General features: G+C 59.5%; 56 protein-coding genes and 1 tRNA gene (2 of these 57 only partly in view). 15 read left to right on the top strand and 42 right to left on the bottom strand.

All coding sequences use genetic code 11. The features are described 5' to 3' along the window. Window positions 1-409 carry the beginning of an ABC transporter ATP-binding protein gene (locus OK142_RS19250; RefSeq protein ID WP_498684611.1) on the bottom strand. 641 nt of this gene lie to the left of the window's left edge, so the window shows 409 of its 1,050 coding nt (coding positions 1-409); the start codon lies at window positions 407-409; its stop codon lies beyond the left edge, outside the window. 358 nt (window positions 410-767) lie between these two features. On the opposite strand from OK142_RS19250, the gene OK142_RS19245 reads away from it, so the two are divergent. Together OK142_RS19245 and pgi are read left to right on the top strand one after the other, a co-directional pair. After that, a complete protein-coding gene (locus tag OK142_RS19245) occupies window positions 768-2,477 on the top strand; it encodes a long-chain fatty acid--CoA ligase (protein WP_082183652.1) in 1,710 nt (569 codons plus the stop codon). Between the two features lie 142 nt (window positions 2,478-2,619). Then, entirely contained in the window at window positions 2,620-4,245 is a 1,626-nt protein-coding gene (pgi, locus tag OK142_RS19240) for a glucose-6-phosphate isomerase (protein WP_498684610.1), read from the top strand. A 157-nt stretch (window positions 4,246-4,402) separates the two neighbouring features. Here the strand turns inward: pgi and OK142_RS19235 are convergent, their stop codons facing one another. The 17 genes from OK142_RS19235 to OK142_RS19155 form a co-directional block, all read right to left on the bottom strand. Continuing rightward, window positions 4,403-5,131 carry an esterase family protein gene (locus tag OK142_RS19235; protein WP_498684609.1) on the bottom strand — a complete coding sequence of 243 codons (729 nt, stop codon included), beginning with the start codon at window positions 5,129-5,131 and terminating at the stop codon, window positions 4,403-4,405. Further along, window positions 5,128-6,093 (bottom strand): acetylxylan esterase, encoded by a 966-nt coding sequence (locus OK142_RS19230; RefSeq protein WP_498684607.1) that lies wholly within the window; start codon window positions 6,091-6,093, stop codon window positions 5,128-5,130. The genes OK142_RS19235 and OK142_RS19230 overlap by 4 nt, the downstream gene beginning before the upstream one ends. A gap of 124 nt (window positions 6,094-6,217) precedes the next feature. Next, window positions 6,218-7,144 carry a carbohydrate kinase family protein gene (locus tag OK142_RS19225; protein WP_003493646.1) on the bottom strand — a complete coding sequence of 309 codons (927 nt, stop codon included), beginning with the start codon at window positions 7,142-7,144 and terminating at the stop codon, window positions 6,218-6,220. A gap of 99 nt (window positions 7,145-7,243) precedes the next feature. After that, the gene (locus tag OK142_RS19220) at window positions 7,244-7,942 is read right to left on the bottom strand and encodes an orotate phosphoribosyltransferase (RefSeq protein WP_003493644.1); all 699 of its coding nucleotides are present in this window, start codon (window positions 7,940-7,942) and stop codon (window positions 7,244-7,246) included. A gap of 171 nt (window positions 7,943-8,113) precedes the next feature. After that, window positions 8,114-9,151, bottom strand: coding sequence for a dihydroorotase (gene pyrC, locus OK142_RS19215; protein WP_498684605.1), 1,038 nt, complete (start codon window positions 9,149-9,151; stop codon window positions 8,114-8,116). A 113-nt stretch (window positions 9,152-9,264) separates the two neighbouring features. Then, complete coding sequence (locus tag OK142_RS19210) at window positions 9,265-10,302, bottom strand: 4-hydroxyproline epimerase (protein WP_003493637.1); 1,038 nt, start codon at window positions 10,300-10,302, stop codon at window positions 9,265-9,267. Window positions 10,303-10,431: 129 nt separating this feature from the next. Then, window positions 10,432-11,754: an alpha/beta hydrolase gene (locus OK142_RS19205; protein WP_498684603.1), complete on the bottom strand. Its 1,323-nt coding sequence runs from the start codon at window positions 11,752-11,754 to the stop codon at window positions 10,432-10,434. A 190-nt stretch (window positions 11,755-11,944) separates the two neighbouring features. Further along, entirely contained in the window at window positions 11,945-13,441 is a 1,497-nt protein-coding gene (gene scpC / locus OK142_RS19200; protein WP_137037022.1) for a succinyl-CoA:acetate CoA-transferase ScpC, read from the bottom strand. A 310-nt stretch (window positions 13,442-13,751) separates the two neighbouring features. Further along, on the bottom strand, window positions 13,752-14,552 hold the full coding sequence (locus OK142_RS19195) for a phosphodiesterase (protein ID WP_498684601.1): 801 nt from the start codon (window positions 14,550-14,552) through the stop codon (window positions 13,752-13,754). Window positions 14,553-14,618: 66 nt separating this feature from the next. Then, a complete protein-coding gene (locus OK142_RS19190; RefSeq protein WP_035241546.1) occupies window positions 14,619-15,911 on the bottom strand; it encodes an ABC transporter substrate-binding protein in 1,293 nt (430 codons plus the stop codon). Between the two features lie 46 nt (window positions 15,912-15,957). Beyond that, complete coding sequence (locus OK142_RS19185; protein WP_313607849.1) at window positions 15,958-16,779, bottom strand: carbohydrate ABC transporter permease; 822 nt, start codon at window positions 16,777-16,779, stop codon at window positions 15,958-15,960. Further along, window positions 16,779-17,705 carry a carbohydrate ABC transporter permease gene (locus tag OK142_RS19180; RefSeq protein WP_216330616.1) on the bottom strand — a complete coding sequence of 309 codons (927 nt, stop codon included), beginning with the start codon at window positions 17,703-17,705 and terminating at the stop codon, window positions 16,779-16,781. The genes OK142_RS19185 and OK142_RS19180 overlap by 1 nt, the downstream gene beginning before the upstream one ends. After that, entirely contained in the window at window positions 17,702-18,847 is a 1,146-nt protein-coding gene (locus OK142_RS19175) for an ABC transporter ATP-binding protein (protein WP_216330615.1), read from the bottom strand. The genes OK142_RS19180 and OK142_RS19175 overlap by 4 nt, the downstream gene beginning before the upstream one ends. A gap of 220 nt (window positions 18,848-19,067) precedes the next feature. Then, window positions 19,068-19,880: a class I SAM-dependent methyltransferase gene (locus OK142_RS19170; RefSeq protein WP_498684599.1), complete on the bottom strand. Its 813-nt coding sequence runs from the start codon at window positions 19,878-19,880 to the stop codon at window positions 19,068-19,070. A 174-nt stretch (window positions 19,881-20,054) separates the two neighbouring features. Continuing rightward, window positions 20,055-20,131: transfer RNA gene (locus tag OK142_RS19165), tRNA-Arg, on the bottom strand. Between the two features lie 217 nt (window positions 20,132-20,348). Further along, window positions 20,349-21,767, bottom strand: coding sequence for a sensor histidine kinase (locus OK142_RS19160; RefSeq protein ID WP_164056649.1), 1,419 nt, complete (start codon window positions 21,765-21,767; stop codon window positions 20,349-20,351). 255 nt (window positions 21,768-22,022) lie between these two features. Continuing rightward, window positions 22,023-24,050 carry a methyl-accepting chemotaxis protein gene (locus tag OK142_RS19155; protein ID WP_035241537.1) on the bottom strand — a complete coding sequence of 676 codons (2,028 nt, stop codon included), beginning with the start codon at window positions 24,048-24,050 and terminating at the stop codon, window positions 22,023-22,025. Window positions 24,051-24,401: 351 nt separating this feature from the next. On the opposite strand from OK142_RS19155, the gene rpmH reads away from it, so the two are divergent. Genes rpmH through yihA form a run of 4 tightly spaced genes read left to right on the top strand, consistent with a single transcriptional unit; the run spans window position 24,402 to window position 27,408 of the window. Next, entirely contained in the window at window positions 24,402-24,539 is a 138-nt protein-coding gene (gene rpmH / locus OK142_RS19150) for a 50S ribosomal protein L34 (RefSeq protein ID WP_003493611.1), read from the top strand. A 36-nt stretch (window positions 24,540-24,575) separates the two neighbouring features. Beyond that, window positions 24,576-24,959, top strand: coding sequence for a ribonuclease P protein component (rnpA, locus tag OK142_RS19145; RefSeq protein WP_003493608.1), 384 nt, complete (start codon window positions 24,576-24,578; stop codon window positions 24,957-24,959). Next, window positions 24,959-26,758 (top strand): membrane protein insertase YidC, encoded by a 1,800-nt coding sequence (gene yidC, locus OK142_RS19140; RefSeq protein WP_035241534.1) that lies wholly within the window; start codon window positions 24,959-24,961, stop codon window positions 26,756-26,758. Before rnpA ends, yidC begins: the two co-directional genes overlap by 1 nt. Continuing rightward, entirely contained in the window at window positions 26,755-27,408 is a 654-nt protein-coding gene (gene yihA / locus OK142_RS19135) for a ribosome biogenesis GTP-binding protein YihA/YsxC (protein ID WP_003493602.1), read from the top strand. The genes yidC and yihA overlap by 4 nt, the downstream gene beginning before the upstream one ends. Before the next feature lie 14 nt (window positions 27,409-27,422). Here the strand turns inward: yihA and OK142_RS19130 are convergent, their stop codons facing one another. Beyond that, the gene (locus tag OK142_RS19130; RefSeq protein WP_498684596.1) at window positions 27,423-27,800 is read right to left on the bottom strand and encodes a hypothetical protein; all 378 of its coding nucleotides are present in this window, start codon (window positions 27,798-27,800) and stop codon (window positions 27,423-27,425) included. Between the two features lie 360 nt (window positions 27,801-28,160). Between OK142_RS19130 and argB the strand changes: the two genes are divergently transcribed. Continuing rightward, entirely contained in the window at window positions 28,161-29,045 is an 885-nt protein-coding gene (gene argB / locus OK142_RS19125) for an acetylglutamate kinase (RefSeq protein WP_003493597.1), read from the top strand. 49 nt (window positions 29,046-29,094) lie between these two features. Here argB and OK142_RS19120 read toward each other — a convergent pair whose 3' ends face one another. Further along, on the bottom strand, window positions 29,095-30,012 hold the full coding sequence (locus OK142_RS19120) for an EamA family transporter (RefSeq protein WP_035241531.1): 918 nt from the start codon (window positions 30,010-30,012) through the stop codon (window positions 29,095-29,097). A gap of 105 nt (window positions 30,013-30,117) precedes the next feature. On the opposite strand from OK142_RS19120, the gene OK142_RS19115 reads away from it, so the two are divergent. Both OK142_RS19115 and OK142_RS19110 read left to right on the top strand, forming a co-directional pair. Then, a complete protein-coding gene (locus OK142_RS19115) occupies window positions 30,118-30,831 on the top strand; it encodes a pyrimidine 5'-nucleotidase (protein ID WP_082183621.1) in 714 nt (237 codons plus the stop codon). Window positions 30,832-30,950: 119 nt separating this feature from the next. Then, window positions 30,951-31,559, top strand: a complete 609-nt coding sequence (locus OK142_RS19110; protein WP_082183620.1) for an EF-hand domain-containing protein — start codon at window positions 30,951-30,953, stop codon at window positions 31,557-31,559. Window positions 31,560-31,600: 41 nt separating this feature from the next. Here OK142_RS19110 and OK142_RS19105 read toward each other — a convergent pair whose 3' ends face one another. Beyond that, entirely contained in the window at window positions 31,601-31,858 is a 258-nt protein-coding gene (locus OK142_RS19105) for a BQ00720 family protein (RefSeq protein WP_003493591.1), read from the bottom strand. Window positions 31,859-31,914: 56 nt separating this feature from the next. Then, entirely contained in the window at window positions 31,915-32,340 is a 426-nt protein-coding gene (locus OK142_RS19100; RefSeq protein WP_003493589.1) for an Hsp20 family protein, read from the bottom strand. Window positions 32,341-32,546: 206 nt separating this feature from the next. On the opposite strand from OK142_RS19100, the gene OK142_RS19095 reads away from it, so the two are divergent. Beyond that, on the top strand, window positions 32,547-33,491 hold the full coding sequence (locus OK142_RS19095; protein ID WP_498684591.1) for a nucleoside hydrolase: 945 nt from the start codon (window positions 32,547-32,549) through the stop codon (window positions 33,489-33,491). 73 nt (window positions 33,492-33,564) lie between these two features. Here the strand turns inward: OK142_RS19095 and OK142_RS19090 are convergent, their stop codons facing one another. Together OK142_RS19090 and OK142_RS19085 are read right to left on the bottom strand one after the other, a co-directional pair. Next, window positions 33,565-35,886 carry a methyl-accepting chemotaxis protein gene (locus tag OK142_RS19090; RefSeq protein WP_498684635.1) on the bottom strand — a complete coding sequence of 774 codons (2,322 nt, stop codon included), beginning with the start codon at window positions 35,884-35,886 and terminating at the stop codon, window positions 33,565-33,567. A 166-nt stretch (window positions 35,887-36,052) separates the two neighbouring features. Next, complete coding sequence (locus OK142_RS19085) at window positions 36,053-36,913, bottom strand: LOG family protein (protein ID WP_216330606.1); 861 nt, start codon at window positions 36,911-36,913, stop codon at window positions 36,053-36,055. A 144-nt stretch (window positions 36,914-37,057) separates the two neighbouring features. Here OK142_RS19085 and dapD point away from each other — a divergent pair, with 144 nt between their 5' ends. Genes dapD through OK142_RS19070 form a run of 3 tightly spaced genes read left to right on the top strand, consistent with a single transcriptional unit; the run spans window position 37,058 to window position 39,704 of the window. After that, window positions 37,058-37,912: a 2,3,4,5-tetrahydropyridine-2,6-dicarboxylate N-succinyltransferase gene (dapD, locus tag OK142_RS19080; RefSeq protein WP_003493576.1), complete on the top strand. Its 855-nt coding sequence runs from the start codon at window positions 37,058-37,060 to the stop codon at window positions 37,910-37,912. Window positions 37,913-37,927: 15 nt separating this feature from the next. Then, window positions 37,928-39,124, top strand: a complete 1,197-nt coding sequence (dapE, locus tag OK142_RS19075) for a succinyl-diaminopimelate desuccinylase (RefSeq protein ID WP_498684589.1) — start codon at window positions 37,928-37,930, stop codon at window positions 39,122-39,124. Further along, a complete protein-coding gene (locus OK142_RS19070; RefSeq protein WP_216330604.1) occupies window positions 39,108-39,704 on the top strand; it encodes a hypothetical protein in 597 nt (198 codons plus the stop codon). Before dapE ends, OK142_RS19070 begins: the two co-directional genes overlap by 17 nt. Window positions 39,705-39,724: 20 nt before the next feature. Here the strand turns inward: OK142_RS19070 and truA are convergent, their stop codons facing one another. From truA to def, 3 genes are read right to left on the bottom strand one after another with little or no spacing between them, the layout of a single operon-like run. Beyond that, a complete protein-coding gene (gene truA, locus OK142_RS19065) occupies window positions 39,725-40,525 on the bottom strand; it encodes a tRNA pseudouridine(38-40) synthase TruA (protein WP_498684587.1) in 801 nt (266 codons plus the stop codon). Continuing rightward, window positions 40,525-41,460: a methionyl-tRNA formyltransferase gene (gene fmt / locus OK142_RS19060; protein WP_216330602.1), complete on the bottom strand. Its 936-nt coding sequence runs from the start codon at window positions 41,458-41,460 to the stop codon at window positions 40,525-40,527. Before fmt ends, truA begins: the two co-directional genes overlap by 1 nt. Before the next feature lie 47 nt (window positions 41,461-41,507). Continuing rightward, window positions 41,508-42,020: a peptide deformylase gene (gene def / locus OK142_RS19055; protein WP_003493564.1), complete on the bottom strand. Its 513-nt coding sequence runs from the start codon at window positions 42,018-42,020 to the stop codon at window positions 41,508-41,510. A 149-nt stretch (window positions 42,021-42,169) separates the two neighbouring features. On the opposite strand from def, the gene OK142_RS19050 reads away from it, so the two are divergent. Then, window positions 42,170-43,363 carry a DNA recombination protein RmuC gene (locus OK142_RS19050; protein WP_498684585.1) on the top strand — a complete coding sequence of 398 codons (1,194 nt, stop codon included), beginning with the start codon at window positions 42,170-42,172 and terminating at the stop codon, window positions 43,361-43,363. Between the two features lie 52 nt (window positions 43,364-43,415). Beyond that, entirely contained in the window at window positions 43,416-44,315 is a 900-nt protein-coding gene (locus tag OK142_RS19045; protein ID WP_498684583.1) for a ribokinase, read from the top strand. A gap of 12 nt (window positions 44,316-44,327) precedes the next feature. Here OK142_RS19045 and trmB read toward each other — a convergent pair whose 3' ends face one another. The 15 genes from trmB to trpS all read right to left on the bottom strand — a co-directional run. Next, window positions 44,328-45,026 carry a tRNA (guanosine(46)-N7)-methyltransferase TrmB gene (trmB, locus tag OK142_RS19040; protein WP_498684582.1) on the bottom strand — a complete coding sequence of 233 codons (699 nt, stop codon included), beginning with the start codon at window positions 45,024-45,026 and terminating at the stop codon, window positions 44,328-44,330. Between the two features lie 111 nt (window positions 45,027-45,137). After that, window positions 45,138-46,400 (bottom strand): methionine adenosyltransferase, encoded by a 1,263-nt coding sequence (gene metK, locus OK142_RS19035; protein ID WP_003493555.1) that lies wholly within the window; start codon window positions 46,398-46,400, stop codon window positions 45,138-45,140. A 184-nt stretch (window positions 46,401-46,584) separates the two neighbouring features. Beyond that, window positions 46,585-47,004 (bottom strand): helix-turn-helix domain-containing protein, encoded by a 420-nt coding sequence (locus tag OK142_RS19030; protein WP_035241980.1) that lies wholly within the window; start codon window positions 47,002-47,004, stop codon window positions 46,585-46,587. A gap of 134 nt (window positions 47,005-47,138) precedes the next feature. Further along, window positions 47,139-48,728, bottom strand: a complete 1,590-nt coding sequence (gene lnt / locus OK142_RS19025; RefSeq protein WP_498684580.1) for an apolipoprotein N-acyltransferase — start codon at window positions 48,726-48,728, stop codon at window positions 47,139-47,141. A 222-nt stretch (window positions 48,729-48,950) separates the two neighbouring features. Continuing rightward, window positions 48,951-50,090: a hemolysin family protein gene (locus OK142_RS19020; RefSeq protein ID WP_082183606.1), complete on the bottom strand. Its 1,140-nt coding sequence runs from the start codon at window positions 50,088-50,090 to the stop codon at window positions 48,951-48,953. 15 nt (window positions 50,091-50,105) lie between these two features. Continuing rightward, entirely contained in the window at window positions 50,106-50,612 is a 507-nt protein-coding gene (gene ybeY / locus OK142_RS19015; RefSeq protein ID WP_082183604.1) for an rRNA maturation RNase YbeY, read from the bottom strand. Between the two features lie 9 nt (window positions 50,613-50,621). Next, window positions 50,622-51,677, bottom strand: a complete 1,056-nt coding sequence (locus OK142_RS19010) for a PhoH family protein (protein WP_035241524.1) — start codon at window positions 51,675-51,677, stop codon at window positions 50,622-50,624. Between the two features lie 40 nt (window positions 51,678-51,717). Next, window positions 51,718-53,121: a tRNA (N6-isopentenyl adenosine(37)-C2)-methylthiotransferase MiaB gene (miaB, locus tag OK142_RS19005; protein WP_167373888.1), complete on the bottom strand. Its 1,404-nt coding sequence runs from the start codon at window positions 53,119-53,121 to the stop codon at window positions 51,718-51,720. A 65-nt stretch (window positions 53,122-53,186) separates the two neighbouring features. Next, the gene (gene olsA, locus OK142_RS19000; protein WP_498684577.1) at window positions 53,187-53,981 is read right to left on the bottom strand and encodes a lyso-ornithine lipid O-acyltransferase; all 795 of its coding nucleotides are present in this window, start codon (window positions 53,979-53,981) and stop codon (window positions 53,187-53,189) included. A 30-nt stretch (window positions 53,982-54,011) separates the two neighbouring features. Continuing rightward, the gene (locus tag OK142_RS18995; protein ID WP_003493538.1) at window positions 54,012-54,440 is read right to left on the bottom strand and encodes a Fur family transcriptional regulator; all 429 of its coding nucleotides are present in this window, start codon (window positions 54,438-54,440) and stop codon (window positions 54,012-54,014) included. A 70-nt stretch (window positions 54,441-54,510) separates the two neighbouring features. After that, window positions 54,511-55,005, bottom strand: coding sequence for a GNAT family N-acetyltransferase (locus tag OK142_RS18990; RefSeq protein ID WP_003493536.1), 495 nt, complete (start codon window positions 55,003-55,005; stop codon window positions 54,511-54,513). Window positions 55,006-55,057: 52 nt separating this feature from the next. After that, a complete protein-coding gene (gene tsaB / locus OK142_RS18985; protein ID WP_498684574.1) occupies window positions 55,058-55,726 on the bottom strand; it encodes a tRNA (adenosine(37)-N6)-threonylcarbamoyltransferase complex dimerization subunit type 1 TsaB in 669 nt (222 codons plus the stop codon). A gap of 22 nt (window positions 55,727-55,748) precedes the next feature. After that, entirely contained in the window at window positions 55,749-56,312 is a 564-nt protein-coding gene (locus tag OK142_RS18980; RefSeq protein WP_003493531.1) for a NifU family protein, read from the bottom strand. A gap of 144 nt (window positions 56,313-56,456) precedes the next feature. Continuing rightward, window positions 56,457-56,948: a universal stress protein gene (locus tag OK142_RS18975; protein WP_003493529.1), complete on the bottom strand. Its 492-nt coding sequence runs from the start codon at window positions 56,946-56,948 to the stop codon at window positions 56,457-56,459. Window positions 56,949-57,062: 114 nt separating this feature from the next. Then, window positions 57,063-57,077, bottom strand: partial view of a tryptophan--tRNA ligase gene (gene trpS, locus OK142_RS18970; RefSeq protein ID WP_082183600.1) — the 3' portion only. Its footprint extends 1,050 nt past the window's final position; 15 of the gene's 1,065 nt are visible here — the last part of the coding sequence; the start codon falls outside the window, past its right edge — the gene reads right to left on this strand; it ends in the stop codon at window positions 57,063-57,065.

Here is a 57,077-nt window from a genome sequence, read left to right as displayed (position 1 = left end):
GCGGATAGCGCTTCGCAAGCTCCTGCAGGTGGACATGTTCGATCATTTCGCCAGCGCGGTGGCGCGCCTCCGCCTTTGGCAGCGACCTCAGGCCAAACATTACATTCTGTTCGACGGTAAGATGCGGGAAAAGCGCATAATCCTGAAAGACAAAGCCGATATTGCGCTTTTCCGGCTCGACGAAAACACCCGAACCGGCAACGCGAGCGCCGTTCAGGGAAACGTTGCCGTGGTCCGGCGTCTCCACGCCCGCAACAATGCGCAGCAAGGTCGATTTTCCACAGCCGGACCGTCCCACCAGACAAATGATTTCGCCGCGTTCGACGGACAGATCGATATCGGACAAGACGTCCGTATCACCGAATCTTTTCCCCACCGATTTCAGTTCAAGCGCTGCGCTGCCTGCCATTTCAAATCCTGCCCTGCTCTACGAATTATGTTGATCGCTCAAATCAGGATTAAAGTCAAAAAACCGGGCAAAATGCGGTTTCCTTTCACGAGGCCGCGAGATGTTGGGCAGCAATATTGACGTTTACGTTAGAGTTAAATAGGCTTTGCCAACACGATGGACGTCACGGGATTACGCGTCTATCATTCGTCACCGGGGAGCGGGAGGAGCGGTCGATCCGGTGACGCCATACGTGGTTCCCTCAATCCGGCCCTAGTGCCGGCAGATGCGGGAACCTCGTGACGATCAAGGCAGCCTAAAGCGCCCTTCACGCGTTCCGTCGAACGCCCGGCGCATAGAAGACTCTGGGAGGAGAAGCATGAGTGAATTGTCCCTGGGACAACCGGAAAATGTCAGCGTCCAGAAGCGCTGGCTGTCATCCTATCCGCAGGGCGTCCCTGCCGAAATCCCCGCATCCGCCTATTCCTCCCTTGTCGAACTTCTCGAAAAGAGCTGCGTGCAGTTTGCCGACCGCAAAGCCTTTTCCAGCATGGGAAAATCCCTGACCTATAGGGAACTGGATATTGAAACCCGCGCCGTTGCCGCATGGCTGCAATCCAGAGGACTGGAAAAAGGCGACCGCGTTGCCGTGATGATGCCGAATATCCTGCAGAACCCCGTCGCCGTTTACGGGATCTTGCGCGCGGGCATGATCGTGGTGAACGTCAATCCGCTCTATACGCCGCGCGAACTGGAACATCAGCTGAAGGACTCCGGCGCGAAGGCACTTTTCGTGCTGGAGAATTTTGCGCATGTGGCGCAGCAGGCGGTGCCGAAAACCGCTGTCCGTCACGTGGTTGTTGCCGCCATGGGCGATCTGCTCGGCCTCAAGGGACATATCGTCAATCTTGTGGTCCGCAAGGTGAAGAAGCTCGTGCCCGCCTATGCCATCCCCGGCTCCATCAGTTTCAAGGCCGTGCTGAAGGAAGGGCAGGAACTTCCGCTGAAGCCCGCCAGCCTCAACGCGCAGGACATCGCCTTCCTGCAATATACCGGCGGAACCACCGGCATTTCCAAAGGCGCTATCCTTACCCATGCCAATCTTCTGGCCAACAAAGCCCAGATCAGCCTCTGGCTGGACGCCGCCTTCAGCGGCAAGGACCGGCCCGAGGTTCTCAATTTCATCTGCGCGCTGCCGCTCTGCCATATCTTCGCGCTGACGGTGAATTCGCTGATGGGCATTGCGCTGGGTGGCCATAATCTGCTGATCGCCAATCCGCGCGACATTCCCGGCTTCGTCAAGGAGCTGTCGCACTATCGCCCGCATATTTTCCCCGGCATCAACACGCTGTTCAACGCGATGATGAACAATGAGGATTTCCGCAAGCTCGACCTGTCGTCACTGATCCTCGTGCTTGGCGGCGGCATGGCTGTGCAACGGCCAGTGGCCGAACGCTGGCTCTCCATGGTCGGTTGCCCGATCGCAGAAGGTTACGGTCTTTCCGAGACCTCGCCCGTCGCAACCGTCAACCGGCTGGACGCCACGGAATTCAGCGGCACCATCGGCCTGCCGATCTCCTCGACCGAAATCGACATTCGCGATGAAGAGGGTAACAGCCTGCCTTCCGGCGAAGTCGGCGAAATCTGCATTCGCGGGCCGCAGGTCATGGCCGGGTACTGGCAGAGGCCGGATGAAACCGCCAAAGCGATGACGGCAGACGGCTTCTTCCGCTCCGGCGACATGGGTTTCATGGACGATCGCGGTTACACCAAGATCGTCGACCGCAAGAAGGACATGATCCTCGTTTCCGGTTTCAACGTCTATCCGAACGAGGTCGAGGAAGTGGCCGCCAGCCATCCCGGCGTGCTGGAATGCGCCGCAATCGGCGTTCCGGACGAACATTCCGGAGAGACGGTGAAGCTTTTCGTCGTCAAGAAGGACCAGTCGCTGACGGAGGCAGAACTCAAGGCCTTCTGCGCCAAGAACCTGACAAATTACAAGCGGCCGAAAATCATCGAGTTCCGTACCGAACTGCCGAAATCCAATGTCGGCAAGATTTTGCGACGCGAATTGCGCAATCTGAACTGAGCGCTTCGAAGCCACTGACGAGAGCCGGGAAACCGGCTCTTTTCTTTTATCGCGGCCCTTTTCTTTTATCAAAGTCGCCTTGATTTGGCCGCCTGAAAAAGAATAGTTTCCTCATCCTTCCACGGAAGCCGAGGAGCACAAGATGCAGGCCACCATCGAAAAACTGAAAGCAACGGCGAGCAGCACAGCCGCAACCGATCTTCGCGCCGCGTTTGCGGCCGACGACCAACGATTCAGCCGTTTCAGCGCCAAATTCGATGACCTGCTGATGGATTATTCCAAATGCGCTGTTAACGAGGAGATCGTGACGCTTCTCGAACAGCTCGCGCGCGACGGCGGCGTCGCAGCCAAGCGCGAGGAGATGTTTTCCGGCAAGGCGATCAACTTCACCGAAGATCGCGCCGTGCTGCACACCGCCCTGCGCAACCGCTCCAACACGCCGGTTCTGGTTGATGGCAAGGACGTGATGCCGGATGTAAATGCCGTGCTTGCGGCAATGGGCAAATTTGCCGATGCCATTCGCTCCGGTTCTCTGAAAGGTGCGACCGGCAAAAAGATTACTGATGTCATCAATATCGGCATCGGCGGCTCCGATCTCGGCCCGGTCATGGCGACGCTGGCCCTTGCTCCCTTCCATGACGGTCCGCGTGCGCATTTCGTCTCCAATATCGACGGCGCGCATATCGCCGGCACACTGAAGCTGGTTGATCCCGAAACCTCGCTCTTCATCGTCGCGTCGAAGACCTTTACCACCATCGAAACGATGACCAATGCCGCCACCGCGCGCCGCTTCATCGCCGAAAAGTTGGGTGAAGAGGCCGTAAAGCACCATTTCGCTGCCGTTTCGACAGCATTGGATAAGGTCGCCGCCTTCGGCATCGAGAGCGACCGCATCTTCGGTTTCTGGGATTGGGTCGGCGGACGTTATTCGATCTGGTCGGCCATCGGCCTGCCGCTGATGATCGCCATCGGACCGGACAATTTCGGCAAGTTCCTGGATGGCGCGCACGCCATGGACCGGCACTTCCGCGAGGCGCCGATCCGCGAAAACCTGCCGATGCTGCTCGGCCTCATCGGTTTTTATCACCGCAACGTGCTGAACTATTCCACGCGGGCGATCCTGCCCTATGACCAGCGCCTGTCGCGTTTCCCCGCCTATCTGCAGCAGCTCGACATGGAATCGAACGGCAAGGGCGTGACGATCGATGGCACGCCGGTCGAGGGCCAGTCCGGCCCGGTCGTCTGGGGCGAGCCCGGCACCAACGGCCAGCACGCCTTCTACCAGCTCATCCATCAGGGCACGAGCGTCATTCCGGCGGAATTCATGATCGCCGCCAACGGTTTTGAGCCCGAACTGCGCCACCAGCACCAGCTTCTCATCGCCAATTGCCTGGCGCAGTCGGAAGCCCTGATGAAGGGCCGCACGCTGGCCGAAGCGAAAGCCCAGCTCACCTCCAAGGGCATGGAAGACAAACTCGCCGATTTCATCGCGCCGCACCGCGTTTTCACCGGCAACCGTCCGTCCATCACCTTCGTCTACGACAAGCTGACGCCCTTTGCGCTTGGCCGCCTGATCGCGCTTTACGAACATCGCGTCTTCGTGGAAGGCGTGCTGTTCCGCATCAACTCCTTCGACCAGTGGGGCGTGGAGCTTGGCAAGGAACTGGCGACCGGCCTGCTTCCCGTCGTTGAAGGCAAGGAAAGTGCTGCCAGCCATGACAGCTCGACACAGGGTCTGGTGAAGGCGCTGGCGGGACTGGCGGGGTAACATCTTCGCGCCAGCCACCTTCTCCGGCTGAGAATAAAGCCAAAACAGCCACTTCCGTCATCCTCGGGCTTGACCCGAGGATGACGTCGCGTTTGAGGCGAAGTCATCAATACACGCGCTTGGACTTAAACCAGCGACCTAGAAGCAAAGCGTGCGCTCAAATATAAAGCGCCGCCATCTTGCGCCACGCCCCTGCCCGATGCGCACGCCCGTCCCAGATATGCATCTGATGGCCCACCTGCTTGTCCGAAAGCACCCGGCTCAGATGATGATTATTGTCGAGAAAGGGGTCGGCATCGCCGATGGTGAAAACCATGTCGATGCGGCGCAGGCTCTCAAGCCGCCAGCCGCAGGCGAGGCCCGGCAGGAAATGGCTCGGCATGTGGAAATAGACATCGTCATCGTAATAACCGTCGAACAGGTCGCCGAAGGATTCCACCTTCATCGTCAGGTCGTAACGGCCGGAAAAGGCGACGAGCTTGCGGAAAAGATGCGGATGGCGAAAGACGAGGCTGGCGGCCTGAAAGGCACCCAGGCTGCACCCTTGGACGATGGTGTCGCCATTGGGGTTTTTCTCGGACATGAGCGGCAGCACTTCGCTTAGAATATAGTCCTCGAAGGCCGCATGGCGCCGGAGGCGATCTGCCGGATGATGGTGGGTTGCATAGAAGGTCTCTCTGGCAAGCCCCTCTATACAATAGAGTTGAAGTTGACCGGCTTCCAGCTTGTCAGCCAAACTGGCGACGAGGCCCAGTTCCTCATATTCGAAGAAACGCCCGTCGCGGGTGGGAAACATCAGCACCTTGGCGCCAGAATGTCCGAATATTAACAGCTCCATGTCGCGATGGAGCCTTTGACTATACCAGCGGAGATATTCGCGTTTCATGACACCTTGAAAAACCGTCTGACCTTGTCCTTATGGACCGCATCTTGCGATGCGCTGTCAGGGTAATCGAAATGGCCGGCGTCGAGGATGAAGATTTCATTAAATTTTGATTGCGGCACTGCATTGGCCACCGCAAACTGGCAGGGCGGCGCCACTGCCGGATCGAAAAGAGCGGGTACGACCAGCATCGGCACTTTTATGCGCGACGCGGCACAGGCAGCGTCGAACAGGCGCAGCGTCTCGAGCACATTGGCATGGGTCTTTTGATAGGTCTGGACCGCATCCGCGCTGCCGACGGTGGGCAACGTCAGCCAGAACGGCCGGTGTCCGAATGTCGGCACCACCAGATGGCCCCGGTCAATGCGCTCGTCATATGGGATCGCCAGGGCACCAATGCCGCCGCCGAAGCTGATGCCGCTATATCCCACCTGCCCTTCCAGCCAGGGATAAAGCGTGACAAGAGTTGAAACGGCGATCCACAGATCATCGACACAGCCGCCGATGATATAGTCGTCTTTCCTGTCGATGTTGTAGAGGACATGAAGGGCGGGATCGGACGAAATCGGCGGGCAGGCGCTCAGGGAAATGCCGCGAAAGCAGGGAAACAGCACGGCAGTTTCTTCCACCGGCACATAGAAATCGGGCTCTCCGCGCCCGCCATAACCGTGGCCGACGACGAGGCCGCGACGCACCTGCCCCTCACGCGGCAGAAGCATCCATCCGCCGATGCGGAAGCCACCAGTCGAGGTGTAGGTAATATCGAGAACATGCCAGCGGGGATGGCTGAGCCTGCTCTTGCGCAGCACCGGCCGCGGATCCGTGGCGAGAGCACGGCGATAACGCTTCTTCCAGAAATCATCGAAGCCGGGCGGCGCTTCAGGCGGGGTAATCGCCAGCAGCTGCTCGCGCTGCATGCCATAGGTCGGGTCGAAATCGAAAGGATGGGTTGTCGGAACGCTCATGCGATGCTTGTTTCGTGAAAAACCGGCGGACACAAGCTTCTTGATATCCAAATAACGGTTTTTTACGGCCCTTGCGCCGCCAAGAGTGTTGAACCACCTTTTCAAAGCGGTTCAACCCTGCCCTTTACAATCCGATTTCATGCGCGAAAGGCGGGTTCGCGCCTGCTCGCGACACGGTGACCGCAGCAGCCTTTGCGCCAAGCGCCAAAGCCTTTCTGATCTGCTCTTCCGTCAGCGAAGCGACCTGCGCCTTCGTCAGAAGCCCCTGCATTTTCAGCGAAGCGAGAATGCCGGCATCGAAGGTGTCGCCAGCACCGACCGTATCGACCACTTCCACCCGCTCGGAAGCCACTTCCACCTTGAAATTGGCGGTGTAACCAACGGCACCCTTGGCGCCTCGGGTGACGACGACGAGTTTTGCGCCATGATGCAACCAGTGGCGTGCGAGCGTCTCCTCGTCGCCTTCCACTCCAAACCATTCAAGGTCTTCATCGGAGAATTTTACGATGTCAGACTTCGCCGCCATACGGAGGATGCGGGCCATATGCGCCTGCTTGTCCTTGATGAAACCGGGGCGGATATTCGGATCGAGCGAAATGACGCGGCTTTGATGCTCGCGCATCAGCAGCGCCTCATAGGTACTGCCGCAAGGTTCCGGAATGAGGCTGATCGCGCCGAAATGCAACGCTTCGCAATCCGCACCCAGTGCCGGAAGCTCGGCCTCGGTGATCATCCGGCCGGCGGTGTTCTCGTCATAAAAGGCGTAGGTCGCGTGGCCATCGATGAGCTTGACGAAAGCGATGGTGGTCGGCCGCGAAAGCGTTGCGCAATAGCTGAAGTCGACATTGCTCGCGCGCAGGGTTTCCCGCAGGATATCGCCCATCATGTCGTCGGAAAGACCCGTGAAGAATGCGGACGGGACGCCGAGACGGCCGAGTGCAATTGCCGTGTTGAAGACCGCTCCGCCTGCATAGGGGGCAAAACCCGCCTCACCCAGCGTCGTCTGCCGGGGCAGCATGTCGATCAGGGCTTCACCACAACACAGGATCATTACGGTCCTCCTCAAACAGCAAATCAAATGGACTTAAATCGATTTAGACGAAGATCGATCGGAAGGCCAGCCGCAAAGCCGGGCTGGCCACATCCGAAATCAGGATTGCGGCAATTCGCTGACACCGCCGTGTTTCGCCGACCATGGCAACGGGTTATCGAGAAAAGCCTCAACGCCGGACAGCGTCTTTTCATCGAACAGTTTTTCAGCGCGGGCGACAGCCAGAACATCGCGCCAGGTGGTGAGGTAATGCAGCTTGACATTGCCGTTGGCGAAGCGCGCTTCAGCCTCTTCGAAGATGCCGTAATAAAACAGTGCGATGCCGTGATCGACGATACCGCCCGCCGCGCGGATGGCATCGATAAAGGTAAACATCGAGCCGCCGGCCGTCGTCAGATCCTCGATGACGAGAACGCGCGCGCCTTCCGGCATGTGACCTTCGATCTGGGCGTTGCGGCCATGGCCCTTCGGCTTCTTGCGGCAGTAGATCATCGGCAGGCCAAGGCGTTCGGCGAGGAAAGCGGCGAAAGGAATGCCAGCTGTTTCCCCCCCTGCCACACAGTCGAATTTCTCGAAGCCGGCCTCGCGCATCACCGCCGCTGCGGCAAAATCCATCGCAGCGGAGCGAATGCGCGGGAAGGAGATGAGCTTGCGCATGTCGATATAAACAGGGCTCTTCATACCGGACGCGAAGGTGTAGGGGCTTTCGGAATTGAAATGGACCGCCTTGATTTCCCACAACATCTTCGCAACCAGCTCTGCAACAACGGCGCGGTCAGTGAATGTGAAATGGTTCATAGGCGTTCTCCTTTTTCGGCCTTGGTTTATCGCTCCGAAAACCGGGGCCGGTTTTCGGAAAGCACAACATCTCGGTTCAGCATTGCAGGCATCCGCAGGCGGCACCGTAATTTATGGGCGGATGCCTGTGGATCATAACAAAACCGCCGGCATTGCCGGCGGTCAAAAAAATCAGCTCACGTCCCAATGAAGCGGGAACATCGGATCAAATACGGTCACCGGCCCGGCGCCAGTCTCGATCTTCTCGGGAAACGACACCGGCTCCTCGCGCTTCACCAGCGTGATCGTCTCCTCGTTCAGCGCCAGCCCGTACCAGGCGGGACCGTTGAGGGAAGCGAAGGCTTCCAGCCTGTCGAGGGCGTTTTCCTGCTCGAAGACATGGGCAAGACAGCTCATGGTATTGATCGAGGTATAGATGCCGGCGCAGCCGCAGGCGCATTCCTTCAGTGGGTCCACATGCGGGGCGGAATCCGTGCCGAGGAAGAAGCGGGCATCGCCCGAAGTCGCGGCAGCCCGCAGCGCCAGCCGGTGCTCTTCGCGCTTGGCGACGGGCAGGCAATAATAATGCGGCTTGATACCGCCGACCAGAATGGCGTTGCGGTTGATGATAAGATGATGGGTGGTGATGGAACCGGCCAGATTGGCCCTGGACGACCTGATGTAGTCGACGCCATCGCGGGTGGTGATGTGCTCCATCGTCACCTTGAGCTCAGGCAGACGCTGGCGCAGAGGCTCCAGAACCGTATCGATGAACACCTTTTCGCGGTCGAAAATGTCAACCTCTGGCGTCGTCACCTCGCCATGCACGCAAAGCGGCAGGCCGATCTTCGCCATGCGTTCCAGCACCGGCATGGCCTTGCTGAAATCGCGCACACCGCCGTGGGAATTGGTCGTCGCACCCGCCGGGTAAAGCTTGACGGCGGTGATGAGACCGCTTTTTTTGCCCTCTTCCACGTCGTCGGCCTGCGTGTCCTCGGTCAGATAAAGCGTCATCAGCGGTTCGAAGCGATCGCCCGCCGGAATGGCCTTGACGATGCGGTCGCGATAGGCGCGGGCATCGGCCGTTGTGACGACGGGCGGCACGAGGTTCGGCATGATGATGGCGCGGGCGAAATGGCGGCTCGTATCCCCGATCACGCCTTCCAGCATGGCGCCATCACGCAGGTGCAGATGCCAGTCATCAGGGCGGCGAAGGGTGAGCGACTTCATCGGGATACCTCGGAGCATGACGGAATTGGCGCCCGCTTAGCATCTTTCGTCACAGGAAAACAGCCGCCGAGGGGCATCGGGCGGCTGTAAATGTCATTTTTTTGAAGCGAACCTCAGATGCCGCCCGCTTCCGGACCCCACACATCCGTCATGGCAAAGCCATCGGCAAAGGGATCGAAGGGATCAAGGCCCACCTGGTGCAGGCCGAAGGTGAAACCACGCCCGGCAATGGTGGGAATGACCGCCGGGCGGCCCGCGACTTCGGTCACGGCGGAAAGGCCGACATCGAATTCCGAACCGATGATCGAACGGGACTTGTACTCGTCTCCCACCTTTACCTTGCCGCGCGCGTAAAGCGTCGCAAGATTGGCGGAATTACCGGTGCCGCAGGGCGAACGATCCGCCCGGCCCGGCCACATGGTCGTGCAGGTGCGGATGGAGCCATCCGCATCCACATCGCGGAACATCACATAGGCCACACCGGAAATGGCAGGGATTTCCGGATGAACGACGGTCATTTCGCGGTTGACGAGATCTTTCAAAATCATACCGGCCGCAACCAGCTTCGCCGCATTGGCCTTGTCGATGGTCAAGCCAATCTGACGCACATCGACCAGCGCGTAAAAGATTCCGCCATAGGAAATGTCCATCGTCACCTTGCCCCATTCGGGCGTGTCGATAGTCACATCCAGCTCATGCACGAAGGACGGCACCATGGTCAGCTTGACCTTTTCGCAACGCCCGTCGCGGCAGGTGGCAGTGGCTTTCACCAGACCGGCGGCCGTCTCCAGGATGATGACGGTTTCCGGCTCCTGCATCTCCACCATGCCGCTTTCCAGAAGCGCTGTCGTGGCGCAGATGGAATTGGAACCGGAGCTCGCATGCGCCTGATCAGGCTGGAGAATGACGAAAGCGGCATGCGCATCCGGATGCTTCGGCGGCAAGAGAAGATTGACCGACCCCATGGGTGTGCCACGCGGCTCCAGCGTCAGGAAGCGGCGCAAGGCCTCGCCTTTCGGATCGGTGTTCATCCAGTGAAGCTGCTCTGCGACGGTATTGCCGGGAATTTTCGGCGCGCCACCGGTAACAACACGGCCGATTTCGCCTTCGCAATGGACATCGAGAAGCTGCAGGGTGCGTTTCCAACGCATGGGATATTACTCCGGAAGTTGAGCTGTTAACCGGACCATACAGATAAAAATACAAGCTGTATACAAATCTGAGGAGGTGAGATGGCGAAAACCCTAAGCGTTTTTCGCAATCCCGTTCTTAGTCACGATCTAGCGGTTACGGCATTCCGCCCGGTTGCGATTGGCGGCGGCTTCGCAATTCACTCGCGATGACTGAAGCGCCTGATCATCCACCACGGAACCGGCCGTATCTCCCACCGACCCGACGGTGTTTTCAACGGAGCGGCCGACCCGTTCGACCTGCCTGCCGTAATTCTCACGCGTGCGCGGATCGAACACCGCAATCGGTGCGCTGACCACCACACTCGCGGCCGTTCCGACCGTTTGCGCAGCACCGATGCTGACGGCACCCAGCGCCTCGCCCAGACCGACATCGGAATCCGTCACCGTCTGCCCGGCGATGAGGCGGTCGCCGATCAGGCGCACAACCTCCGGGCTTTCGGCAAATTTGCCATGGTTCAGCCGGTCGCCCGATTGCAGCTTGGTCAGATCGAGAACAGTGATACCGGCTTTTTCCAGCTGGCTGCGATACGGTTCGACGGAGGGGTCGATCTGGCCCAGGCGGTCGACATTGCCGGAGATACGCCGCGACAGGCTGAGTGCGCGGTCATCCTGCGAAACAAACAGAGTGAATTTCGGCGGCATCTTGCCAAGGCTTGTAAATTGCCGGCTGAACACGTCCACATCGAGATCCGGTGCGGCCAGAATGACATTGCTGATCTTCGGATCGACACGACCGTTGCGGATCGCCATCTGGCGCAGCGCTTCCACCGCAAGCCATGTGCCCATCGAGTGCGCCATGACGGTGACTTCGCTGATGGACCTGTCCTTCGCAAGCCGGGTCAGCATTTCCTCAAGCGCATCGCGCGAGTAATTGGTGCTTTCCTTGTCGTAATTATAGTCGAAAATGCTCGCCCGCGATGGCCAGGTGAAGACGACCGGGACGACATCCGTGCCGGAATCATGGACGATCTGAGCGAAACGATAGACGGATTCTTCGTAACGATTATTGAAACCGTGCACGAAAACCAGCACCCGCCGGTCCTTCTGGATGTGTTTGCTGATCCAGCTTCTTGTTTCGGCTTCGGAGCGAATTGGCTCCACCGCCACCGTGGTGAAATCCTTCAGCGGGTTGGGCGGCAGCTTTTTGGGCCATTGCACCTGTCCGACCTTGCGGTTTGCATTGGGCGGAATGGAGATGGTGACGGCATCGACCTTCAGGCCCGTTCCGCGCTCGCCGCCGAAAAGCACGGCGGCGTTTTCCGATGGAGCGCGCGTCGTGGCAACCAGAAGATTGACGGGCGTTGTTCCCGCCACGGTCTGCCCGGTCGGCGTCATGACCCCGATGGGACGCCCGCCGCACCCGGCAAGCAGGGCGACAATGGCGATTACGGCCACGAAGCGGATGGGCATCACGTCACTCTCCTACAACCCAGAGGCAGCCCGATAACAGCCGGGGGAGACGTTTTTCTACCGAAGGCGGAACCGCTGCGCCAGCAACCATCGCGTAATCATTGCCAGTTTCCGCCCCGGTGTGTCCAAACGGACCCAATCCGCCCTCTCACGGTAAACAGACAAGCATCGCGATGGAAATGCACGGGCCTTATCGCTGCGGCAGCATTGTGCCCTTCTCGCGAAGGGCATTGTGCCATGACAGCGCCTCTTCGATGAGGTGCGGCGTATGACCGCCGCGTGCTACCGCGCGCTGGTAATAATCCGTCAGCGCAGCGCGATAATGCGGATGCACGCAATTGGCGATGATGACAGCCGCGCGTTCGCGTGGCGCGAGACCGCGCAGATCGGCCAGCCCGATTTCCGTGACGAGAATATCCACATCGTGCTCTGTATGGTCGACATGGCTGACCATGGGCACGACGCTGGAAATGGCGCCGCCCTTGGCGATCGACTTGGTGACGAAGATGGACATATAGGCGTTGCGGGCAAAATCGCCCGAACCGCCGATGCCGTTCATCATATGCGTGCCGCCGACATGGGTGGAATTGACGTTTCCGTAAATATCGAATTCCAGCGCCGTATTGATGCCGATGATACCGAGGCGGCGGATGACTTCCGGATGGTTGCTGACCTCCTGCGGACGCAGGATCAGCCTGCTCTTGTAGTCCGCCAGTCGCGGCATGACCCGTTCATTCATGGCGGAGGAGAGCGTGATCGACGAACCGGAAGCGAAAACCAGCTTGCCTGCGTCAAAAAGCTCGAAGGTCGAATCCTGCAGGACCTCGGAATACATTTTGAGATCGTGAAACGGCGTATCGATGAAACCATGCATCACGGCATTGGCGATGGTGCCGATGCCGGCCTGGAGCGGCTGGAGTTCATGGGTCATGCGGCCATGACGCACCTCGTTCAGCAGGAATTCGGTGAGATGGCCGGCAATGGCCTTGGTCTCGTCATCCGGCGGCAGCACCGTTGAAAAACTGTCGCTCTTGTCGCTCAGGACGATGGCGGCGATTTTTTCCGGCGGCACCGGGATGAACGGCAGGCCAACACGGCTATCCGTCGCCACCACCGGAATGGGCATGCGGGTCGGGCGTTTGGCGGGAATGAAAATGTCGTGCAACCCCTCCAGCACCTCGGGCTGCGACAGGTTGATCTCGACGATGACCTTGTCGGCCAGAATGGCGAAGCTTGCCGAATTGCCGACGGATGTCGTGGGCACGATGCCGCCATCCGCCGTAATCGCCACAGCTTCGACGATCGCGATATCCACCCCGTGGATCTGGCCGCCGCGCAATTGCTCGACCGTTTCGGAAAGATGCTGGTCGATGAACATCACCCTGCCGTCATTGATCGCCTTGCGCAAAGCCGGATCGGACTGGAACGGCATGCGGCGGGCCAGCATACCGGCCTCGACCATGGTCTTGTCGAGATCGTTGCCGAGGGAAGCGCCGGTCATCAGGGTGATTTTCATGGGGTTCGTCTTGGCGCGTTCGGCCAGCGCCAGCGGCACCGCCTTTGCTTCGCCGGCCCGCGTAAAACCGCTCATGCCCACCGTCATGCCATCCTGAATGAGACTGGCGGCCTCTTCGGCGCTGACGATCCTGTTCAAGAGGGATGCGTTGCGGATACGCTTTTCAAGCATGCACTTCTCCATGATCTGCACTCACGATGGCACGTCACCAGACTTGCCACATCTCCGGTGACTATGGCGCGTACTTTCAACGATGAAACTGACATAGATCAAGGGTGCGACAGGGACTATGGCCTTGACGCATCAAATCCTGCTCAACAGACCGCAAGTGGCGCATCGGCGCGACAGGCTGCGGGATATTTACAGCATTCACAGCATTCTGGACGAACGATGCCTGCCAAGCGTCGCCGCCGACAATAGGTGATGAGGCGCGTGGACCGCCTCATCACATCGGGAGAACTGTCTCGGCTATTGCCTGGTTTCAGGGGCCTTCACAGACGAGGGCCTGACCGAGCACAATCTGTCCTACCTCGGCATCATAGGCACGCAAGCCAAAAGCACCTAGATTGATGACCCGATAACAGGGGTTGCCGCCCGTCCACAGGGGTTCGAGAGCTTCCACATCGGTGATGAACCGATGCGAACAGGCCTGACCGGAACTATAGGCAATGCCTTCCGCGCTGGTACCCGCCATTGGGACGTGGATGTGGCCAAAAACAATATGGCGCACGCCGGCCTGATGGGCGGTGAGGCGACGCATGACCACGCCGTCGTCATGCATGCCGATGTTTTCGAAATGCCTGATGCCGCAATCCATGGGTGGGTGATGGATAAAAACCGTCACCGGCAGCTCGCCAGCGCTCTCAAGCGTATTGTCCAGCCATGTCAGACGATCCGCGCCATACATCCCGCCGATCACATCGGGCTCATGGCTGTCAAGAAACAGCAGGCGGCCGAAGTCCGTATCGATGAAAGACTGGATATAGCCGTTGTCATCCCGGGGTTGTTCCGGAAAGGCCGCCGTAAATTCCGGACGGCGATCGTGGTTGCCGAGCATCAACAGCACCGGCAAGGATACGGGCGCGAGAATGTCACGCAGCAGTTCATAGGCCTCGGGTTCACCGTGATTGCAGAGATCGCCCGTCATGACCAGAAGGTCGGCATTGGCGTGTTTTTCGACAATATCGGCAATCGCCGCGCGCAGCTGCTTTTCAGGGTCCACGCCGTTCACCGCAATGCCCGGCGGCACAAGATGGGTATCAGTGATCTGGATGATCTTCATCGTCGGTCTTTCTGCGCAAAATGGCTGCGGGAGCGAATTTCCCCGCAGCCTTTTCGATGGTTTCGCTTATTTCATCAGGGCGTTGGTCTGCTCGACGATCTGCTTGAGACCGGCTTCCGGCGTCACTTCGCCGCGCATTACGGTGCCGATGATGTCGCGCTGTGTGCGCCAGATGCGGACGGATTCACCACCCGGATAAGCGCCCCAGGGCAAGGACCGGTCAGCCTGCAGCGAAGCGGTCTTTACGTTCGGGTTCTCGGCGTAATAAGGAGCCAGGAAGTCAGGGCCGGTTGCGAGCTTGTTCGTCGGCAGGTAGCCGGTGATGCGAACGATGGTGTTCTGCGCCTCGGGACCGGTGATCCACTTCAGGTATTTCCAGGCAGCATCCTGCTTGGCCTTTTCCTGCGTCAGGATGACGGCAGAGTTGCCGCCCGTCGGAACGCCGCCCTTTTCCTTGTTGTCGAGCGGGAAGGTTGCCGTCTTCAGCTTGAAGCGGTCGCCAACCAGGCCCTGGATCGTCTGCACGTGAGCCGGAGTCGAGAAGATGAAGCCGGTGAGACCTGCACCGAACTGCTGGCGGGACTGGTCCCAGTCGAGCAGGTTCTGGCCACCTTCGGTCACGAACTGGCGCGCCATCTTCAGAGCGTTGAGGCCGATTTCATTATCGAAGGCAACGGTCTTTGTCTTGTCATCAACGAGCTTGCCGCCCTGTTCGAAGACGAGCGCCTGCCACAACCAGTCGTCACCCCAGCCATTGATGTCATAGCTCATGCCGGCCAGCTTCGGGTCGAGAGCCTTGATCTTCTTGGCAAGAGCAATGAGTTCCGGGAAGGTCGTCGGCATCTTGTCCGGGTCGCCACCAGCCTTGGTCACGAGTTCGGAGTTGATGTAGATGATCGGCGAGGACGCGTTGACCGGCAGACCATACTGCTTGCCGTCGATCTGGCCGAGTGCCGCCATCTTCGGGCTGTAGTTCTTGTCGAGGAAAGCCTGACCGCCTTCAGCCTGGATGAACGGGCCGAGATCGGTGATCTGGTTGCGGGGCGCCAGCGCGTGAACGAGTTCCGCCGTCAGGTTGTAGCCCGAGAAATAAACGTCCGGCAGATTGCCGGTGACGGCCGAGCGCAGCACCTGCTGCTGGCCCTGGTTGTAACCTTCTGCCGGAGCGAGGAAATTGATCTTCACATCAGGGTTCTTCTTCATGAATTCATCGGCCAGCGGCTGATGGAACTTCGTGAAGCCCGGCAGGTTGTAGAGAACGTTGAGCGTGATTTCGTTGGCCAGAACCGGCTTTGCGAAGCCCGCAAAAGCCATGCCGAGTGCCAGACCGCTCATCACAGCGCGTCGGTTGATTTTCATGTCAGTCTCCAAAAATGGGTTGGGAGTAGGAGGAGGGTGAACGGCGTCACTTGACGCCGGTCATGGTAATACCGGCGATGAAATGCCGCCGTGCGAGGAGGAAGCACAGCACCATCGGCGCGGTAATGAGTGTGGCGCCCGCCATCAGTGCGCCGTAGTTCGCGCCGGATTCGATATCCGCGAAGAACATCATACCGAGAGGCGGAGGGGCCAATCTGGTGTCCGAAACAACGATCATCGGCCAGTAGAGATCGTTCCAGTGCGCCACCAGCGAAAAGACTGAAAATGCAGCCAGCGAGGGAAGAGAGCCGCGCAGAACCAGTCCCCAGCAGATTTCCATCTCCGAGAAGCCATCCATGCGCGCCGCCTCGATGATTTCATCGGGATAGCTGCGGAAAGACTGGTTGAACATGAAGATGGCAAAGACCGACAGGAAGAACGGCATCATCATCGCGAAGTAGGTATTCAGCAACTGCGCCTTCGCCAGACCGACGAACAGCGGCAGCGCCAGCGCCTGGATGGGCACGGAGAGCGCGGCGACGATCAGCGCCAGCAACAGCTTGCGCCCTGGAAAACGAAGCTTCGCCAGCGCATAGGCCGCAGGAACCGACGTCAGGATCTGCACGAACAGGATGCCGAAACATACGATGACGCCGTTCAGCATGAAGCGCGCCATGGGGACCTGGCCGGCTGCACGGGAGTAACTCTCAACGGCGTCGAACTTCTCGGGGATCGGCCAGAATGAGACGCTGAAAACCTCTGACGGCGAACGGATGGAGGTCAACAGCATCCAGTAGAACGGCAGAAGCATGACGAAAGCACCGAGCGCGAGCACAAGATGCGGGAAGTATTTGCGGAACCCGAACATCAGTAGTGCACCTTCCGGTCCATATGCAGCGTCTGGCCGATCGACAGGATCAACACGATCGCGAGAAAAATCAGGGTCAGCGCTGCGGCATAACCCGTGTTCGAATATTCAAAACCTTCAAGATAAAGAACGTAAAGCAGGGTTTCCGAACCGAAGCGGCCCTTGGTCAGCACGGCGACCGTCTCGAACACCTTGAAGGCCGAGATGGAGGTGGTGACCACCACGAACATCGTCGTCGGTCCGAGCATCGGCCAGGTCACCGTCAGGAACCGGTCTAGCGGATTCTTGGCGCCGTCGAGCCGTGCGGCCTCATGCAGATCCTTCGAGATGGCGGTGAGGCCTGCAAGGAAAAGCACCATGTTGAAACCCAGAACCTGCCAGACGCCTATCAACGCCATGGTGGGAATGAGCAGAACGGGATTGGAGAGGAAGGCGACGGGTTCAAAACCCAGCCATTTGATCGCCGCATTCACCGGGCCAAGCGAAGGATGCAGCAGGAACTGCCACACGGTCGCCATGGCGACGAGCGTTGCGGTGACGGGAAGGAAATAGGCCACTTCCCAGAAAGCCCGGCTGCGTTTGCGATTGTAAACGAGAAGGGCGACACCGAGCGCCAGAAACACGCCGAAGGGAATGACGATGATGGCGTAGATGGCGGTATTCATCAGTGCGCGCAGGAAGACGGGGTCCCCAAACGCCTTGATGAAATTTCCAAGACCGACGAATTGCGTGGAAAGCGCCCCAAGCTGGTAATCGGTAACGGAAAAACCGGCCAGAACAAGCATCGGAATGATATAGATCGCCAATAGCAGCAGGCTCGCCGGCGCTGCAAACATCAGGCCGCGCCAGATCATGCGCCGCTCCGCCTTCGACAGGCGTGACCTGGCCTTTGCAGGCGCGGGCGTGGAGAAATCGGCCGCCGTCATGCCGGCACCCGTTCGCGCACCGTCGTTTTGCGGCGCAGGCCGTCGGCGGCGAAGAGATGGACACGTTCCGGCGCAAAACCGAGGTTCATCACGCCATCCGCGTCGGCACCCAGCGCCTCTCCCGCGCCCTGGCGCAAGGTGACGGCCACTGTCTCATCGCTCAGAAGGCGGCAGTTAACGAAACGGTCAGCCCCGTGAGTTTCGGTGCGCACCACACGCACCGAGAAACCTTCGGCACCCGGACGCAAATCTTCGGCTCGAAGGCCAAGCGTCGCCGGCCCGGCATCGCGGCCCGACGCATCCACGCCAAGATCGCGTCCGAAAGCCGTTACCTTGCCCTGCGCATCGATTTCGACCGGCAGCAGATTGATCGACGGCGTGCCGATAAAGCGCGCGACCGTCAGTGTCGCCGGTTTACGGTACAATTCATCCGGCGTGCCGAGCTGTTCGATCCGGCCTTCCGACATCAGCGCGATGCGGTCGGACATGGTCATGGCCTCGATCTGGTCGTGGGTGACGTAGATGAAGGTCGCACCCAGCCGGCGATGCAGCCCCGCAAGTTCCTCACGCATATGGGCGCGAAGCTTGGCGTCGAGGTTGGAGAGCGGCTCGTCCATCAGGAAGGCGGCCGGGGAGCGCACCAGCGCCCGGGCAAGCGCCACGCGCTGGCGCTGGCCACCGGAAAGCTGCGCCGGCTTGCGGTCCAGCAGATGCGCGATCTGCAGGGTCTCTGCCGCCTGTTCGACGGCGGCATCGATCTGCCTGAGCGTTTCGGCCGGGGCCACAAACCGCCCGATCAGCGGCAGGCGCGCTGCAAATGGCAGACGTCTCATCCTGAGCGGCGTCGCGATGTTCTGGCGCACGTTCATATGCGGATAAAGCGCGTAAGACTGGAACACCATCGCCAGATTGCGGTCACTCGGATCGAGTTCCGTCACATCCTGACCACCGATGGAGACCGAGCCGCGATCCGGCGTTTCCAGCCCTGCAATGATGCGCAGAAGCGTGGACTTGCCGCAGCCCGACATGCCGACGAGGGATAGGAATTCACCGGGACGGATGGAGAGTTCGATCTCTTTCAGAACATCGTCAGCCCCGAAGCCTTTGCCGATACCCGAAAGTTCAAGTGATTGTGGCGTCATTCTGCGCTCCTTTTCTGGAGCGCATATGCTTATATTGTATGACAATATGACGAAGGTTTGCAGAAAGTTCGGTGACACCGGAAAGCCCGATAATCTGGGCCTGTCGGCAAGCCCTGCGATACCGACCTTCATGAAAAACCACTAATATGAGGGGGTGGTCTCTCATGTCCGGATATGAGGCCTATTCACCGGCCTTGGCTGCGCCCGCGGCGCCGTTGTTTCAAGCGGCAGCCAGAATCACATGAGCCTGAATTTTGGCGGCAACCTCACCGCTGCCGTGCCTTGCTTCAATCGCAGATGCGGCGCAGTCTGTCGCCGCGTCGAGCTTTCCCGGCGCTCTCGTTTCGATTTCAGTTCGAAGAACAGTTCCGTGACAATAGGCGACGGCGGGAATGCGCGGTGACGATGCACGGCTTTGTGCTGCTATCGTCTCGATCACCACGCGGGAAAAACCGGCACTTTCCAGCTCGCTGCGAATCAAGGCCGTATCGTGATAGCCGTGCGGGGTGCGGGCCATGAAGCGTGGCGGATCGTCGGGAAACAGGCGCGCAAGGGCATTCGTTACGTCATCTGCGAAGTGATTTTCTTCGATGCGATCCCACACGTTGAATAAATAATGTCCGCCGGGTTTCAGCACCCTCCTTGCTTCGCGGTAGGCGGCAAGGCGGTCGGTGAAAAACATCGCGCCGAACTGGCAGAAGACGAGGTCGAAAGACGCATTCTCAAATGGCAGCACCTGCGCATCTGCCTGACGCCAATGAATGCGATTGTCGGGCGTCTGTCGCGCCGCGGCGAAATCAAGCATCGGCTGGTTGAGGTCGGTCACGACATAGTGCGCGGCGGGCGGCAGTTTAGGTGCCAGCTCACGGGTGACGACCCCGGTGCCTGCGGCGATCTCCAGAACATCGATCGGCATCAATGACGCCGCACGCCGTGCCAGATCACGGGCGAACGGCTCGAAAATCAACGGCACCATGTAGCGGTCGTAGTTTTCCGGAATGGAGCCGGCAAATACCTTGTCCGTTTCCAGCATGGCTTTCACCTGAGGTCATCCAATGACCCGGCGACTTTAGCACATATTAGGGAAGTTCGGGAATCTGTTCCGCCTTGCCGGCTCTCAGGACAGCGACAAAGATGCCGGTCTCAAGCGCATGATAAAATCATGGAGCGCACGGCGCGTATCATTTTATTTTTAAGGGAAGAGAAATGGCGCACCCGAAGAGATTCGAACTCCTGACCCCCAGATTCGTAGTCTGGTGCTCTATCCAGCTGAGCTACGGGTGCGTGCCGTTCCGGTCGTTTCCGGTGGCGTGGCGATCCTCTAAAACGTCCTCATTCCGATTGCAAGCGATTTCGTTTCGAAATTGTCATTTTTCCGCAGCAATTCACGTATCATATTGATTATAAAATAAATTCCATGGAGCCTGTTTTAAAGGCGCTCCTGCTCGTCCATATTCACGCTGATGCGGCGATCGCATCAGCCTGCCCCGGAGTGCGATGTTCAGGCGGTTCTTGCCGCATGTACGGAGGCTGCACGGTCGGCGATCTCTATGCGGAACTGGGTCCCCGGACCGGGCTTTTCAACAAGCGCGATCGTGCCGCCATGGGCAAGCACCAGTTCCCGCGCAATGACGAGGCCGAGGCCGGTGCCGCCGGAACGGGCCGAGCCCCTGAAAGCGGAGAACAGGTTCTCTTTTGCCTTGCGCGGCATTCCCGGACCATTGTCATCTATGACGATGCTGACAACGCTGCCGGCCCTCTGGGCCGAGATCGAAAGATATCGGGGTGCCGCGTTGGCGACATCCGATTGCAGAGCCTGAACGGCATTGCGACAGAGATTGTGGATCACCCGGAACAGCTGCTCGGCATCCGCATCGACCGTCAGGTCGGTGGGCACGCTGTCCTGAAACTCTATACCGCTTTCCGGCTCGAGCGCCAGAATGTCACGCACATCCCTGACCAGAAGGCTTAAATGCACCGTCTTGCGTTTCGGCGCGCCTTCCGTCGCCTGCCCATAGGCCAGAACTTCGCCCGTATAGGCCACCGCGCGGTCGATGGTGCGCAGCAGTTTTGGCGCGAAACTTCTGACCATCGGGTCCTTTGCGTCCACCAGGCGGTCAGACATCAGCTGCGCGGATGACAGGATGTTGCGCATGTCATGGTTGATCTTCGAGACAGCAAGGCCGAGATCCACTAGGTTCTTCTGCTGCCTGAGCGTTTTCTGCAATTCGGTCTGCATGTCGGCCAGGTGCCGGCCCGCAACCGCCAGTTCATCGGTTCCGTCCTCGGCCACGAAAATCCGCTCCGGATTGCCGGGGTCTTCGGAGAAATGCTGCATACCGAGCGTCAGGCGACGGATGGGCCGGATCATGATGCGGTTGATGGAGATGAAAATGAGCCCGGCGGTGATCAGCGACAGGACGATGGAAATCAGGAAAACGTTTCGGGCATAGGCCAGCATCGCCGCCCGCAGCTTGTTTTCGCCGAGAACGAGTTCGATGATGGTGTCGCTGTCGCCGACGACATCGAAAACGCGAATGACGCGGTTGCCGCCGAACAGCAATGTGGAAAAGGCATCCCGCACCGCCGCCAGTTGCGAGACATCGGAAAGATCATATTGTTCGTCGACCCCTGGCGGCGTTTCCGCCACGGCGAGCAGACGCGACGTGCCGTCCTTGCGCAGTGCAATGAGCTTCGCGCCGGTCGCCATCAGCGTGTCGTTCTGCACGCTTCGCGGCAATTCCGCCTGCAGGCCGTCAATCACCGCGCCGGCAGCGGCGGCCGTGTTCAGCCGATCGCGCAGCCAGGAAAGGCGCATGTTGGCGACCGAGGGCACGAAGATCAGCACCTCGGCGATCATCACGAAAATGACCGTCAGCAACAGCAGGCGCCCCGAAAGACCTGCGGTCAATCCCGGCATGCAGTGCACCGGATTGTCCTCCGTGCGGTCCAAGCTGTCTACGCCTTTAGAAAACACCGGGCCCTGATCCTGTATGCGCGCCGCCGCTTCGGTTGAACGGCTCGGTTTATATGCACGTATAATAATAGGACCTAACTGATTTTTTTCCAATGCGCTGCAAAACAAACGTTTTCATCGCACGAAAAACAAACGCCGCCCGGGCGGGCGGCGTTCGAAACGGAGCTAGTCTGGCGAGAACCGGTGAACCGGGTCCACTCAGAACTCCTGCCAGTCTCCCTGTGCCGGTGCGGCGGCCGACTGGGCATTGAGGGCGCGGCCAACGCTGTTCATCAATTTGCGCGCCGGGGAGGTCACCGGCGCTGTTCTGGCGGAGACCGCCATGGGCCGCATCGGCTGTTCCGTGCGCGGCCGGACGTGAACGTCTTCAACGCCCACCTTGAAGCGCGAGACCAGCGTCACAAGATGCTCCGCCTCGCCGCTCAGCTTGTGGGTTGCGGCCGATGTCTCCTCGACCATGGCGGCATTGCGCTGCGTCACCTGGTCCATCTGGTTGATTGCCGTGTTTACTTCGTGCAGCCCGGTGGACTGTTCCCGCGCAGCAGTAGCGATCGAATGGATGTGATCGTTGATTGCCAGAACACGCGTCTCGATCTCGCTCAACGCGCTGCCGGTTCTTTGCACCAGCGATACGCCCCGGCCGACTTCTTCACCGGATTTGGTGATCAGCGCCTTGATGTCCTTGGCGGCCGTCGCCGAGCGTTGCGCCAGTTCACGCACTTCCTGCGCGACGACAGCAAAACCTTTGCCCGCCTCGCCCGCACGGGCCGCCTCGACGCCCGCATTCAGCGCCAGAAGGTTGGTCTGGAAGGCGATCTCGTCAATGACATTGATGATCTGGCTGATTTCGCGCGACGCATGCTCGATGCGATCCATGGCGGAGACGGCATCGCGCACGACATTGGCGGATTCCTCCGTCTTCTGCTTGGTCTCGGCCACCATGGTGCTGGCTTCCTGCGCGCGATCGGTCGAATTGCGAACGACGGCGGTGATCTCGTCCAGCGCAGCGGAGGTTTCCTCGAGCGCAGCCGCCTGTTGTTCCGTCCGCTTGGACAGGTCATCGGCCGCCGAGCGCAATTCGTTGGCGTTGCCGCTGATGCCTTCCGTGCTGCTGCGCACTTCCCGCATCGTTTCGCGCAGCTTGGCCAGCGTCTCGTTCACGTTCGCCTGGAGTTCGGCAAAGACACCGCGGAAATCGCCGTCCATCTTCTCAGTCAGATCGCCCCGCGCCAGACCTTCGATGACGCGGCTGGTCTCGGAAACGCCATTATCCACCCCGGTGAGCAGGGCATTGATGGTCGCCGCGAAACGATTGAGGTTTTCGTCACCATAATCCTTGCTGATGCGGCGGCTGAAATCGCCCCCCGCTGCCGCGTCGACGACGACAGCCATGCCGGCCTGCAGGTCATCGCTCTTGGCGCGCATGGCGGCTTCCTGGGCATTCATGCGGCGAACTTCGCGGCCATTCTTCTTGAAGACCTCGACTGCCGCTGCCATTTCGCCGATTTCATCGTTCTGGCCGAGATAAGGCACATCTGCGTCCAGATTTCCGTCCGCAACGGCGTTCATCACCTCTGAAACCTTACGGATCGGCGCGCTCAGCTGCCGCGTTCCGATATAGAGACCAAATGCCGCACCGGCCAATATGCCGCTGCCCGTGACGATGATGACCAGCCAGAAGGTGGTTGTTACAAAATCGTCTATGCCGGCCCTGACGGCCTCAAGCCCGGCGATGTCATTCTTCACGACGGCATCGATTTCGGCCTGATAGGCTTTGCGGTTGGCCCGGTTCGCCTCGTTGTTGCCCTGCTGGTTGGCGGCCTGCGGGCCGGCTTCGCGGGCAAGCCGCGCGGTTTCCAGACGGAAGGCCTTGAACTCCTTGAAGCGGCTGGAGAGATTGTCGAAGGCCGCCTTCTGTTCCGCCGGAACGAGAGGTGTCCATGTCGCGATCAGCTTTTCCATGGCGTCGAGGTTTTTCACGATGCCGTCGGCAAAAGGCGCCGCCTTTTCGATATCGGGCGCAGCGTAGACACCGCGCGCCTCCATAACGACCGCGGTGACAAGACGGTTGAGCGCCTCGCCCTTATAGGCGCGTTCCGCTGCCTTTTCGTATCCGATCGTGCGCACCTGAAATTCGCTGACCGCGTATATGGACAGCCCGCCAATGGTACAGGCCACAAGGCTCATCAGCCCGACAAGAAGATTAATACGACCGCGAATTCTCAACTTCGTTCCCCCAACAAAAGCCAGCCGCGTGATAAAAATGGGAAGCTGGCATAACTTTTCGCATCACAACATTTATCAATGCCGCGTTAAGAAAGAATTTCGGATTTTACCGATTGCGCGTAGGAATCGGCCTCTATTGGCGGCCAGCGAGGGACATGGCCGTGCGTTTTCCGCAAAAGGTGAAGCGCGAAAACCCCTTCGGCAATTGACTTTGTTCGGCCTATGCCCTTATAAGCCGCGCACGCTCGGCCATTGAAAGCTCGCCCAGGCGGGGTTAGCCGTGCAAAAAACGAAACGCTCTTGCAAATAGTTGCAAATTCAAGAAGGGCCGCACACCGCGGTATTAAATAAATGTCGAAGCGTACCTACCAACCGTCCAAGCTTGTTCGCAAGCGTCGTCATGGTTTCCGTGCCCGCATGGCTACCGCCGGCGGCCGCAAGGTTCTCGCAGCCCGCCGTGCGCGCGGCCGCGCACGTCTGTCGGCTTAATTGCCGCCTCTGTGGCCCGATGAAAGTCGCGGGCACGTGAGTGAGACAAAAAAACGACCCGGCCGGCTTAAAAACCGGTCGGAGTTCCTTGCCGTTCAGGCGGGGGAAAAACGGCGGGGGAGCACCTTTCTTCTGGAAGTGCTTGACCGGAAGACCCCGGAGGCCGAACCTCGGGTCGGTTTTACCGTAACGAAAAGACAAGGCAACGCGGTCGAGCGAAATCGCATGCGCCGCCGTCTCAGGGAAGCCGTCAGGCTTTCTGCCGGGGCCGCAATGAAGCCCGGCCATGACTATGTGATTGTCGCCCGCAGGGATGTGCTCGATACGGCCTTCCCGAAAATTCAGTCTCTCCTTATCGAGCGAATTGAAGGAACGGCGAAACCGAAACGGTCCCAGGAGACCCGCTCCAGGAAAGAATGATGGAAAAGAACCGCAATTACTTCATCGCGATAGCCCTATCGGTTGTCATCGTCCTAGCCTGGCAATTCCTGTACATGAATCCGCGCATCGAGCAGCAGCGTCGCGCCGAAGAGGCCCGCCAGGCGCAGCAGCAGACGACGCAGCAACAGCCGGCACCGGGTGCAGCACCCGGCGTGGCCGTGGAAGGCGCACCGCCCGCATCCTCCCCGCAGGCCGCCGCTACGGCGACGCGGGAAGAAGCGATCGCCAAGACCCAGCGCGTTGCCATCGACACCAACGCCATTGCCGGCTCGATCAATTTGACCGGCGCCCGCTTCGACGACATCCGGCTCAAGGATTACCATGAGACCGTCGATGACTCGAGCCCGATCATCACACTGTTCTCACCCTCCGACACCAAAGACGGTTACTTCACCGAACTCGGTTATGTCGCTGCACAGGAAGTCGGCGGCGTTCCCGGTCCGACGACCGTCTGGACGCTGGCAAGCGGTGACAAGCTGACGGAAACCACGCCGGTTACCCTCACCTATACCAATGCCAAGGGCGTGATTTTCTCCCGTACGGTTTCGATCGACGATCACTACATGATCTCGGTCGCCGACAAGGTCGAGAACCCCGGGCAGGCGGCGATCTCGTTTGCCACCTATGGCCGCGTGACACGCAACAACAAGCCGGCGGTTCCCCCGGTCTTCGTCATCCATGAAGGTTTTCTCGGCGTCTCGGGCAGCGATGGCAGCCTTACGGAAGAGAAGTACAAGGATGTTGAGGAAGCACCGGTAACGGTTGCCAAGGCGACCGGCGGCTGGCTCGGCATCACCGACAAATATTGGGCAGCGGCCATCGTTCCGCCGCAGACCACGCCGTTCGAAACGCGCTATTCGCATATACAGGGCAATCAGCCGAGCTATCAGGCCGATTTCAAGAGCGATCCGATGACGGTCGAACCCGGCCAGTCCATCGAGATGAAGAGCCTTGTCTTCGCCGGTGCGAAGGAAGTGCCGCTGGTTGACCGCTACGAGACCGAATATTCCATTCCGAAGTTCGACCTTCTCATCGACTGGGGCTGGTTCTACTTCATCACCAAGCCGATGTTCAAAATGATGGATTTCTTCTTCCGTTATTTTGGCAATTTCGGCGTGGCCATCCTGCTCACCACCATCGTCGTCAAGGCTCTCTTCTTCCCGCTCGCCAGCAAGCAATATGCTTCCATGGCGAACATGAAGCGCGTGCAGCCGAAGATGGAGGAGCTGAAGGCCAAGCATGGCGATGACCGCATGGCCATGCAGCAGGCGATGATGCAGCTCTACAAGGAAGAGAAGATCAACCCGGTTGCCGGCTGCTGGCCGATGCTGCTGCAGATTCCGGTCTTCTTCGCGCTCTACAAGGTCATCTACGTCACCATCGAAATGCGGCATGCACCGTTCTTCGGCTGGATTCACGACCTTTCCGCGCCCGATCCGACGTCGCTGTTCAACCTGTTCGGCCTTCTGCCCTATGACGTGCCGCACTTCCTGATGATCGGTGTCTGGCCGCTGGTCATGGGCATCACGATGTTCCTGCAGATGCGCATGAACCCGACGCCGCCCGATCCGACACAGGCGATGATTTTCACCTGGATGCCGCTGATCTTCACCTTCATGCTGGCTTCCTTCCCGGCTGGTCTGGTTATCTACTGGGCATGGAACAACACGCTGTCGATCTCGCAGCAGGCCCTCATCATGAAGCGCCACGGTGCCAAGATCGAACTGTTCGATAATCTCAAAGGGCTGTTCAAGCGAAAGCCGGTGCAATCGAAATGAGTGACACCGGCACGGCAACCGAAAAGCCCCTTTTCGGGCGACCCTGGATATTCATTCGCGGCGTTCCCGCAATGAAGTTCCTGCCGCCCGAAGGCCCGCCGGAGATTGCCTTCGCTGGACGTTCGAATGTTGGCAAGTCCTCGCTCATCAATGCGCTGGTGGGCCACAAGGGACTTGCCCGCACGTCCAACACGCCCGGACGCACGCAGGAACTGAACTACTTCGTTCCCGAAGGTTATTCCGGTGAGGCAGGCGACCTGCCCCCGATGGCGCTGGTCGACATGCCGGGTTACGGTTATGCGCAGGCGCCCAAGGATCATGTCGATGCCTGGACGAAGCTCGTCTTCGATTATCTGCGCGGCCGCGCGACGCTGAAACGCGTTTATGTGCTGATCGATTCCCGCCACGGCATAAAAAAGAACGACGAGGAGGTTCTAAGCCTGCTCGACAAGGCGGCCGTTTCCTATCAGGTCGTGCTGACGAAGACAGACAAGATCAAGGATGTCGGCGTTCCCCGGCTGATCAACGAAACGCTGGAGAAAATCCGCAAGCGCCCCGCCGCCTATCCGGAAGTTCTCGCCACATCCTCGGAAAAATCCTTCGGGCTCGATAGCCTGCGCGCGGAAATCGTACGAACGGTTTCTCTCTAAAAGGCCGCAGGCCTTCAGGCGATCGTGAAAAGCAGGACGGCGGTCCAGAGCATCGCCGTCAATGCCAGAAGACGCCAGAAGCGCACGGAATGCCAGACCTCAGACACCATGGCGGTGAACATGCTGCCATTGCGCAGCTGCTGGCCCTTGAAGGGCAGACCGGATCGGGCCGGATCCCGATCAAGCAGCGCGGCGACGGTCGCCCTTTCGCGATATTCGGTTTCCGCCAGATTGTCGCGCCAGCGCCTGACCATGGCAGCGAACTGACGGTCGCGCTTGATCCGCTTTGCAAGCTCCGCCATGCTTTCCGGCGGCAAGGCACCCAGCACATATTCGCCAGCGAGAACTTCGTCCCGCAAACCGCTTTGCTTGTCTCGATCCGGTGCCGTCATAGGTCTTCAAACTCCTCGGTCGTTCAGGCCAGAATCGCTTTCGCGACGCATCACGACTTTGCAGTCGCCCTGCTGAATAACCCCTCCCCTGCTCCTCACAAGGCTGGTCCGATTGCTGCTTTATGTCAATCTTATTACGCGCTCTGAAGCGGCCAAAAGCGGAATTTTACTACGGGCCGACACAATATGGCCCGGAGGTTATTTCATTCGTCGAAAGCTGACATTCACCTGTCCTTGCCAACGCTTGGGCATGGCCAATCCGTGCATCCTGCACTGCAAAAATCGATTCCGATTTTTGCGCCGATGCTGTAGAGCCATGAAAGGCTCTTCAGGGCCGCAACCACAGACCGAGGTTTTTAGATGACTGCTTCCGAAAGCGAAACTCAGGCGCGGCTGCTCGCACAGGCTCTGCCCTTCATGCAGAAATACGAGAACAAGACCATCGTTGTAAAATACGGTGGCCACGCCATGGGGGATTCGACACTCGGAAAGGCTTTCGCGGAAGATATCGCCCTGTTGAAGCAGTCCGGCATCAATCCCATCGTCGTGCACGGCGGCGGCCCCCAGATCGGCGCGATGCTGACGAAGATGGGCATTGAATCGAAATTCGAAAGCGGCCTGCGCGTCACCGACGCCAAGACTGTCGAGATCGTCGAGATGGTTCTGGCCGGCTCCATCAACAAGGAGATCGTCGCGCTCATCAACCAGACGGGCGAATGGGCCATCGGCCTTTGCGGCAAGGACGGCAACATGGTCTTCGCCGAAAAGGCGAAAAAGACCGTGATCGATCCAGACAGCAATATCGAGCGTGTTCTCGATCTCGGCTTTGTCGGTGAAGTGGTCGAAGTCGACCGCACCCTGCTCGACCTGCTCGCCAAGTCGGAGATGATCCCGGTCATCGCTCCCGTCGCTCCCGGTCGCGACGGTGCCACCTACAATATCAATGCCGACACCTTTGCCGGCGCCATTGCCGGTGCGCTCAACGCCACCCGCCTCCTGTTCCTCACCGATGTGCCAGGTGTTCTCGACAAGAACAAGGAACTCATCAAGGAGCTGACGGTCTCCCAGGCGCGCGCGCTCATCAAGGACGGCACGATTTCCGGCGGCATGATCCCGAAGGTCGAGACCTGCATCGAGGCCATCAAGGCCGGCGTTCAGGGCGTGGTGATCCTCAATGGCAAGACCGCCCATTCCGTCCTTCTGGAAATCTTCACGGAAGGCGCCGGCACGCTTATCGTGCCCTGATAGAGCTCATGTGGCGGATGGGCGAGCCTGTCCGCCACAGGCGGCTTTTTCAGCCGAATGCCAGAAGCGACAATACGCCGACGACGATCAGCAGGCAGCCGGCGATTTCAAGCCGGTTGATCTTCTCCTTGAAGAACAAAACGGTCGAGGCGAAGGCGAAAAGCATTTCCACCTGCGCCAGCGCCTTGACCACGGCCGCCTGTTGCAAGGTCATCGCCGTGAACCAGCCGAATGATGCCGTGGCGCCGACGAAACCGACCGCAAGCGACGGTTTCCACGCTCTCGCAATCCGCTGCAATTCATCCCTCTGTCGCCAGACAATCCACAGGAACATCGACAGGGTCTGCGTCACGATGACGACGACGAGGGTAAAGCCGGCCTGCATCATGGCATCCGGGGCGGGCAGGCTGGGTGCCAGCGCCAGCGAGGCGGAGCGATAGGCCACCGATGAGAGGCCGAAGAAGGCGCCCGAGGCGAGGCCGATGCCCGCCGTGCGGCTGAAGATCGAGGTCAGAATGGAAGCGGGCGTCACTTCCGTGCGCGCCACCGAAATCAGCATGACGCCGGCCACCGAAACTGCGATTGCCGCCAATGTTCCGCCATTGACGCTTTCACCGACGAAAATCAGCGCAAACAATGCCGCCTGTGCCGGCTCAGTCCGGGAATAGGCCGTGCCGACCGCAAAATTGCGGAAGGAAAACAGGTGCACCAGCAGGAAGGTGGCGGCAATCTGCGCCATGGCCCCGACCATCGCCCAGATTGCAAAGGACATGTTCGGCACCGGCAGCGGTCGGCCAAGCACGCCATGGAGAAAACCGAGATAGGCAAGAGCAAAAGGCATACCGAACACGAAGCGCACGAAGGTTGCGCCCGTGGTCCCCATCATGCCCTTGAGGTGCTTTTGCAGGGTCGAGCGCAGGTTCTGCAAGAACGCGCTTGCGAAGGTTATGCCTATCCAGAGTTCCATGCCTTGGCGGTATCATGCGCTGGAGGCCGAGGCCAAGCCCGATTTTCCCGTCTGTCGTCGTCTTTTCGATTTTCTTCGCCATTCGAAACGGGCATAAAGCAGCCCATGGACACAAAGCCGAAAAACCTGCCCGAGACAGCCGATTTCGCCCATGTGAGCGAATGGGTCTTCGATCTCGACAACACGCTCTATCCGCATCACGTCAATCTGTTTTCCCAGATCGACCGCAATATGACGGCCTATGTGGCGGAGCTTCTAAAGCTCGACCACGATGAGGCACGCGCCTTGCAGAAGCGTTATTACCATGAGCATGGCACCACGCTTCAGGGCCTTATGATCCACTACGGCATCAGTCCGGACGAGTTCCTGGAACGCGCGCACGCCATCGATTATTCGGCGCTGAAGCCGCATCCGGAACTCGGTGAGGCGATCAAGGCGCTGCCGGGCCGCAAATTCATCCTGACCAATGGCAGCGTCAAACATGCGCAGGCCGCCGCCGGTGCACTTGGCATTCTCGATCATTTCGAGGACATCTTCGATATCGTCGCCGCAGGCTACCTGCCGAAGCCGGCAAGTGCGACCTACGAGAAGTTCGCGGCGCTGGCAAAACTCGACACAAAAAAAGCCGCCATGTTCGAGGACCTGCCACGCAATCTTGCGGCACCCAAGGCTCTCGGCATGAAGACCGTGCTCCTCGTGCCGTCGAACCTCGAAGGCGTCATCATGGAACGCTGGGAAATTCCCGTCGAGACGGATGCGCATATCGATTACATCACCGACGATCTCACGGGCTTCCTGACGAGAACCATCGCCGGCTGAACCTCATTCCGGAATAAGGGCAGCAAATATTACCGAAGCTTCATCCACCTTACGGATGTTTAAGTGGTGAGGCACGGTGGAGGTCACTATCTTTTCTTCAGGGACACCAAAGAAAGGTAATGACGATGACCACACGAAAAATCGCCCTCTCTGCTCTTGGCGCGGCCCTTGTGCTCAGCACGGCCGCGACGGCCAGTTTTGCCGCACCCGGCAAAGGCGCCAAGGATCGCATGCCGATCCGCCAGGAGGCTGCTTTCGTCCACCTGCTGAAGGTTGCCGACACGAACAAGGACGGCAAGATTTCCAAGGAGGAATTTGCCGCCCGTCAGGACGCGCTTTTCACCGAGATCGACAAGGACAAGGACGGTTCGATCACGCCGAAGGAGATGCGCGAGTATCGCCAGGCGAAAATGGAGGCTTTCCGCGCCGCCAATCCACGTCCCGAGCGTGAGGATGCCAAGGCTGAAGACGGCAAGGCCCCCGAAGGCAAGCGCGCCGAAAGACACGCTGACCGTGAACATGGCGGCCGTCCCGGCCATCAGGGCTGGGGCAAGCATGGCGGCAAGGGTGCGGGCTTGGGGATGCTTCGCTGGGCCGATACCGACGAGAACGGTCAGGTCAGCAAGGCCGAATTCACCGCAGCCGGTGAAAAAATGTTCGAACGGCTGGACAAGAACAAGGACGGCGTCATCTCGATCGACGACATGCCAGACCGCCCATTCCTTTGATCCGCTAAAGAAAAAGCCCGCTCAAAAGCGGGCTTTTTTCTTCAATGCAGGCTGACGGTCTTGAGATCGTCTTCAGCAGCCTTGAAAAACGTACTGGAGCGGTTGTCTGTCAGGAGGATTGGCGTGCCATCCGCGCCAAACAGCGCCCAGAGATCCAGTTGCGGATCGAGATCAGGCGCTTCCGGGAAACATCGGCTGACGTCTTCCGCACGGATCTTGCGGATATATCCCACTTCTCCCTCGCCAATATGAGCGAGCTGGGACCGGGTGAGACGCGCATGCGCTTCTTTCAAAAGCATATTTCAGCCTCCTTCTTCACGCCGAGCGATTCATGTCCGATTCCGGCGTTCACGTTCTACTCTGAGACGGAAATATTAATTTTCTTCACCACGTTTGAAATTTCAGGCCGCACCAGATCGATGGAAAGAAGGCCGTTGCGCATGCGCGCTTCCCGGACCTGCATGCCATCTGCAAGCACGAAGACCCGCTGGAATTGCCGGGCAGCGATACCCCGGTAGAGAAAATCTCGCTTTTCCTGTTCCTGCTGGCGACCACGAATGACAAGCTGGTTGTCAGCCGTCGTCACATCCAGATCATCCTCCGAAAAACCCGCGACTGCAATGGTAATACGCAGGCGTTCCGGCACATCTTGCCCGCCGGGCAGGCGCTCAATATTGTAGGGAGGATAGCCGTCATTGGCCTTCGCCATACGCTCCAGCGTTTTTTCCATGGCATCAAAACCCAGCAAAAGCGGGTGGGTGAATGGCGTCATGCGGCTCATATCGTCTCTGTCCTTGCAACCAAGCGACGTTTCACGGTCCCGCTTCCGGCAACCTCACCGGTTAATTCTACCGGCTCAAGCAATATGGGAAGCGAAACCGCAATGCGCAAGGCGGAAGCACCCGGCAAAGGGGCGCACAGGAATGAGGCTTGACAAGTGAGCGTCCGCCGCTCGAAAAAAGCGCTCATCTCAACGGCGGGCAAGACATGGCAGAACGCAGAAAAATCATCATCGACACCGATCCGGGCCAGGACGACGCGGCGGCAATCATGCTTGCCTTCGCAAGCCCGGAGGAAATCGACATCCTCGGACTGTGCGCCGTTGCCGGCAACGTTCCGCTGAAACTGACCAGCCGCAACATCCGCATCATCTGCGAATTGTGCGGCCGCACCGATATTCCTGTCTATGAGGGTGCCGAGCGGCCGCTGGTGCGCAAACCCATCACCGCCGAGCATGTTCACGGCAGCACCGGCCTCGACGGTCCGGTTCTCGATGAGCCGACGATGGAGGCGCAAAAGCAGCATGCGGTCGATTTCATCATCGAAACGCTGTTGCGGGAGCCTGCCGGCACCGTGACGCTCTGCACGCTCGGCGCGCTGACCAATGTGGCGCTGGCATTGCAGAAAGCCCCCGAAATCGCCGGCCGCGTCAAGGAACTGGTGATGATGGGTGGCGGCTTCTTCGAAGGCGGCAACATCACGCCAGCCGCGGAATTCAACATCTATGTCGATCCGCAGGCTGCCGATATCGTCTTCCGTTCCGGCATGCCCATCGTGGTGATGCCACTCGACGTGACCCACCAGTTGCTGACGACCAAGGCACGTGTCAGCCGCATTCGCGATATCGGCACACGCCCGGCGATCGCCATGGCGGAGATGCTGGAATTTTTCGAACGCTTCGACATCGAGAAATACGGTTCGGACGGCGGACCGCTGCATGACCCATCCGTCATTGCCTATCTCGTCGAGCCCGAGCTGTTTCAGGGTCGCGACTGCAATGTCGAAATCGAGGTCAATTCCGAACTGACCATGGGCATGACCGTGGTGGACTGGTGGCACGTGACGGAACGTCCCGCCAATGCCCGCGTGATGCGCAATGTGGATGCGGACGGCTTCTTCGAATTGCTGACCGAGCGTTTCGCCCGGCTCTGACCGGAACCCAGACAGGGAAAAAGGGCCGCTGGAAAAACCAGCGGCCCTTTTCATTTGAATCGGAAGATACCCGTCAGAACTCCGTCCAGTCATCCTGCGCCAGCGCATTTGCGCCGCTGGTTCTTGCACGGGAACGCGGTGCGGCAGCGGGCGCCGGAGCGACGGGGGCGCGCATTGCCGCCGCAGTGGCGCGCAATTGCTGGGTTGAATGACCGCCGGACACGGAGAAGCCGGCGACGAGCGATTTCAGCGTTCCGGCCTCACCATTCAGCGTCACGCTGGCCGCCGTGGTTTCCTCCACCATTGCCGCATTCTGCTGGGTAACCTGATCCATCTGGGTAACGGCGGAATTGATTTCCTTCAGACCGACGGCCTGCTCGCTGGCGGAAGCGGAAATCTGCCTGATCAGCTGGTTGATCTGCAGGACCTGATCGGCGATATTTTTCATCGTCTCACCGGCCTTGCCAACCAGCTGGACGCCTTCGCCCACCTGCCTTGCAGAGGTGTTGATCAGACCCTTGATTTCCTTGGCCGCGGTGGCGGAGCGTTGCGCCAGTTCGCGAACTTCCTGCGCGACGACGGCGAAGCCCTTGCCCGCATCACCCGCACGGGCAGCCTCGACGCCCGCATTCAGCGCCAGAAGATTGGTCTGGAAGGCGATCTCGTCGATCACGCCGATGATGCGGGAGATTTCCGCCGAGGATTGCGCGATGCCTTCCATGGAATTCACCGCCTGCTGCACGACCTCGCCAGACTTGCCGGCGTCATCACAGGCATGGCTGACGGCGCCAGCCGCCTGTGCCGCATTTTCCGCGCTGGAATTGACCTGCGCGGTCAGCTGGTTGAGAGCGGCTGCGGTTTCTTCCAGGCTTGCGGCCTGCTGTTCGGTACGGTGCGAAAGATCGCTCGCCGCGCGGGTAATCTCGCCGGTGCCGTTGCCGATGCTGACAACCGTTGCATTGACCGTGGACACGGTTTCCTCGAGGCTTGCGAGCGCCGAGTTGAAGTCACTACGCAGCTTTGCATATTCACCGGGGAACTCGTCGTTTATCCGGTAGGTCAGGTTGCCCTGCGAAAGTGCATTGAGGCCGGCGCCGAGAACGCCGACGATGTGCTGCTGCATGCGGCTGTTCTCAGTGCGCTCGAACTCGGACCGCTGACGCTCCGTTTCCGCATTGCCGCGCTGGACAGCGGCTTCCGCTTCCATTTCGCGGATACCGGCGAGCTTCGCCCTGAAACCTTCCAGTGCGGTTGCGACGGCGCCCGTTTCATCCCTGCGGTCCTGACCGGAAACCGGAACGTCGTAGCGACCTTCACTCAGCGTCCTGACGTCGGATACCAGCGAGGCGAGCGGGTTGCCGACGAAATAGCGGACAGCAAAATAAAGTGCGGTGATGACGGCGGCGAGAATGACGATTGCGCCGATGATCATCAGATAGGTCTGTTCCTCAACCGGCGCGTTCAGCGCCTGATGGGGAATATCCACCAGAACCACCCAGGTGGCATTCAGGCCCGGAACCGTGAATGGGTAGACGAGGCGGTTATAGGGCGCATCGCTATCAAGACCGAGATTTTCAATGAGACCCTGCTTGCCGGAGGTGATCGCCGCCTGAACGGTGCTCGCACCATCTCCGTCATAGGCCTTCATGTTCTGCTCGGGCGTCGGCGGCACCAGCCACTGACCGCCCTGGGACACCAGCGTCACACGGCCGGTCTCGAAAGGACGCAGCGCCTGCAGCTTCTGCGACAGCGAGGCGAGCGAAATATCGACGCCCGCCACGCCAATCATCTTGCCATCCGACATGACGGGATAGGCAAGCGAGGTCATGGTCGTGGGCACTTCGGTGCCTTCGGCGAGATAGGGCTGGGTAATGGCGCCCTTGCCGGACTTGGCGGCAAGCGAATACCATTCAGCAGCATAGTCGTTCTTGAAGGTCGAGAACTGGATGTCGCCCTTCTGGGTCTTCGACCAGTAGGGTGCGAAAGCGCCGTTTTCATTGGTGCCGAGATCGAGCCTGCCGGCGATCTCCGTGCTTTGTCCGTCGAAAAGGCCGAGCTGCTCGCAGAACCAGCTTCCGAAAGCGAAGGCATTCTGTTCGACATTGGCCTTGAGAATATTGACGATGCCGGGGCGATCCATCGACTTGGCCTGATGCGCGCGGCCGATGACACCGGCCATGGAGCGCGCGGCGCTGCCGAGTTCACCCACATCGGCGGCGATGACGTTGGCGATGGCGCGCGCCTCGGTATTGGCCTGATCCATGGTCAGCGCGTGGACGCGTTCGCTGGTCTTGGAAATGAGGAAGGAATTCGATGCGACGAGAACCGTGGTGATTGCACAGCCGGTTACGAGGATCAGCTTGGTCGCAAGCGACTTCACTTTGAGATTGAACATTTTGGCCTCGATCAAATCGCCAGCCAGAACGACTGACGTCAACGGATGAAAAATCTCCGTCATGGAGGCCCGCCCGCATGGGCAGTGCGCTGCAGCGCGACGAGGGAAAACTAGAATATCTTTGCTAATTAAGCCCTAAAACCGCCGCGCCGCATCAAGCTAAAATTCAATGTTCATAATGTTCGGAAATGACCCGCCAGGCGTCATCAGCCGTTTCAGCGAAATGCAGAAGATTCATATCCTCTGGCGCGATGGTGCCGAAATCCGCCAGAAACTCGAAATTGATCACGGATCGCCAGAATTTCTCGCCGAACAGGATGAGCGGAATGGGCTCCATGCGCTTCGTCTGGATCAGGGTCAGCGCTTCGAAAAGTTCATCGAGCGTGCCGAAGCCGCCGGGGAAGATCACCACGGCCTTTGCCCGCATCAGGAAATGCATCTTGCGGATGGCGAAATAGTGGAAGTTGAAGCTCAATTCCGGCGTGACATAGGGGTTCGGCGCCTGCTCGTGCGGCAGGACGATGTTAAGGCCGATTGACGGGCCTCCGACATCGGCAGCGCCGCGGTTGCCCGCTTCCATGACACCGGGACCGCCACCGGTGACCACGACATATTCGAGGTGATCTGATTTGGCGGCATATTCGGTGCAAAGCCGGGCGAACTTGCGAGCCTCGTCATAATAGACCGAGGATTGCTCCAGATTGCGCTTTTGCGTCTCGTTGCGCGCCGCCCACGCCTCGCCGCCCGGTTCGGGAATGCGGGCGCCGCCGAACATGACGACGGTGGATTTGATCCCGCGTTCGGTGAGCGCCATTTCCGTCTTCAGAAGTTCCAATTGAAGTCTGACGGGGCGCAACTCCTCGCGGCAGAGGAAATCCATATCCACATAGGCAAGCCGGTAGGACGGGGAATCCGACTGCGGCGTCTTTTCAACGACTTCGGCCTGCTGCTTGTCGACAGCACTACGCTTCAACGGGTCCCAGACCCCGTCCTTGCGCCGCAATTTGCCGTTTTTCGGTCGTGTCATTTCCATGCCTTTCGTCTGACGCGCCAAATCACCCAAATCACATTGACGCCTTTCCAACACTCCCTTAGATCAAATGGCCAAAGCCTTCCAGCGGCGCGGGACCATCCGTGACCACGAACACACGCGACATTCAAGGAATTTTCCATGAGCCTTACGGATCTCACCTCCCTCGAAACCATCATCGAAACCGCCTTCGACAACCGCGACGGTGTGAATGTATCGACGAAGGGCGAGGTTCGCGACGCGGTGAACACATCTCTTCAACTTCTCGACAGCGGCAAGGTTCGCGTCGCCGAAAAGCAGGCGGATGGAAACTGGAAGGTGAACCAGTGGCTGAAAAAGGCCGTGCTCCTCTCCTTCCGTCTGAACGACATGGAGATCGTGACCGGCGGACCGGGCGAATCCACCTGGTGGGACAAGGTGCCGTCAAAATTCGAAAACTGGGGTGAAAACCAGTTCCGCGCCGCCGGCTTCCGCGCCGTGCCGAACGCCGTGGTGCGCCGCTCCGCCTATGTGGCCAAGAACGTGGTGCTGATGCCTTCCTTCGTCAATCTCGGCGCTTATGTCGATGAAGGCACGATGGTCGACACCTGGGCAACCGTCGGTTCCTGCGCGCAGATCGGCAAGAACGTCCATCTTTCGGGCGGTGTCGGTATTGGCGGCGTTCTGGAGCCGCTTCAGGCCGGTCCGACCATCATCGAGGATAATTGCTTCATCGGCGCCCGTTCGGAAGTCGTCGAAGGCTGCATCGTGCGCGAGGGCGCCGTTCTCGGCATGGGCGTCTTTATCGGCAAGTCGACCAAGATCGTCGATCGCGCCACCGGCGAGATCACCTATGGCGAAGTGCCGCCCTATTCCGTCGTCGTTGCCGGCACCATGCCGGGCAAGCCTTTCCCGAACGGCGAGCCGGGCCCGAGCCTCTATTGCGCCGTCATCGTCAAGCGCGTCGATGAAAAGACCCGCTCCAAGACCGGCATCAACGAGCTTCTGCGCGACTGATAAAAAGCTGCTGACATGACCACGACCGATCCCGTTGCCAATCTCGCCGCCCTCATCCGTTGCCCTTCGGTGACGCCCGCCGAAGGTGGCGCGCTGTCGCTGCTCGACGCCCTGCTTTCGCCGCTTGGCTTTGCGGTGGAAAAAATGGTGGCGAGCGAAGCGGGGACCCCGGACGTGGAAAACCTCTACGCCCGGCTCGGCACGGAAGGTCCGCACCTGATGTTTGCGGGCCATACGGACGTCGTACCGGTGGGCGACGAGGCCGCGTGGAGCCATCCGCCCTTTGCGGCTGAAATCGCCGGCGGCGAAATGTTCGGCCGTGGTGCTGTTGATATGAAGGGCGGCATCGCCTGCTTCGTTGCAGCCATTGCCCGATACATCGAAAAACATGGAAAGCCTGAGGGCTCCGTTTCCTTCCTGATCACCGGCGATGAGGAAGGCCCGTCGATCAACGGCACCTCCAAGCTTCTGGAATGGGCCGCCGCCAGGGGCGAGAAATGGGATGCCTGCGTGGTGGGCGAGCCGACCAATCCCGACCAGCTGGGCGACATGATCAAAATAGGCCGCCGAGGATCGCTCTCCGGCCGCATCACCGTGCACGGCGTGCAGGGGCATGCCGCCTATCCGCATCTCGCCGACAATCCCATTCGCGGACTGCTGCAGCTGACCCATGCGCTGATGCATCCGCCCTTCGATAACGGCACGGATAATTTTCAGCCCTCCAATCTGGAAGTGACGACCGTCGACACCGGCAACGCCGCCACCAATGTGATCCCGGCGCGGGCGACAGCGGCCTTCAATATCCGCTTTAACGATAGCTGGATGGTGGAAAGCCTGCGCGCGGAAATCATCCGCCGCCTCGATGCAGCCGCAGCCGAAGGCGAGCTTCGTCCCGACCGCGCACCGGTCAAATACGACATCGTCTGGGCAGACCGCCCGGCCCATGTTTTCCTGACGCGAAACAATGCTCTCATCTCGTCGCTCTCCGGCGCCGTGGAAGCCGTGACAGCCAGGGAACCCAGGCTTTCGACCACCGGCGGCACATCGGATGCCCGCTTCATCAAGGATTATTGCCCGGTGGTGGAATTCGGCCTCGTCGGACAGACCATGCACATGGTCGATGAGCGCGTGGCTGTCGCCGATCTCGAGACGCTGACGCGCATCTACGAGACCTTTATCGAACGCTGGTTCGCCCATGCCGACGGCAAGTGAAATAAGGCTCTATCTGAAGGGCCTCTGGCTGTTGCTGCTCGGCGACCATACCGGCGCGCGTTATCTGGACCTGTCCGAGCGCGGCATGTGGCGATCCTTCTATTCCGCGCTGTGGTGCCTGCCCGCCATGCTGGTATCCTGGCTATGGCTGCGGGCCGCATTTCTCGCCAGCTATCCGCCTGGCACCGGGACGGGGTTCATATTTTTCTTCCGCCTCGCCATGGTCGAGGCCATCTGCTGGATCGTGCCGCTGCTTTTGATCGGTATGCTGCTGTTCGCCTTCGGCGCACGGGAAAAATTCGTGCCCCTCGTCACCACCATGAACTGGCTGTCGCTGCCGTTTTCCTATGCCTATGCAGCTCTGATCCTGATCGCATTTTTCCTGCCGCCTTTGCAGGGGCTGATCGCCGTCCTCTGGCTGGCACTGCTTTTGTCGCTGGTCTTCGCCTTTTCGCGGATCGTGAGGTTCTTCATTCGCGACCAGTCGCTGCTCGTCTCGGCGATCGTCATGACCCTGCTGGTGCCGGGTATGCTTCTTTCCGAAGCGCTGCAGCGTTTTCTCGGCGTTTATCCGGCCTGAGAAGCGAGAAATATCTCTTTTCAGTCCGTGTCTTCGACCGTTTCGGCCTTTGAATATACACGCGGCGGAATGACGTCGGGATAATCGACCTGCATGAAATAAAGACCGTCCGGCGGGGCGACGGGCCCACAGGCCTTGCGATCCCGCGCCTCCAGCGCCGCGCGCACGTCCTCCGGCGTCATGGTGCCCTCGCCCGCGAGTTTCAGCGTACCCGCAAAAGAACGGATCTGGTTGTGCAGAAAACTCTGGGCAGTGGCGCGTATCTCGATGAGATCACCGTTGCGCGTCACATCCAGCCGGTCGAGCGTTCTGACCGGGCTGTTCGCCTGACAATGGACCGAGCGGAAGGTCGTGAAATCATGCCGGCCGACGAGCATCTGGGCCGCTTCATGCATGCGTTCGTGATCCATGTCCTTCGACACCCACCATGCGCGCTTGTGCTCCAGCGCCAGCCGGGATTTCCGGCAAATGATGCGGTAGAGATAATGGCGGCGCAGCGCGGAGAAGCGGGCGTCGAAATCTTCGGTTACCGCTGCTACATCCAGCACTGACACGGCCTCTTTCGCCATGGCCAGATGCGCGTTCAATGCATTGCGCAGCTTGTACGGGTCCCACGCCCGGGAAAGATCGGCATGGATGACCTGCCCCACGGCATGCACGCCGGAATCGGTGCGGCCCGCGCCACGAATGGAAACGGTTTCGCCAGTCAGCGATCGGACAGCGGCTTCAAGCGCACCCTGAACAGAGGGGCCATTGTCCTGTCTCTGCCAGCCGAAGTAAGGCGTGCCGTCATATTCGACGGTCATGCGGAAACGCGGCATCAGCCGAGCCTCGTTGTGGCTGGCACAGGTGTGCCGCGAACGAAATCGGCGGCCGAGAGTGGTTTGCCGCCTGCCTTCTGCAGGCGGGTGAGCCGCACGGCGCCACTGCCGCAGGCGACGGTCAGGGCGTCATCGAGCACCGCGCCCGCCTCCCCCATGCCGCTCGCCAGTTCGGACGCCAGAACCTTCACGCGCTCCGCCTTGCCGCCAATTTCCATTTCGAGCCATGCGCCGGGAAAAGGCGAGAGGCCGCGAATGTGGTTATGCACATCCTGTGCGGGCCGGGAAAAATCAATCCGGGTCTCACCCTTGTCGATCTTGGAAGCGTATACCACGCCCTCTTCCGCCTGAGTGGTGAGAGGAAGGTCGTCTGCTTCCAGTTTGTCCATCGCCTGCCGCATCAGCCGCGCGCCGGCCAGCATCAGGCTGTCATGCAACTCGCCGGCGGTCATATTCTCGCCGATCTGGATCTTTGCGGTCAGCGCAACCGGGCCTGTATCCAGCCCCTTTTCCATTTTCATGACCATCATGCCGGTCTCGGTATCGCCGGCCATGATTGCCCGTTGAATGGGGGCCGCACCGCGCCAGCGCGGCAGCAACGAGGCGTGACCGTTATAACAGCCAAGACGCGTGCCGGAGAGGATCGCCTCGGGCAATAGCAGCCCATAAGCGACAACAACCGCCACATCGGCGTTGAACTCCCGGAATTCCTGCCGGTCTTCCTCAGCCTTGAAATTCACCGGCGTCAGCACGGGCAGGCCCAGCAGTTCAGCCGCCTGATGCACCGGCGATTTCTGCAGATCAAGGCCACGGCGGCCGCCGGGACGCGGCGGCTGCGTATAAACGGCAACGACCTCGTGACCCGCTTCCACCAGTGCGCGCAACGTGGGGACGGAAAACTCCGGTGTGCCCATGAAGATGATGCGAAGAGCCATCGTCGCCCCCTGTCCTTTTTGCCGTTTCGTCTCCAAACAGGGAGGGATCAGACCTTTGCGCGGGCCGCTTTCGTGAATTTCTTGATGACCATGTCGCGCTTCAGCCGCGAAATATGGTCGATGAACAGAATGCCGTTCAGGTGGTCGATCTCGTGCTGCAGACACGTCGCCAGAAGCCCGTCCGCATCGACCGTCTGCTGCTTGCCGTCGCGGTCCACATATCTCACCGTCAGGGACGCGGGACGCTCCACCTCGGCATAATAATCAGGAATGGACAGGCACCCTTCCTCATAGGTCGAAATATCGTCCGACACTTTGAGGATTTCCGGATTGATGAAGACAACCGGCTTTTTTTCTTCGTCCTCGCGCGAAACATCGATCACCAGCATCCGGCGCGGCACACCGACCTGAATGGCGGCAAGGCCGATACCCGGCGCATCATACATGGTTTCGAGCATATCGTCGGCAAGGCGCAACACTTCGGCATCCACCTGTTCGATGGGCCTGGATTGCTGGCGCAGCACGGGATCGGGCAAAATGATAAGCGGTTTGATAGTCATGGCTTCCCATAACGTATCTCTTGCGCGGAGGAAATAAAAAACACGCAGGTGAAATCAGCACCTGTCGCCGGTTAGATCGGACTCATTTCCGCCGCAGGAATGTTCTTGTTTTGATCTTACGAATCACTGGAAATCTGATAGATTTAGCCATGAGCATAGATTTCTCCGTTCTCCTCGCTCCAGCATTTCGGGCCGGTTCCGTCGACATCAGCTTCGGCGCGCTTCTCGCGGCTCTGGTTTTCGGCCTGTCCGCCGTCTGGATGACCACGAAAAGCCGTGGAAAAAAAGCGGAGGCGGACGGTGAAATCTCCGATCTCCTGAAAACACAGTCGGAGTTGCACGGCCGGATCGCCGCAATGGCGGAAACGCTCGGCACACGCCAGAACGAGATGGGCCAGACGATAAACCAGCGTCTCGACGGCATGTCGCAGCGGCTGGGCGAAACGCTGACGGAACAGACCCGGTCGACGCACGAAAATCTGAGCCGCCTGCAGGAGCGCCTGGCCGTCATCGATGCCGCGCAGGGCAATATTCAGGATCTGGCGAAGGACGTCGTCGGACTTCAGGCAATCCTTTCCAACAAGCAGACGCGCGGAGCCTTCGGACAGGCGCGCATGGAAACGCTGATTGCCGATGCACTGCCCGCCGGCGCTTTTCAACTTCAACCGACGCTTTCGAACGGCTACCGGCCGGACTGCATCATCAGGATGCCCAACAACGCGCCGTCGCTTGTCATCGACGCCAAATTTCCGCTGGAGGCCTGGAACGCGATCAAGGCTGACGAGTCTCCGGAAGCGAAGCGGGCGGCCACACAGCAATTTCGTCGGGATATGGAAGTCCACATCCGCGATGTGGCGGAAAAATATCTGATCCGTGGTGAAACACAGGATACGGCCTTCATCTTCGTGCCTTCCGAATCGATCTTCGCTGACATCCATCAGCATTTCGAATATCTGGTGCAGCGCGCCCACCGCGCGCGCGTCGTTATCGTGTCACCATCGCTGCTGATGCTGTCGGTGCAGGTCATCCAGTCCGTGCTGAAGGACCAGCGCATGCGCGAGCAGGCGCATCTCATCCAGGGCGAAGTCGCTCTCCTGATGGATGATGTGCGGCGGCTAGATGACAGGACACGCAAGCTGCAAGCTCATTTCGGGCTGGCGCAGAAAGACGTCGACATGATGCTGATCTCCTCCGACAAGGTGCTGGCGCGTGGCCAGAAAATCGAGGGTCTCGATTTTTCGCCAACGGAAAAAGAGACCTCACATGGGGAAATCGAGCAGGCGCGGCGCTTTGCGGAGAACAGGGCAGGAACGACCAAGTTGCGGGTGGTTGACGACGAGTGATCCCCTCGGGCAAAGTCGCCGCCTTGCTTACATTGTATACGGACATGCCCCCATGATTACTGTTTTCGGCTCCATCAACATGGATCTCGTCGCCACCGCCAAACGTCTTCCCAAGCCCGGTGAAACCGTGACGGGGGAGAGCTTCGCCACCGCGGCGGGCGGAAAGGGAGCCAATCAGGCGCTTGCCGCACGACGCGCGGGCGCGACAGTCAAAATGGCGGGCGCTGCGGGCGACGATACGTTTGCCGCACCGGCACTGACATTGCTGCGTGAGGCCGGCACCGACCTGTCGCTCGTCAAGACTGCCCCGGGTCCGACCGGAACGGCCATGATCCTGATCGGTGAAGGCGGGGAAAACATGATCTCGGTCATTCCCGCCGCCAATGGTGAAGTCTCCACAGCCGATGCCGCCAAGGCGGTGGCGGAGATGTCGGCGGGCGATATTCTGATGCTTCAGTTCGAAGTGCCTGCGCCCGCCATTGAAGCGGCACTGACGGCCGCCAAGGCGAAACGCATCACCACCGTCATCAATACCGCACCGCTGACCGCCGACGGCCCGCGCCTTGCCGGCCTTGCCGATATCGTCATCGCCAACGAAACCGAGTTTGAACTGCTGATCGGCAAGAGCGGGCTTTCAGGCTCCGAGCGGGAAAACGAAATCAAGGCCCTGCATGATAAGACCGGCCAGACATTGATCGTCACACTTGGCGCGGACGGCGTGGTCGCCATTCGCAACGGCAAGATCTTCAAGGCCTCCGGCCTCAAGATCGAGCCCGTCGACACCGTTGGCGCTGGCGATACCTTCTGCGGTTATCTTGCCGCGAGCCTCGATCAGGGGATGGATTTCGAAAAGGCGCTGAAGCGCGCCGCCGTGGCAGGCTCACTCGCCTGTACGCGCGCCGGCGCCCAGCCTTCCATTCCGGTTGCCGCCGAAGTGGACGCCAACATCTGACGGTTCCAGCCGTTAAGTGCGAATGAAAGTGAGGTAGGCCGAACTGCGGCCTTCTCTTTTCGCCTTGTTCTCATAGCGCGTGCCCGGCCAGTTGGCATAGGGTGTGCGCCAGTCCTCGGCGCTTTGCGCTGTCCACTCGAAACCGCCATGGCGCGCGCAATGCTGCAGCGTCCAGTTGATGTAGGTATCGATATCCGAAGCGAAGCAGAACTTGCCGCCGGGTTTCAGAACGCGATGGAAACGGGCAAGGTTGACGTCGGAAACGAAACGACGCTTCCAGTGCTTCTTCTTGGGCCAGGGATCGGGATAGAGAAGATCGATGTGATCGATCGATGCATCCGGCAGCCAGTCGAGCAATTGCGTCGCGTCATCGTCGTAAAGGCGGATATTCATCAACTCGCCTTCACGCACGGTCGCCAGCAGCTTGGCCATGGAATTGACGAAGGGTTCGACGCCGATGAAGCCGGTCTCGGGGTTTTCGACAGCACGATGGGCAAGATGTTCGCCGCCGCCGAAACCGATCTCCAGACGGACCGATTTCACATCCGCCGGAAAGAGAGCGACGAGATTTTTTGGCGGGGCGCTTTCCAGGTCGATTTTCAGCAAGGGCAGCAGATTTTCGATCGTGTCGATTTGCTGATTGCGCAGGGGCTTGCCCTTGCGTCTGCCAAAAAACGCTTCCGTCGCGCGCGAACGCCGTTCTTCCGTCATGTCATACTCTCAAGAACAAATAGACTTAACCCGCACAGCGCCACATGAGGCGCTGTGCGGGTTACAAAAGGTTGGTGACGGTATCTCTCAATCGCCGTCAAATGACAAGGGTTAGGCGCTCAAAGCTTCCTTGAGTGGCTTCACCAGATCAAGCTTCTCCCAGGAGAAGGAGCCGTCACGGCCAGCCTTGCGGCCGAAATGGCCGTATGAGGACGTCTTGGCATAAATCGGCTTGTTGAGATCGAGATGACGGCGAATGCCCGACGGCGACAGGTCCATGACCTTGCGGATGGCGCCTTCGACCTGATCTTCGCTGACCTTGCCGGTGCCGTGCAGATCGACATAGATCGACAGCGGCTGGGCGATACCGATCGCGTAGGCGATCTGGATGGTGCAACGATCGGCAAAGCCGGCGGCCACGACGTTCTTGGCAAGGTAGCGGGCGGCATAGGCAGCGGAACGGTCGACCTTGGTCGTGTCCTTGCCGGAGAATGCACCGCCACCGTGGGGGGCAGCACCGCCATAGGTGTCGACGATGATTTTGCGGCCGGTCAGGCCTGCATCACCATCGGGACCACCGATGACGAACTTGCCAGTCGGGTTGATGTACCACTGGCAATCGTCGGCGATCTTCAGGTCGCCCAGAGCTTCGCGGATATAGGGCTCGACGACGGCGCGCACCTTCTTCGAGTCCCAGCTTGCATCGAGATGCTGCGTGGACAGAACGATGGATACGGCTTCCGAAGCCTTGCCGTCGACGTAACGAACAGTCACCTGGCTCTTGGCGTCCGGTCCGAGTTTAGCAGCTTCGCCTTCACCGCTTTTTCGGGCGGTTGCGAGCAACTGCAGGATACGGTGAGAATAATAGATCGGCGCCGGCATCAGGTCCGGCGTTTCCTTGCAGGCGTAACCGAACATGATGCCCTGGTCGCCGGCGCCCTCGTCGCCCTGCTTGTCGGAAGCGTTGTCCACGCCCTGCGCGATGTCCGCCGACTGCGGATGCAGGAGAACGTCGATCTTGGCCGTCTTCCAGTGAAAACCATCCTGCTCGTAGCCGATGTCACGGATCGCTTTGCGGGCGGCGGACTTGAATTTCGAAGGGTTGATGACCGGATGGCCAGCGGCGTCCTTCAGGACCTTGCCGTCCTTGTCCTTCTTCAGCAGGGTGTCGGGAACCCGCACCTCACCGGCGATAACGACGCGGTTAGTGGTCGCAAGCGTTTCGCATGCGATGCGCACGGTCCAGGGGTCGACACCCGTCTTGGTCGCTTCACGGTAAATGAGATCCACGATTTCATCGGAAATACGATCACAAACCTTGTCCGGATGACCCTCGGCCACGGACTCGCTGGTGAACAGATAATTGGCACGCATGCGGGATTCCCCTCAAAGAACGGTCTTGGAGTTTGTTAGTCATTTCGGCCATGAAAAACAAGGACACAACCACATAAATATATCTTTATGTGAGAATTCCTTTCCAATTCGGCACAAAAAAACGGCCCTTGCGGACCGTTGAGTGCCCGGCATCCCGTGCCGGAAATTTACTGCGCAGCGCGGCCTACTCCGCATCTCCCTCGGCGGCGAGCGCCTTGACGAGATCGACGAGACGACGGCGAACCTTTGGGTCGGCAATCTTCACAAATGCGCGGTTCAGCTGCAGACCTTCCGCCGACGACAGGAAATCCACCACGTAGTTGGAGCTGGATGCTTCCGCCATGCCGGGCGCGCCGCCAACCTGATCGCCAGGTGCGTCTTCGAAGAAGAAGGAAACGGGTACGTTCAAAATCCCCGATATGTTCTGCAGGCGGCTGGCGCCGACACGGTTCGTGCCCTTTTCGTACTTCTGGATTTGCTGAAAGGTAATTCCGAGACTTTCACCCAGCTTTTCCTGGCTCATGCCAAGCATGGTTCTGCGAAGGCGAATTCGGCTTCCGACATGAATGTCGATGGGGTTAGGCTTTTTCTTATTCTCGGTCATCATGCGGTCCTGACACTCGGAAAGGGTTGATATCTCGCTTCATTACTCATTCGAAAAAATGAGCCGGCATTTCGACAGCGTCCAAACTTGTTTTACGACTGACGTATTCACTATGCAATTGTGGGGGTTGCTGGTCAATTCTGGCGCCGCGCAAAACTCCAGGCAGTCGATACCGCAACCATCAAAAGGATTGAAAAAATCAACCAGAAATACGTCCGATGTGTGTCGTAAGTAAATGCGTCGTTTGACCCACCACTCAAAGTGGCGTCAACAATTCCGATCCGGCCGTAGTCCAACCCGGCAATAATGCGGCCATAGGGGTCAATGACGGCGGAAATCCCGGTATTTGCCCCGCGAATCACCGGCACTCCCGTCTCAACGGCGCGCACTCTGGCCTGTAGGAAATGCTGGTAAGGGCCGGGTGTATCGCCGAACCAGCCATCATTCGTCACGTTCAGGATGGCTGCCGACCCTGCCAGACCCGGCGTCATCTCGCCCGGAAAAATGATCTCGTAACAGATCAGCGGATAGAAGGTCTTGCCGGAAGGAAGGGTCAGAGGCGTGCGTGAAGAGGCGGCCGAGAAGCCTCCGGGCAAGCTGATGACGTTGTCGATGCCGAATTCCCGCAGGATGCCTTCAAAGGGAACGTACTCGCCAAAGGGTGTCAGATGGACCTTGTCGGTCGCCCCGATGATCTCGCCCTGACTGTCGATCGCATAGACCGAATTATAATAGCGCGGCGGCCGGCCGGCTCCCTGATCTTCCATTCTGACGGCGCCGGTGAACAGCACCTGCCCATCTTCGAGTGTCCTGGCGATTTCCGCCAGAGCGTCCGGGTTCTGTGTCAGGATAAAAGGCACGGAGGTTTCCGGCCAGACGACGATGTCCGGTCGTTTTTTTCCTTCACTTGGCGGCAGAGCTGTCAGCCGCAGATGCTCTGCGAAAATCTCCGCCCGGTCATCATTCAGCATTTTGCGGGACTGGTCGATCGACGGCTGCACGATCCTGACGGTCAGCGCATCCGCCGGCGGTTCGGCCGGTGCCTGAAGGCGGTAGAAGCCGTAGCCGAAATGACCGGCGAGCAGCAGACCCGCCAGGACCAGGCCGGGCCACATGCCTTTTTTCGTACCGATCAGGGCGGGGGCCGCAAAGATGAAGACGGCAAGCGTGGTCACTGCAAAAAGGCCGAGCAGGTGCGCCGACTGCATCATGATCGGCACGGGCATGATGCCGTAACCGATGGCATTCCAGGGAAAGCCCGTCGCAAGAAAGCTGCGCAGCCATTCCGAAAAGCCGAATACGGCGGCGAGTGCGGCGATGCGACCGACACCATCCGACCAGAAGACATTGGCTGCTGCGACCGCAAAACCGTAAAACAGCGCCAGAAAAGCCGGGAGGCCGAGGATGGCGAGCGGCAGCGCCCAGGCGAACTCATCGGCTTCCAGCAGGAGCGCATTGCCCAGCCACCACAGGCCCGCCACGAAATAGCCCAGCCCAAAACACCAGCCGATGCCGAACGCCGGCATGACACGGCTGAAAATGCCGCCGCCCGGCTTGCCGGTGCAGCCATCCACAAGCCAGACAAGCAGGGTAAAAGACAAAAACAGTGCCGCGAAAAAGCCGAACGGAGGCAAGGCCAGTGCCCCGACCGCGCCTGCGGCAACCGCCATTGCTGCGCGGCTTATGCCACCGGCCAGCATTACCCTGCCTGCAAGACGCTCCATACAATCTCCGTTTTATGCGCGTCCGGAAAAGCCCGTTCCGGCAAGGCCGCACAAAGGAATTTTCCCTCAAATTCGACGTAAAGGAAAAAAGATTCGCAGTCCACAGGGGGATGGCGGCCAAAGCATCTCGTGGCGTTTTCGCCAGTCATCAAGGGCTTTCAAACCTGTTTGATTGAGGCTTTCAAAGGTGGCGGCGACGGGGACCCTCCCCGTCGGCCTTCCTCAGTCGGCGTTCTGCTGGTGCGTGATGAGGCGGACATCCGGCGCCGGCAGCGCAATCACCTCATTGGCTTCGCCAGGCGCACGGTCATCCTGACCTTCCGAACCGTGATCACGGACAATCCTGACACCCTTGATACGCCTTGTATCCGCATCGAGGATCTGGAACTCGAAACCCGGCACGGCCCTGACAACCTCGCCCTTGGCCGGAATGCGGCCGAGCGCGAAGAAGATAAGACCGCCGAGTGTATCGATTTCTTCCAGATGCTCACGCACGTCGAATTCGGGGCCAATTGCCTCGGCAAGTTCCGTGAGTTCGGCGCGGGCATCGGCCACGAGCACATCGGCAGAGACACGCGAAAACATCGCTTCGTCCTTGTCATGCTCGTCATCGATATCGCCCACGACCATCTCGACGATGTCCTCATGGCTGACGAGGCCGTCCGTGCCGCCATATTCGTCGATCACGAGGGCGAGCTGCGTCCGCTGCGCCTGCATGGTCTTCAAAAGATCGGAGGCCAGCATCGAGGGTGGCGCAAAAAGAATTTTACGCACCAGCCCGGCATCGGCAACCGTCTGTTCCAGATCGACCCGCGCAAGGTCGAAATTCGGTCGCGGCGAACGCGGTGCCTTCGTCTCGCCATAAGCAACGCTTCGCGATCCGGCGCGGCGTTTGTTGCGGGCCTGCTTGGCCACATAGGCCAGGAGATCGCGGATATGGATCATGCCCTTGGGGTCATCCAGCGTCTCTTCATAGACCGGCATGCGGGAACGCCCGGTTTCTTCAAAGAGGATCAGCGCATCGCCGATCGTCATATTCTGATCGAGACCGTCAATATCGACCCGCGGGATCATGATATCTTCGACCCGAACCTCCCGGAAACGCAGGATATTGTTCAGCATCGCCCGCTCTTCGGGCGAAAAGGCGGCACCGATTTCGGTGTCGGCCATCAGCGCGTCGGTCAAATCTTCGCGCAGGCGCTCGCCCTGTGACGGTTTCAGCAACCGTCCGATGCGCGACCAGATCGTCGATCTCGGCTTTGCAGTGAGGTCTTGACGTAAGTGACTACTGCCCTCTTCCGAGGAGGACTGCTCGCCGTTTTCTCTGCCCTCATTGGCAGGTCGTGCAGAATGTTCGTTCATGGCTCCAGACAATATTTAAAGCGGTTCCTGTCCCGCGTAAGGATCAGATAGGCCAAGCACCGCCAAAATGCGAGTCTCAAGCGACTCCATTTCTTCCGCTTCCTCCTCGTCCATGTGGTCATAACCGAACAAATGCAGGAACCCATGAACGAGAAGATGGGTCAGATGATCCCCGAAACTCTTCTCAAGTTCAAGAGCCTCACGTTCAACCGTCTCACGGGCAATGACGATATCACCCAGCATCGGGCCGGGCATTCCACCCGGTTCCAGCGGAAAAGCGGGGAAAGACAAGACGTTGGTTGCCTTGTCCTTGTCGCGCCACTCGGCGTTGATTTCCCGAATATTTTCGTCGTCGGTAAACACCAGCGACAGTTCCACCGGTATTTTCGGGAAGGGTTGCTCCTCTTCCCGCTTCAGAACATCAACCGCCGCATCCAGCGCCTTGGTGGCGAAGGCATGAAGGTCCTCTTCCGAGGACCAACCTTCGGTCTCGACGCTGATTTGAATATCTAGAACTGTCATTGTTTTGCGTCAGCTGCCCTTCACGAGGCTTTCATCCGGCACCGCCGTGTGGGATTCGTAAGCCCTGACGATCCGCGCCACCATCGGATGACGCACGACGTCGACATCCTTGAAGCGGACGACGGACACGCCTTCCACGTCGGTGAGGATTTGCAGGGCTTCGACAAGGCCGGACTTCACGCCGCGCGGAAGGTCCACCTGGCTTGGGTCACCGGTCACGATCATGCGGCCGTTCTCGCCGAGACGGGTCAGGAACATTTTCATCTGCATCGTCGTCGTATTCTGGGCTTCGTCCAGAATGACGGCGGCGTTGGCAAGTGTGCGGCCGCGCATGAAGGCGAGCGGGGCAATTTCGATGACGCCCGCCTGAATGGCGCGCTCCACCTTGTCACCCGGCATCATGTCATAAAGCGCGTCGTAAAGCGGGCGCAGATAGGGATCGACCTTTTCCTTCATGTCGCCCGGCAGGAAGCCCAGGCGTTCGCCCGCTTCCACCGCCGGACGCGACAGGATGATACGGTCGACCGCGCCGCGCTCCAGCAGCTGCGCCGCATGCGCCACAGCCAGATAGGTCTTGCCGGTGCCGGCAGGGCCGACGCCGAAAACAAGCTCGGACTGTTCCAGCGCCCGCATATAGACATCCTGCGTCGGCGTGCGGGCAGCGATGGTCTTCTTGCGGGTGGAAATCTGCGCCATGGAAATCTTCGCCTTGCGCTCCATCGTCGGCAAGGTCAGCTGGTCGTCTGCGGCCATGGCCATGCGGATCGCGCCTTCCACGTCGGAAACCTCGGCGGTTCCGCCCTTGAGCAGGCGCTCATAAAGGAAATCCAGTGCGCGGCGGGCCTGATTGGTGGCAACGACATCGCCGGTGATGGCTACGGAATTGCCGCGCGGACGTGCATCGATGTTGAGGCGCTGTTCCAAGAGCTTCAGGTTCTGATCGAACTGACCGAATAGCTCTCCCGCTATCCTGTTATTCTCGAACGTGAGGACAAAGTGATTGGCGTCGGTCGCGGCTTGGCGTGGCTGGCGCGATGAAGGTGATACCAATTCATGTGCGTTCAAGCGGTCAGGCTCCTGTCCCAATCAGTGTCGGCTCCTCACTCTAACTCTCTGCCACCTCGGCAAACAAGCTGTTTGGACCCGTTGCGGTGATTCGTACATTAACAATGTCACCGATTTTCAAAGTCTTTGCATCAAGATTCACGGATTGCAGCCAGGGAGAGCGACCTATCAACTGTTCAGGCATGCGGCCGGGCTTTTCCAGCAACACATCCATGGTTTTTCCGACCAGCGATTCCGCAAATTCCTTCTGCTGCCGCAGCAGCAGGGCCTGCAATCTTTCCAGCCGCTCGGCCTTCACCTCTTCCGCAACCTGATCCGTGAGATCGGCGCCCGGCGTGCCGGGACGGGTGGAATATTTGAAAGAGAAGGCCTGTGCGTATTTCACCTGCTCGACAATCGCCATCGTATCTTCGAAATCACGATCCGTCTCGCCGGGAAAGCCGACAATAAAATCCCCCGACATGGCGATATCAGGGCGGGCGGCGCGGATTTTTTCGATAAGCTGGATATATTCCTCGCCCGTATGGCGGCGGTTCATCGCCTTCAGGATGCGGTCCGAGCCTGATTGCACTGGCAGATGCAGATAGGGCATCAGGATCCGCAGATCGCGATGGGCGCCAATCAGGCGATCATCCATGTCTCGCGGGTGGCTGGTGGTATAACGCAGCCGCGCGAGGCCGGGGATTTCCGCCAGCCGGTAAAGCAGCTCGGCAAGGCCCCATTTTTCGCCTTTCGGGCCTTCGCCCTGCCAGGCGTTGACGTTCTGGCCAAGCAGCGTGATCTCACGCACGCCGGCATCCACCAGCTTCATCGCCTCATCGACGATCTGGCGAACGGGGCGCGACACTTCCGAACCACGCGTATAGGGCACGACGCAGAAGGTACAGAACTTGTCGCAGCCTTCCTGCACCGTCAGAAACGCCGTCACGCCGCGCGTGCGCAGCGTCGCCTTCTCGGCGACCGGCAGATGCTCGAACTTGTCCTCGACGGCATATTCGGTCTCGATGACACGTTCACCACCGCGCACCCGCTTCAAGGCGTCCGGCAAGCGGTGATAGGTCTGGGGGCCGATGACGACATCGACAGCGGGCGCACGGCGAAGGATTTCCTCGCCTTCCGCCTGCGCCACACAGCCGGCAACGCCGATCATGAATTCGCGGCCCTGCTCTTCGCGCGATTTTTTCATGTCGCGCAGGCGTCCAAGCGCCGAATAGACCTTTTCAGCCGCCTTTTCACGGATGTGACAGGTATTCAGCAGAACCAGATCCGCCTCGCCCATATCCTCGGTCTGAACGTAACCATCCTTCGCCAGCGCATCGCTCATGCGGACGGAATCGTAAACGTTCATCTGACAGCCATAGGTCTTGATAAAAACCTTGCGGCTGTTCGAACCCTCGCGGGTGATCATTTCGGGAGCGTCGAGGCTGATGGTTTCCTGGGTCATGGCGGCTATCTAGTGTTTTTCCCGGCCAGATTAAACAGAAAAATGCCGGAAAAGCTATGATCCCGCTATTTCCGCCAGCCACCGCGCAGGCTGAAGGCCAGCATGGAACGGATTGAAGCGGCGATATCGGTCGCAAGGCGCTTGCGGTTATCCGTGTTGTGGAACGGAACGCTGTCACCGAATGTCACGTCGACGTCGATGGCGCCCGCTTTGATGATGCCGAGCAGATGCGGCACCAGGGTTATGCTGCCCGGCCAGGCCGCAATGACCCGGTGATAACGTCCCATGGCCATGCCGTGCACCCGCGTATAGGCGATCGCGACCGGCTGCACATAAACGAGCTTGCCCGGAACCTGCTCGGCCGCGGTGGAGGCGGCGCCGAACAGCGAGGATTTGACGGCAAGCATGCGGTTGCCATCCGAGGTGGTGCCTTCGGGAAACAGGACGACGATCTCGCCGTCGGCCATGCGGGCGGCAATCTCGCCCACCTGCTCGCCCGTGCTGCGCTTCTGTTCACGCTGGACGAAGATGCTTTTCTGCAGCCGGGCAAGCCAGCCGAAGACGGGCCAGTCGCGCACTTCTGTCTTGGCGATAAACACCACGTCGGCGATGCTGCCAAGAACGAGAATGTCTTTCCAAGACGCATGATTGACCGCCAGCATCAGCGGTTTTGCCCGTTCCACCTGTCCGTGGACATGGACGCGGATACCGAGAACATGGCAGGCGATGCGGTGCCAGATGCGCGGAATGCGGCGGCGAAGCCGCCAGTCGAAGGCGAGGCCCAGGAGTTGCAGCGGCAGCAATATGAGCGTGACGATCAGGAGAACGACCGCAATATAGGCTGTCCGGAGCCACATCATGATTGAAACGCCCGTCTGTTCACCGGCGTCTCAGCGCTCGCCGGGCTTCAACGGCACGCCGTAAAGTTCCAGCCGATGATCGACGAGCTTGAAGCCGTGTTCCCGGGCGATCTTTTCCTGAAGGGCTTCGATCTCAGGCGAATGAAACTCGATGACGACGCCGTTTTTCAGGTCGATCAGATGATCGTGATGCTCCTCGGGCACTGTCTCGTAACGCGAGCGGCCATCGCGAAAATCATGACGCTCGATGATGCCGGCATCCTCGAACAGCTTCACCGTTCTGTAGACGGTGGAAATTGATATGCGCGGATCCACGGCGGAGGAGCGGCGGTAAAGCTCCTCGACATCGGGATGGTCGGCGGATTCCTGCAGGACACGGGCGATGACGCGGCGTTGATCCGTCATCCGCATGCCGCGCTCGGCACAAAGCTCCTCCAGCGTTTTCGAAAGGTCTATCACGTCTTCTGGCCTTTTGAGTCTTCCGGTTGGTTTCTGCGGCTTTCGCCGAAAAATGCCTGTTGCACGGGAACTAGCGAAGATCGCGGCGCATGACAAGCGCCGTCGACTTCGTTCCATCCTTGGCCGTGTAATAGGCCTTGCGCTCCGCAACCGTTTTAAAGCCGAGCTTTTTGTAGAGCCCGAGCGCGGAGGCGTTGCTGTTGTCCACCTCGAGGAACATGGTTTCGGCGCCGCGCATCATCGCCTCACGGACGGCCGATTGCATCAGACGCCAGCCGAGACCGGAGCGCGCAAACTTGTCGGCCACGGCAACTGTCAGGATTTCCGCCTCGCCCGCCACTTCCCGCGCCAGCACGAAACCGCCGAGCGGCCTGCTGAAAAACGCGTTCGTTTGACGGGCGACCGCACCGAAAACCGACCCTTGCGTCAAAAGCCCGGAAAACTCCCCATCATTCCAGGGACGCGGAAAGCGCAGCGCATGCAGTTCCGCCACGCCGGCGCAATCCTCATGCTGCATCGGCACGATCTCGAAATAGGGCTTCCAGCTCAGGTATTCGTCAAACATAACAGCAATCGGGCATCACAGGAATCATTGGCACGTATTGACGAATGCCCTATCAGGCAACGTCCTGGCGTGCCAGCGCAAAACCGGTTTGCGGGCGGGCATCCGGCCCCCGCAGATAAAGCGGGGCGGGTTTCTTCTGGCCCGCCGGCTTGCGTGCGCCGACGCGCGCAACGGTGGCGATCGGGAAGTGATCCGGCCCGGAGCCCGCCTCCGATCCTGCAAAAAGAGGGGCGGCGGAACCGATAATGACGCCGCCGAAACCCGAGAGAACCGATTTGGCATCGTCCAGCGACAGGAGTACCGCCTCGCCAAGCGGCGATTCATCCACTGCAAATATCTGGAGATAGGTTTCGCCGCGTTTGGCATCCAGCCCGACAGCGACAGGCCGACCGGGATTCTCCAACAGATGGTGCAAGGCGAGTGTCTCAAGCGTGGTCACGCCCACGGCCTCAATGCCGAGCGACAATGCAAAACCACGCGCGGCGGCGACGCCGACGCGGATACCGGTGAAGGAGCCTGGACCGATCGTCACCGCTATGCGCTCCACCTTTTGCAGCGGCAGATGCGCCTGCTGCAAGGCACCGTCGATCACGGCCATCAGCCGCTCGGCATGTCCCTTGCCGATCGTTTCGCATATTTCTCCAAGCACCGTGTCGGAGGCACTGTCATAAACGCAGGCAGAACAGTCCACGCCTGATGTGTCGAGTGAAAGAACAATCATGGCGTGGCCTGGCTTAGAAATGTCATACCGCTTCGACTTCGCGCACTTCCGGCACGAAATGGCGAAGCAGGTTCTGAACGCCATGCTTCAGCGTGGCCGTGGAGGACGGGCAACCCGAGCAGGCACCCTTCATGTTCAGGAACACCGTGCCGTCGCGGAAGCCGCGGAAGGTGATGTCGCCGCCATCCTGCGCCACAGCGGGGCGAACGCGGGTATCCAGCAGTTCCTTGATGGTGGCGACGATGGTTTCGTCACCCTCTTCGAAGAACTCACCTTCTTCATCCGACACTTCGGCGGCAATCGCGGTGCCCATGATCGGGCGGCCGGACATGAAATGTTCCATGATCGAGCCCAGAATGGCGGGCTTCAGGTGCTGCCATTCAGCGCCATCCTTGGTGACGGTGATGAAATCGAAGCCGAAATAAACGCCGGTGACACCTGGAATGGTGAAAAGGCGCTCTGCCAGCGGCGAGGCCTGCGCCTGTGCGGGGTTGAGGAACTCCGCCGTGCCGCTTTCCAGCACCACCTTTCCGGGCAGGAACTTCAGCGTCGTGGGGTTCGGCGTGGCTTCCGTCTGAATGAACATCGTCTTCTCCTTCGAGGTCGCCGTTCACGCCCCGTAATTTAGAATTCTTCCAAAAAATACGCCCGGCGAAGCTTCACTTCAAGCCCTGACATGATAATTACATTCAAGAAATCGTCAGCCCCTAGATCTTGCCCCAAGATCAGATCAGCAGAGTGCGTCGATTTCCTCATCCGTCAGCGTATCCGGCAACACGGTGACGGGGATCGGGAAGGCTGCACCGCGCCCGGCGATGGAGGAAACGAGCGGTCCCGGCCCTTCCTTCGTCGAACCCGCCGCCAGCACCAGAATCGCGATATCGCGGTCTTCCTCGATCAGCCCATGGATCTGCTCGGTGGCGCTACCTTCGCGGATCACGGCTTCCGGCTCGATGCCGATTGTTTCACGCACCTTCTGGGCGATCTTGGCGAGCGTGGCTTCTGCTTCCTCGCGCGCTTCTGCCCGCATGATCTGCTCGACACCCAGCCATTGCTGGAAATCGCCTTCCGGTATCACATAGAGCAGAACCAGCCCGCCATTGGAGTTCTTGGCGCGACGACCGGCGTAGTGCACGGCCCTTTCGCATTCCGGTGTGTCATCGATAACAGCGAGAAACTTGCGACGATGCCCTTCCAGACGCGACAGCCGTGTTGAAACCATTCCGCACTCCCTCAATCCGCCGTGATCCGAGAAACCGCCCGACGGTTCGGGCGGAGATTATATCAAATCACGGCAGGCGCAAACCGCCTGCCGTTGTTCGCAGGCGGTGCGTGGTCAGCGCAGGAAGCC

The organism is Agrobacterium sp. BT-220-3, from assembly GCF_025910175.1.
Lineage (GTDB): Bacteria > Pseudomonadota > Alphaproteobacteria > Rhizobiales > Rhizobiaceae > Agrobacterium > Agrobacterium oryzihabitans.
This window is presented reverse-complemented; position numbering and strand designations above follow the sequence as displayed.

Bases quoted from the DNA above. Each gene is read 5' to 3' on its own strand.
- OK142_RS19085 (WP_216330606.1), bottom strand. From the start codon at position 36,913: ATGACACGACCGAAAAACGGCAAATTGCGGCGCAAGGACGGGGTCTGG.
- OK142_RS19110 (WP_082183620.1), top strand. From the start codon at position 30,951: ATGACGATGACCACACGAAAAATCGCCCTCTCTGCTCTTGGCGCGGCC.
- OK142_RS19175 (WP_216330615.1), bottom strand. From the start codon at position 18,847: ATGACGCCACAATCACTTGAACTTTCGGGTATCGGCAAAGGCTTCGGG.
- OK142_RS19115 (WP_082183621.1), top strand. From the start codon at position 30,118: ATGGACACAAAGCCGAAAAACCTGCCCGAGACAGCCGATTTCGCCCAT.
- scpC (WP_137037022.1), bottom strand. From the start codon at position 13,441: ATGCTTGAAAAGCGTATCCGCAACGCATCCCTCTTGAACAGGATCGTC.
- OK142_RS18975 (WP_003493529.1), bottom strand. From the start codon at position 56,948: ATGGTTTCAACACGGCTGTCGCGTCTGGAAGGGCATCGTCGCAAGTTT.
- OK142_RS19160 (WP_164056649.1), bottom strand. From the start codon at position 21,767: ATGCCGGGATTGACCGCAGGTCTTTCGGGGCGCCTGCTGTTGCTGACG.
- OK142_RS18980 (WP_003493531.1), bottom strand. From the start codon at position 56,312: ATGTTCATTCAGACGGAAGCCACGCCGAACCCCACGACGCTGAAGTTC.
- dapE (WP_498684589.1), top strand. From the start codon at position 37,928: ATGACCACGACCGATCCCGTTGCCAATCTCGCCGCCCTCATCCGTTGC.
- OK142_RS19180 (WP_216330616.1), bottom strand. From the start codon at position 17,705: ATGACGGCGGCCGATTTCTCCACGCCCGCGCCTGCAAAGGCCAGGTCA.
- pyrC (WP_498684605.1), bottom strand. From the start codon at position 9,151: ATGAAGTCGCTCACCCTTCGCCGCCCTGATGACTGGCATCTGCACCTG.
- OK142_RS19045 (WP_498684583.1), top strand. From the start codon at position 43,416: ATGATTACTGTTTTCGGCTCCATCAACATGGATCTCGTCGCCACCGCC.
- dapD (WP_003493576.1), top strand. From the start codon at position 37,058: ATGAGCCTTACGGATCTCACCTCCCTCGAAACCATCATCGAAACCGCC.
- OK142_RS19230 (WP_498684607.1), bottom strand. From the start codon at position 6,093: ATGAGCGTTCCGACAACCCATCCTTTCGATTTCGACCCGACCTATGGC.
- olsA (WP_498684577.1), bottom strand. From the start codon at position 53,981: ATGATGTGGCTCCGGACAGCCTATATTGCGGTCGTTCTCCTGATCGTC.
- OK142_RS19100 (WP_003493589.1), bottom strand. From the start codon at position 32,340: ATGAGCCGCATGACGCCATTCACCCACCCGCTTTTGCTGGGTTTTGAT.
- OK142_RS19205 (WP_498684603.1), bottom strand. From the start codon at position 11,754: ATGCCCATCCGCTTCGTGGCCGTAATCGCCATTGTCGCCCTGCTTGCC.
- argB (WP_003493597.1), top strand. From the start codon at position 28,161: ATGACTGCTTCCGAAAGCGAAACTCAGGCGCGGCTGCTCGCACAGGCT.
- tsaB (WP_498684574.1), bottom strand. From the start codon at position 55,726: ATGATTGTTCTTTCACTCGACACATCAGGCGTGGACTGTTCTGCCTGC.
- lnt (WP_498684580.1), bottom strand. From the start codon at position 48,728: ATGGAGCGTCTTGCAGGCAGGGTAATGCTGGCCGGTGGCATAAGCCGC.
- OK142_RS19210 (WP_003493637.1), bottom strand. From the start codon at position 10,302: ATGCGTTGGAAACGCACCCTGCAGCTTCTCGATGTCCATTGCGAAGGC.
- OK142_RS19225 (WP_003493646.1), bottom strand. From the start codon at position 7,144: ATGATCCTGTGTTGTGGTGAAGCCCTGATCGACATGCTGCCCCGGCAG.
- OK142_RS19090 (WP_498684635.1), bottom strand. From the start codon at position 35,886: ATGTTCAATCTCAAAGTGAAGTCGCTTGCGACCAAGCTGATCCTCGTA.
- OK142_RS19185 (WP_313607849.1), bottom strand. From the start codon at position 16,779: ATGTTCGGGTTCCGCAAATACTTCCCGCATCTTGTGCTCGCGCTCGGT.
- OK142_RS19095 (WP_498684591.1), top strand. From the start codon at position 32,547: ATGGCAGAACGCAGAAAAATCATCATCGACACCGATCCGGGCCAGGAC.
- pgi (WP_498684610.1), top strand. From the start codon at position 2,620: ATGCAGGCCACCATCGAAAAACTGAAAGCAACGGCGAGCAGCACAGCC.
- OK142_RS19050 (WP_498684585.1), top strand. From the start codon at position 42,170: ATGAGCATAGATTTCTCCGTTCTCCTCGCTCCAGCATTTCGGGCCGGT.
- truA (WP_498684587.1), bottom strand. From the start codon at position 40,525: ATGCCGCGTTTCCGCATGACCGTCGAATATGACGGCACGCCTTACTTC.
- trmB (WP_498684582.1), bottom strand. From the start codon at position 45,026: ATGACGGAAGAACGGCGTTCGCGCGCGACGGAAGCGTTTTTTGGCAGA.
- OK142_RS18990 (WP_003493536.1), bottom strand. From the start codon at position 55,005: ATGTTTGACGAATACCTGAGCTGGAAGCCCTATTTCGAGATCGTGCCG.
- OK142_RS19105 (WP_003493591.1), bottom strand. From the start codon at position 31,858: ATGCTTTTGAAAGAAGCGCATGCGCGTCTCACCCGGTCCCAGCTCGCT.
- ybeY (WP_082183604.1), bottom strand. From the start codon at position 50,612: ATGACAGTTCTAGATATTCAAATCAGCGTCGAGACCGAAGGTTGGTCC.
- OK142_RS19030 (WP_035241980.1), bottom strand. From the start codon at position 47,004: ATGACCGAGAATAAGAAAAAGCCTAACCCCATCGACATTCATGTCGGA.
- OK142_RS19220 (WP_003493644.1), bottom strand. From the start codon at position 7,942: ATGAACCATTTCACATTCACTGACCGCGCCGTTGTTGCAGAGCTGGTT.
- OK142_RS19020 (WP_082183606.1), bottom strand. From the start codon at position 50,090: ATGAACGAACATTCTGCACGACCTGCCAATGAGGGCAGAGAAAACGGC.
- yidC (WP_035241534.1), top strand. From the start codon at position 24,959: ATGGAAAAGAACCGCAATTACTTCATCGCGATAGCCCTATCGGTTGTC.
- OK142_RS19170 (WP_498684599.1), bottom strand. From the start codon at position 19,880: ATGCTGGAAACGGACAAGGTATTTGCCGGCTCCATTCCGGAAAACTAC.
- OK142_RS19070 (WP_216330604.1), top strand. From the start codon at position 39,108: ATGCCGACGGCAAGTGAAATAAGGCTCTATCTGAAGGGCCTCTGGCTG.
- OK142_RS19190 (WP_035241546.1), bottom strand. From the start codon at position 15,911: ATGAAAATCAACCGACGCGCTGTGATGAGCGGTCTGGCACTCGGCATG.
- rpmH (WP_003493611.1), top strand. From the start codon at position 24,402: ATGTCGAAGCGTACCTACCAACCGTCCAAGCTTGTTCGCAAGCGTCGT.
- miaB (WP_167373888.1), bottom strand. From the start codon at position 53,121: ATGACCCAGGAAACCATCAGCCTCGACGCTCCCGAAATGATCACCCGC.
- OK142_RS19195 (WP_498684601.1), bottom strand. From the start codon at position 14,552: ATGAAGATCATCCAGATCACTGATACCCATCTTGTGCCGCCGGGCATT.
- fmt (WP_216330602.1), bottom strand. From the start codon at position 41,460: ATGGCTCTTCGCATCATCTTCATGGGCACACCGGAGTTTTCCGTCCCC.
- metK (WP_003493555.1), bottom strand. From the start codon at position 46,400: ATGCGTGCCAATTATCTGTTCACCAGCGAGTCCGTGGCCGAGGGTCAT.
- def (WP_003493564.1), bottom strand. From the start codon at position 42,020: ATGACTATCAAACCGCTTATCATTTTGCCCGATCCCGTGCTGCGCCAG.
- yihA (WP_003493602.1), top strand. From the start codon at position 26,755: ATGAGTGACACCGGCACGGCAACCGAAAAGCCCCTTTTCGGGCGACCC.
- OK142_RS19120 (WP_035241531.1), bottom strand. From the start codon at position 30,012: ATGGAACTCTGGATAGGCATAACCTTCGCAAGCGCGTTCTTGCAGAAC.
- OK142_RS19245 (WP_082183652.1), top strand. From the start codon at position 768: ATGAGTGAATTGTCCCTGGGACAACCGGAAAATGTCAGCGTCCAGAAG.
- OK142_RS19235 (WP_498684609.1), bottom strand. From the start codon at position 5,131: ATGAAACGCGAATATCTCCGCTGGTATAGTCAAAGGCTCCATCGCGAC.
- OK142_RS19130 (WP_498684596.1), bottom strand. From the start codon at position 27,800: ATGACGGCACCGGATCGAGACAAGCAAAGCGGTTTGCGGGACGAAGTT.